Annotated in this window: 44 protein-coding genes, 6 tRNA genes, 6 rRNA genes and 1 other annotated feature (2 of these 57 running past the window's edge); of the genes, 1 reads left to right on the plus strand and 55 read right to left on the minus strand. The window is 35.7% G+C overall.

The features are described from left to right. The 40 genes from A7L45_RS21165 to A7L45_RS21360 form a co-directional block, all read right to left on the minus strand. Positions 1-29, minus strand: partial view of a type Z 30S ribosomal protein S14 gene (locus A7L45_RS21165; RefSeq protein ID WP_071614619.1) — the 5' portion only. Its footprint begins 157 nt before the window's first position; only the first 29 of its 186 coding nucleotides appear in the window; its start codon is at positions 27-29; its stop codon lies off the left edge, out of view. A gap of 15 nt (positions 30-44) precedes the next feature. Beyond that, positions 45-587 carry a 50S ribosomal protein L5 gene (gene rplE, locus A7L45_RS21170; protein ID WP_071614620.1) on the minus strand — a complete coding sequence of 181 codons (543 nt, stop codon included), beginning with the start codon at positions 585-587 and terminating at the stop codon, positions 45-47. Between the two features lie 22 nt (positions 588-609). Continuing rightward, positions 610-933, minus strand: a complete 324-nt coding sequence (gene rplX / locus A7L45_RS21175) for a 50S ribosomal protein L24 (protein WP_071614621.1) — start codon at positions 931-933, stop codon at positions 610-612. A gap of 17 nt (positions 934-950) precedes the next feature. Continuing rightward, positions 951-1,319 carry a 50S ribosomal protein L14 gene (gene rplN / locus A7L45_RS21180; RefSeq protein WP_071614622.1) on the minus strand — a complete coding sequence of 123 codons (369 nt, stop codon included), beginning with the start codon at positions 1,317-1,319 and terminating at the stop codon, positions 951-953. 36 nt (positions 1,320-1,355) lie between these two features. Beyond that, a complete protein-coding gene (gene rpsQ / locus A7L45_RS21185) occupies positions 1,356-1,610 on the minus strand; it encodes a 30S ribosomal protein S17 (RefSeq protein ID WP_071614623.1) in 255 nt (84 codons plus the stop codon). A gap of 21 nt (positions 1,611-1,631) precedes the next feature. Continuing rightward, a complete protein-coding gene (gene rpmC, locus A7L45_RS21190) occupies positions 1,632-1,844 on the minus strand; it encodes a 50S ribosomal protein L29 (RefSeq protein WP_071614624.1) in 213 nt (70 codons plus the stop codon). Beyond that, a complete protein-coding gene (rplP, locus tag A7L45_RS21195) occupies positions 1,834-2,277 on the minus strand; it encodes a 50S ribosomal protein L16 (RefSeq protein WP_071614625.1) in 444 nt (147 codons plus the stop codon). The genes rpmC and rplP overlap by 11 nt, the downstream gene beginning before the upstream one ends. Positions 2,278-2,294: 17 nt before the next feature. Beyond that, positions 2,295-2,960, minus strand: a complete 666-nt coding sequence (rpsC, locus tag A7L45_RS21200) for a 30S ribosomal protein S3 (RefSeq protein ID WP_071614626.1) — start codon at positions 2,958-2,960, stop codon at positions 2,295-2,297. Positions 2,961-2,976: 16 nt separating this feature from the next. Next, positions 2,977-3,312, minus strand: a complete 336-nt coding sequence (gene rplV, locus A7L45_RS21205; RefSeq protein ID WP_071614627.1) for a 50S ribosomal protein L22 — start codon at positions 3,310-3,312, stop codon at positions 2,977-2,979. 22 nt (positions 3,313-3,334) lie between these two features. Further along, positions 3,335-3,616: a 30S ribosomal protein S19 gene (rpsS, locus tag A7L45_RS21210; RefSeq protein WP_071614628.1), complete on the minus strand. Its 282-nt coding sequence runs from the start codon at positions 3,614-3,616 to the stop codon at positions 3,335-3,337. A gap of 60 nt (positions 3,617-3,676) precedes the next feature. Continuing rightward, positions 3,677-4,510, minus strand: coding sequence for a 50S ribosomal protein L2 (gene rplB / locus A7L45_RS21215; protein WP_071614629.1), 834 nt, complete (start codon positions 4,508-4,510; stop codon positions 3,677-3,679). A 56-nt stretch (positions 4,511-4,566) separates the two neighbouring features. Beyond that, positions 4,567-4,860, minus strand: a complete 294-nt coding sequence (gene rplW / locus A7L45_RS21220) for a 50S ribosomal protein L23 (protein ID WP_071614630.1) — start codon at positions 4,858-4,860, stop codon at positions 4,567-4,569. Further along, positions 4,860-5,480, minus strand: a complete 621-nt coding sequence (gene rplD, locus A7L45_RS21225) for a 50S ribosomal protein L4 (protein WP_071614631.1) — start codon at positions 5,478-5,480, stop codon at positions 4,860-4,862. Before rplD ends, rplW begins: the two co-directional genes overlap by 1 nt. Positions 5,481-5,503: 23 nt before the next feature. After that, on the minus strand, positions 5,504-6,133 hold the full coding sequence (gene rplC / locus A7L45_RS21230; protein ID WP_071614632.1) for a 50S ribosomal protein L3: 630 nt from the start codon (positions 6,131-6,133) through the stop codon (positions 5,504-5,506). 98 nt (positions 6,134-6,231) lie between these two features. After that, the gene (gene rpsJ / locus A7L45_RS21235; RefSeq protein ID WP_071614633.1) at positions 6,232-6,540 is read right to left on the minus strand and encodes a 30S ribosomal protein S10; all 309 of its coding nucleotides are present in this window, start codon (positions 6,538-6,540) and stop codon (positions 6,232-6,234) included. A 405-nt stretch (positions 6,541-6,945) separates the two neighbouring features. Next, positions 6,946-8,139 (minus strand): elongation factor Tu, encoded by a 1,194-nt coding sequence (gene tuf / locus A7L45_RS21240; protein ID WP_071614634.1) that lies wholly within the window; start codon positions 8,137-8,139, stop codon positions 6,946-6,948. A gap of 46 nt (positions 8,140-8,185) precedes the next feature. Next, a complete protein-coding gene (gene fusA, locus A7L45_RS21245; protein WP_071614635.1) occupies positions 8,186-10,249 on the minus strand; it encodes an elongation factor G in 2,064 nt (687 codons plus the stop codon). Positions 10,250-10,323: 74 nt separating this feature from the next. Then, positions 10,324-10,794 (minus strand): 30S ribosomal protein S7, encoded by a 471-nt coding sequence (gene rpsG / locus A7L45_RS21250; protein WP_071614636.1) that lies wholly within the window; start codon positions 10,792-10,794, stop codon positions 10,324-10,326. A gap of 145 nt (positions 10,795-10,939) precedes the next feature. After that, complete coding sequence (gene rpsL / locus A7L45_RS21255; protein ID WP_071614637.1) at positions 10,940-11,323, minus strand: 30S ribosomal protein S12; 384 nt, start codon at positions 11,321-11,323, stop codon at positions 10,940-10,942. 115 nt (positions 11,324-11,438) lie between these two features. After that, entirely contained in the window at positions 11,439-11,681 is a 243-nt protein-coding gene (locus tag A7L45_RS21260; protein WP_071614638.1) for a ribosomal L7Ae/L30e/S12e/Gadd45 family protein, read from the minus strand. A gap of 121 nt (positions 11,682-11,802) precedes the next feature. Next, positions 11,803-15,336 carry a DNA-directed RNA polymerase subunit beta' gene (gene rpoC / locus A7L45_RS21265; RefSeq protein WP_071614639.1) on the minus strand — a complete coding sequence of 1,178 codons (3,534 nt, stop codon included), beginning with the start codon at positions 15,334-15,336 and terminating at the stop codon, positions 11,803-11,805. A gap of 20 nt (positions 15,337-15,356) precedes the next feature. Then, a complete protein-coding gene (gene rpoB / locus A7L45_RS21270; protein WP_071614640.1) occupies positions 15,357-19,070 on the minus strand; it encodes a DNA-directed RNA polymerase subunit beta in 3,714 nt (1,237 codons plus the stop codon). 263 nt (positions 19,071-19,333) lie between these two features. Continuing rightward, complete coding sequence (gene rplL / locus A7L45_RS21275; RefSeq protein ID WP_071614641.1) at positions 19,334-19,693, minus strand: 50S ribosomal protein L7/L12; 360 nt, start codon at positions 19,691-19,693, stop codon at positions 19,334-19,336. 138 nt (positions 19,694-19,831) lie between these two features. Further along, positions 19,832-20,332, minus strand: a complete 501-nt coding sequence (gene rplJ, locus A7L45_RS21280; RefSeq protein WP_071614642.1) for a 50S ribosomal protein L10 — start codon at positions 20,330-20,332, stop codon at positions 19,832-19,834. A 35-nt stretch (positions 20,333-20,367) separates the two neighbouring features. Continuing rightward, positions 20,368-20,504, minus strand: a sequence feature (ribosomal protein L10 leader region). Between the two features lie 37 nt (positions 20,505-20,541). Then, positions 20,542-21,231, minus strand: coding sequence for a 50S ribosomal protein L1 (gene rplA / locus A7L45_RS21285; RefSeq protein ID WP_071614643.1), 690 nt, complete (start codon positions 21,229-21,231; stop codon positions 20,542-20,544). A 58-nt stretch (positions 21,232-21,289) separates the two neighbouring features. Continuing rightward, complete coding sequence (gene rplK / locus A7L45_RS21290; RefSeq protein ID WP_071614644.1) at positions 21,290-21,715, minus strand: 50S ribosomal protein L11; 426 nt, start codon at positions 21,713-21,715, stop codon at positions 21,290-21,292. 76 nt (positions 21,716-21,791) lie between these two features. Beyond that, on the minus strand, positions 21,792-22,313 hold the full coding sequence (gene nusG, locus A7L45_RS21295) for a transcription termination/antitermination protein NusG (protein WP_071614645.1): 522 nt from the start codon (positions 22,311-22,313) through the stop codon (positions 21,792-21,794). Positions 22,314-22,358: 45 nt separating this feature from the next. After that, complete coding sequence (gene secE, locus A7L45_RS21300) at positions 22,359-22,583, minus strand: preprotein translocase subunit SecE (protein WP_071614646.1); 225 nt, start codon at positions 22,581-22,583, stop codon at positions 22,359-22,361. Positions 22,584-22,621: 38 nt separating this feature from the next. Beyond that, positions 22,622-22,771 carry a 50S ribosomal protein L33 gene (rpmG, locus tag A7L45_RS21305; RefSeq protein WP_071614647.1) on the minus strand — a complete coding sequence of 50 codons (150 nt, stop codon included), beginning with the start codon at positions 22,769-22,771 and terminating at the stop codon, positions 22,622-22,624. A 249-nt stretch (positions 22,772-23,020) separates the two neighbouring features. Continuing rightward, on the minus strand, positions 23,021-24,214 hold the full coding sequence (gene tuf / locus A7L45_RS21310; protein ID WP_071614634.1) for an elongation factor Tu: 1,194 nt from the start codon (positions 24,212-24,214) through the stop codon (positions 23,021-23,023). Between the two features lie 79 nt (positions 24,215-24,293). Continuing rightward, positions 24,294-24,369 (minus strand) — tRNA-Thr (locus tag A7L45_RS21315). A 9-nt stretch (positions 24,370-24,378) separates the two neighbouring features. Next, positions 24,379-24,453, minus strand: a tRNA-Gly gene (locus tag A7L45_RS21320). A 70-nt stretch (positions 24,454-24,523) separates the two neighbouring features. Then, entirely contained in the window at positions 24,524-25,141 is a 618-nt protein-coding gene (gene sigH, locus A7L45_RS21325; RefSeq protein ID WP_071615081.1) for an RNA polymerase sporulation sigma factor SigH, read from the minus strand. 99 nt (positions 25,142-25,240) lie between these two features. Beyond that, complete coding sequence (locus tag A7L45_RS21330; RefSeq protein WP_071614648.1) at positions 25,241-25,750, minus strand: NYN domain-containing protein; 510 nt, start codon at positions 25,748-25,750, stop codon at positions 25,241-25,243. Positions 25,751-25,758: 8 nt separating this feature from the next. Further along, complete coding sequence (gene rlmB / locus A7L45_RS21335) at positions 25,759-26,700, minus strand: 23S rRNA (guanosine(2251)-2'-O)-methyltransferase RlmB (RefSeq protein WP_084647611.1); 942 nt, start codon at positions 26,698-26,700, stop codon at positions 25,759-25,761. Positions 26,701-26,884: 184 nt separating this feature from the next. Further along, a complete protein-coding gene (gene thyX, locus A7L45_RS21340; protein WP_187350240.1) occupies positions 26,885-27,688 on the minus strand; it encodes an FAD-dependent thymidylate synthase in 804 nt (267 codons plus the stop codon). A gap of 2 nt (positions 27,689-27,690) precedes the next feature. After that, a complete protein-coding gene (locus tag A7L45_RS21345) occupies positions 27,691-28,113 on the minus strand; it encodes a Mini-ribonuclease 3 (protein ID WP_071614650.1) in 423 nt (140 codons plus the stop codon). A 340-nt stretch (positions 28,114-28,453) separates the two neighbouring features. Next, positions 28,454-29,146 (minus strand): 2-C-methyl-D-erythritol 4-phosphate cytidylyltransferase, encoded by a 693-nt coding sequence (ispD, locus tag A7L45_RS21350; protein ID WP_071614651.1) that lies wholly within the window; start codon positions 29,144-29,146, stop codon positions 28,454-28,456. A gap of 25 nt (positions 29,147-29,171) precedes the next feature. Beyond that, entirely contained in the window at positions 29,172-30,278 is a 1,107-nt protein-coding gene (locus A7L45_RS21355) for a PIN/TRAM domain-containing protein (protein ID WP_071614652.1), read from the minus strand. Between the two features lie 117 nt (positions 30,279-30,395). Then, positions 30,396-30,869: a CarD family transcriptional regulator gene (locus A7L45_RS21360; protein ID WP_071614653.1), complete on the minus strand. Its 474-nt coding sequence runs from the start codon at positions 30,867-30,869 to the stop codon at positions 30,396-30,398. 137 nt (positions 30,870-31,006) lie between these two features. On the opposite strand from A7L45_RS21360, the gene A7L45_RS21365 reads away from it, so the two are divergent. Beyond that, positions 31,007-31,405 carry a nucleoside triphosphate pyrophosphohydrolase family protein gene (locus tag A7L45_RS21365; protein ID WP_071614654.1) on the plus strand — a complete coding sequence of 133 codons (399 nt, stop codon included), beginning with the start codon at positions 31,007-31,009 and terminating at the stop codon, positions 31,403-31,405. A gap of 37 nt (positions 31,406-31,442) precedes the next feature. Here A7L45_RS21365 and disA read toward each other — a convergent pair whose 3' ends face one another. The 15 genes from disA to A7L45_RS21440 all read right to left on the minus strand — a co-directional run. Beyond that, positions 31,443-32,507, minus strand: a complete 1,065-nt coding sequence (gene disA / locus A7L45_RS21370; protein WP_071614655.1) for a DNA integrity scanning diadenylate cyclase DisA — start codon at positions 32,505-32,507, stop codon at positions 31,443-31,445. A gap of 147 nt (positions 32,508-32,654) precedes the next feature. After that, positions 32,655-35,096: an ATP-dependent Clp protease ATP-binding subunit gene (locus A7L45_RS21375; RefSeq protein ID WP_071614656.1), complete on the minus strand. Its 2,442-nt coding sequence runs from the start codon at positions 35,094-35,096 to the stop codon at positions 32,655-32,657. Positions 35,097-35,280: 184 nt separating this feature from the next. Further along, a complete protein-coding gene (locus A7L45_RS21380; protein WP_071614657.1) occupies positions 35,281-35,502 on the minus strand; it encodes a hypothetical protein in 222 nt (73 codons plus the stop codon). 301 nt (positions 35,503-35,803) lie between these two features. Next, positions 35,804-37,045, minus strand: coding sequence for an aminopeptidase P family protein (locus A7L45_RS21385; protein ID WP_071614658.1), 1,242 nt, complete (start codon positions 37,043-37,045; stop codon positions 35,804-35,806). A 138-nt stretch (positions 37,046-37,183) separates the two neighbouring features. After that, the gene (locus A7L45_RS21390; protein ID WP_071614659.1) at positions 37,184-37,420 is read right to left on the minus strand and encodes a hypothetical protein; all 237 of its coding nucleotides are present in this window, start codon (positions 37,418-37,420) and stop codon (positions 37,184-37,186) included. Between the two features lie 276 nt (positions 37,421-37,696). Then, a tRNA-Asn gene (locus A7L45_RS21395) sits at positions 37,697-37,771 on the minus strand. Between the two features lie 5 nt (positions 37,772-37,776). Further along, positions 37,777-37,893 (minus strand): 5S ribosomal RNA (rrf, locus tag A7L45_RS21400). Between the two features lie 71 nt (positions 37,894-37,964). Next, a 23S ribosomal RNA gene (locus A7L45_RS21405) occupies positions 37,965-40,903 on the minus strand. A gap of 299 nt (positions 40,904-41,202) precedes the next feature. After that, positions 41,203-42,716: ribosomal RNA gene (locus A7L45_RS21410) — 16S ribosomal RNA — on the minus strand. Positions 42,717-44,146: 1,430 nt separating this feature from the next. Next, positions 44,147-44,222: transfer RNA gene (locus tag A7L45_RS21415), tRNA-Ala, on the minus strand. Positions 44,223-44,225: 3 nt separating this feature from the next. Then, positions 44,226-44,302: transfer RNA gene (locus A7L45_RS21420), tRNA-Ile, on the minus strand. A gap of 6 nt (positions 44,303-44,308) precedes the next feature. After that, a 5S ribosomal RNA gene (gene rrf, locus A7L45_RS21425) occupies positions 44,309-44,425 on the minus strand. Between the two features lie 41 nt (positions 44,426-44,466). Next, positions 44,467-44,541, minus strand: a tRNA-Asn gene (locus A7L45_RS21430). 5 nt (positions 44,542-44,546) lie between these two features. Beyond that, positions 44,547-44,663, minus strand: a 5S ribosomal RNA gene (gene rrf, locus A7L45_RS21435). Between the two features lie 71 nt (positions 44,664-44,734). Continuing rightward, a 23S ribosomal RNA gene (locus tag A7L45_RS21440) occupies positions 44,735-47,265 on the minus strand; it runs 408 nt beyond the window's last position. Together the 16S, 23S and 5S rRNA genes with 4 tRNA genes alongside form the textbook arrangement of a ribosomal RNA operon.

Here is a 47,265-nt window from a genome sequence, read left to right on the forward strand (position 1 = left end):
CATTTCTCTATTAAAGCCTTACGTGCCATATGTTTCCCTCCTAATTATTGAGCAAATGGCATTCCAAGGAATCTTAATAATTCTCTTGCTTCCTCGTCTGTCTTTGCTGTAGTAACGAATATTATATCCATTCCTCTAATTTTATCAATTTTATCATATTCTATTTCAGGAAAAATAAGTTGTTCTTTAATTCCTATAGCATAATTCCCTCTACCATCAAATGCTTTAGAAGAAGCTCCTCTAAAATCTCTAACTCTAGGTAATGCAACGTTCATTAATTTATCGGCAAATTCGAACATTTGAGCTTTTCTTAAAGTAACTTTACACCCTATTGGTGTATTTTCTCTTAATTTAAAGTTAGCTATAGATTTCTTTGCTCTTGTTATGATTGGCTTTTGACCTGCAATAATCTGCATATCACTAAGCGCTGCATCTAAAACCTTAGAATTATCTTTAGCTTCTCCAACTCCCATATTCAATACTATTTTCTCAAGCTTAGGAACTTCCATTATATTTTTATAACCGAATTTCTCCATTAAAGCTTGAACTACTTCTTTTTCATATTTTTCTTGTAGTCTTGAACTCATATGTTAAACCTCCTTTCAGGAATTAAAATGTTTCTGCACATTTTTTGCAAACTCTTACCTTAGTTCCATCTTCTAGAATCTTACTATTTATTCTCGTTACATTTTTGCATTTTGTGCAATATAACATAACCTTAGAACTATTAATAGCTGCTTCTCTGTGAGTTATTCCACCTTGCATATTTTGTTTGCTTGGTTTCTGATGTTTTGTAATTACACTAACATCTTTCACTAAAACTTTACCAGTTTTAGGATATACAGCTAAGACTTCGCTTATTTTACCTTTGTCTTTACCTGAAATAACCATTACTGAATCATTTTTTTTCACGTGTACTTTTTTAACTGCCATGTTAGACACCTCCTATCTTATAGAACTTCAGGCGCTAGTGATAAGATCTTAGTGAAGTCTTTATCCCTTAACTCCCTTGCAACAGGTCCGAATATACGAGTTCCTTTTGGGGTTTTGTCGTCTTTTATAATAACAGCAGCATTATCATCAAATCTAACGTATGTTCCGTCTGCTCTTCTTAACCCTTTTACTGATCTGACTATAACTGCTTTAACAACTTCACCTTTTTTAACAACTCCACCTGGTGTTGCACTTTTTACGCTAGCAACTATTGTGTCACTGATGTTTCCCCATTTTCTCTTGGAACCACCTAATACTCTAATACACATAATCTCTTTTGCACCAGAATTATCTGCGACTTTTAATTTACTTTGCTGTTGTATCATATCGAATACCCTCCTTTCAGTCGTTGAACTGAAATGTTATTTAGCTTTTTCAACTATACCAGTAATTCTCCATCTTTTATCTTTAGATAATGGTCTAGTTTCCATAATTGTAACCTTATCATTAATTTTAGCTTCATTATTTTCATCATGAGCTTTAAATTTTGTTGTTGTATTAATTATTTTTCCGTATAATGGATGACGAACTTTTGTTTCAATTGCAACAACTATTGTCTTATCCATTTTATCAGAAACTACTCTACCTGTTCTTGTTTTTCTATTATTTCTTTCCACAAAAACAACCTCCTTTCAGTTTTACTGTTCTAAAGCCTTTATTTCTTCTTGCCTAAGGATGGTCTTAATTTGGGCTATAGATTTTTTTACTTGCTTAATTCTCATAGGATTTTCTAGTTGCCCAGTAGCTAGCTGAAATCTAAGGTTAAATAATTCTGCCTTCAGATCAGACATTTTTACTAGCAAATCTTGAGGATTACTTTGTCTTAATTCTTTTAATTCATTAGCCTTCAATGACTTCACCACCCATTTCCTCGAAATCTTTTCTAGATACAAACTTAGTTTTTATTGGAAGTTTGTGTGAAGCAAGTCTCATTGCCTCTCTAGCTGCTTCTTCTGTTACTCCTGCGATTTCGAATAAGACTCTACCTGGCTTAACAACTGCTACCCAATATTCTACTGATCCTTTACCTGAACCCATACGAGTTTCAGCTGGTTTTTCAGTTACTGGCTTATCAGGGAAGATTTTTATCCAAACCTTACCGCCTCTTTTAACTTCTCTATTGATAGCAACTCTGGCAGCTTCAATTTGATTACTTTTAACCCAGCCACATTCCATAGCTTGTAATGCATAATCACCATATGCAATAAAGTTTCCTCTTGTAGCTTTTCCTCTCATTCTACCACGTTGAACCTTACGATGTTTAGATCTCTTAGGCATTAACATGTCTTATTCCTCCTTCCTTACGCTTTTACTTCTTCCTTAACGGTTTTCTTTGTAGGAAGAACTTCACCTCTATATACCCAAACTTTAACGCCAATTTTACCATATACTGTGTTTGCTTCTGCAAATCCATAGTCTATATCAGCTCTTAATGTTTGGCATGGTATTGTACCTTCATGATAATGTTCAGTTCTAGCTATTTCAGCTCCGCCAAGTCTTCCTGCACAAGCAATTTTGACTCCCTTAACATTAGATCTCATAGCTCGTTGAATTGTCTGTTTCATTGCTCTTCTAAAAGAAATTCTTTTCTCTAATTGAGAAGCAACATTTTCTGACATTAATTGAGCATTGTTTTCTGCTTGTTTAACTTCTACAATATTAATTAAAACATTTTTATCTGCTACTAATTTTTTCATATCAAGTTTTATAACTTCAATACCAGATCCACCTCTACCAATTACCATTCCTGGTTTAGCAGTGTGTATGTTGATTTTAACTCTTTTAGCTGCTCTTTCAATTTCAATCTTAGAAATTCCAGCTGTATAAAGTTTACTTTTCAAGAATTTTCTAATCTTAAAATCTTCAACAAGATTATCTGAAAAGTTCTTTTTATCTGCATACCATTTAGAACTCCAATCCTTTATTACACCGACTCTAAAGCCATGTGGATGTATTTTCTGTCCCACGCTATAACCCTCCTTCTTATGATCTCTCTGTAACTATAATAGTGACATGACTAGATCTTTTTCTTATTCTATACGCTCTTCCTTGTGCACGTGGTCTAAACCTCTTAAGTGTTGGACCTTGGCATGCATAAGCTTCAGCAACATATAGTCTATTAATATCTAAATTCAAATTGTTTTCTGCATTTGCTACAGCTGATTTAAGTACTTTATTAACTACTTCAGCTGCATTTTTTGGAGTGTATTGTAATATAGCAAAAGCTTCATTTACATTTTTACCTCTTATTAACCCAAGAACTATCCCCATTTTCATCGAGGAAGTTCTTACGTATTTAGCTATAGCTTTAGCCTCCATTGATTGTTTCCTCCTTCCAGCACTATCTTACTTTGCTAGTTCTTTCTCTGTCAATGTGTCCTTTAAATGTTCTAGTTAATGCGAATTCTCCTAATTTATGTCCTACCATATCTTCTAAAACATAAACTGGCACATGTTTTCTTCCATCATGAACTGCGATAGTATGCCCTATCATTTGTGGGAAAATAGTAGAACTTCTTGACCAAGTCTTTATTACTTTTTTCTCGCCATTTTTGTTCATTTCATTTATTCTTTTTAACAGAACTTCTTGTACATAAGGTCCTTTTTTTACTGATCTACTCACTTTGTGGCCTCCCTTCATACACAATAAACATAGTAGTAAAGAGGATAAATTCTCCTCAAACTATTTTCTATTTTTACCTTTGACAATAAATTTGTCAGAGTATTTTTTGGTTTTTCTAGTTTTATATCCTAATGCTGGTTTACCCCAAGGAGTCATCGGACTAGCGTGACCAACTGGTGACTTACCTTCTCCACCACCATGTGGATGATCATTCGGATTCATTACTGATCCTCTGACTGTAGGTCTAAATCCTAAGTGTCTCTTTCTTCCTGCTTTACCTATATTAACAATGTCATGAGTTAAATTAGAAACTGTTCCTATAGTAGCTCTGCAGTTTAATCTAATATATCTTACTTCACCGCTTGGAAGTCTTACTTGAGCATATTCTCCTTCTTTAGCCATAAGCTGAGCTGAAGAACCTGCTGATCTTACAAGTTGAGCACCTTTTCCTACTTGTAATTCTATATTATGAATTGTAGAACCCAATGGTATATTAACTATTGGAAGTGTATTTCCGATTTTTATATCAGCATCTGCACCGGATACAATTACATCTCCAACTTTCAAACCAACTGGAGCAATTATGTATCTTTTTTCACCATCAGCATAAACAACAAGAGCTATGTAAGCAGATCTGTTTGGATCATACTCAATTGTAGAAACTTTTGCTGGGATAGCATCTTTATTTCTCTTAAAATCAATTATTCTATAACTCTGTTTTGCTCCACCACCTCGGTGACGAACAGTTATCTTACCTTGGTTATTTCTACCACCATGTCTTTTTGTACTTACAAGAAGTGATTTTAGTGGCTTATCTGTTGTTATTTCTTCAAAATCAGACATAGTCATATTTCTTCTTGAAGGTGTGGTGGGTCTAAATTTTTTAATTGCCATGTGAATTCCCTCCTTTTTTCTCGCTTATCTGGCTTCTGCCAATACTAGCTTAATAATTACATTCCATCAAAAAACTCAATTGTTTTACTTTCTGTTGTTAAAGTAACAATAGCTTTTTTAAAGTCTGCCCTTTTTCCAATGTGAACTCCAACTCTTTTAGTTTTACCTATATTTTTTAAAGTTCTTACATTTTCAACGACAACTCCAAATACTTCTTCTACTGCTTTTTTAACCTGAGTTTTATTTGCATGGATATCAACTATAAAGGTGTATTTTTTATCAGCCATTACCGCCATACTTTTTTCAGTAATTACTGGTTTTCTTATAATATCATGGCTAGTTAGCTTCATTATATATACACCTCCTCAATCTTAGATACAGCATCCTTTGTAACTATGAATTTTTCATATTTAAGTATGTCATAAACATTCAAGTTATTTACTGGTGTAACTTGTACTCCAGGTATATTTCTTCCTGATTTATAAACATTCTCATCTGAAGTTTCAACAACTATTAAAGTTTTCTTAGCATCAAAAGCTTTTAAAACCTCTAACATTGCCTTAGTTTTTGGTGAGTCAAATTCCAAACTATCAATTACTATCATTTCATTTTCAGCTACTTTAGCTGATAAAGCTGATTTGAAAGCAACTCTTCTCATTGACTTTGGTACAGACATACGGTAATCTCTTGGCTTTGGAGCAAATACTATACCACCATGTATCCATTGTGGCGCTCTAATAGACCCTTGTCTTGCTCTACCAGTTCCCTTTTGTCTCCAAGGCTTAATTCCACCGCCTCGAACTTCAGCTCTAGTTTTAGCTGATTGAGTTCCTTGTCTTTTATTTGCAAGTTGTGCTACAACAACTTGATGCATAGCATCTGCATTGATTTCAACTCCAAATATACTTTCATTTAACTGAATGTCTCCAACTTTTTGTGCTTGTTTATTAAATAAATCTAATGTAAGCATTCTGCATCCTCCTTTCTTTAAAGTTACGCTTTAACAGCATTTCTTATTACAACTGTACCTTTGTTTGGTCCTGGAATACCACCTTTAATTAATATAATGTTCTTTTCAGGCATTACTTTAACTATTACAAGGTTTAATACTGTTCTACTAACATTACCCATATGACCTGGCATACGTTTATTTTTAAACGTTTTTGATGGATCAGAAGATGCTCCCATTGATCCAACTGCTCTCTTAAATTTAGAACCATGACTCATTGGTCCTGTGTGCTGATTCCATCTTTTAATACAACCTTGGAATCCCTTACCTTTAGATATTCCTGATACGTCAATTTTATCTCCAGCTGCGAATATATCAGCCTTAAATTCTTGACCTACTTCATAAGCGCTTGTATCTTCCATCCTAAATTCTTTTACGAATCTTCTTAAAGAAGTACCTGCTTTAGCGAATTGTCCCTGCATTGGTTTGTTAACTAACTTCTCTCTTATGTCACCAAAACCAACTTTAATTGCACTATAACCATCATTTTCAACAGTTTTAATTTGAACAACAACACATGGACCTGCTTCAACAACAGTTACTGGAACAACTTTTCTATTCTCATCAAATATTTGAGTCATACCAAGTTTTTTACCCATTATTCCTTTTTTCATGAAAATACACCTCCTACTTATTAGCGGACCACAATGGTGATCATAATAGTTAGTAATAGTAACCTATTACTTACGTTTTATCGCACTTCTATGTACGCTTATAGTTTTATTTCGATATCAACACCAGCTGGTAAGTCGAGTCTCATTAGAGCATCAACAGTTTTAGGTGATGGACTAATGATATCTATTAGCCTCTTATGAGTTCTTATTTCGAATTGTTCTCTCGAATCTTTATATTTATGCGGAGCTCTTAATACTGTAATTACATCTTTTTCTGTAGGTAGTGGTACTGGACCAGCTACTTTAGCTCCTGTACTTTTAGCAGTTTGAACAATTTTCTCAGCTGATTGATCTAATATATTATGATCAAAAGCCTTTAATCTAATTCTAATTTTTTGCTTTATCATTATTATTTCCTCCTTTTCATCGCACGCTCTACTTCTTACGTACAACAGCGGATGTTCTGTAAACTGTTCCGGGTGTTTCGTGAAATAAAAACATGAAACAATTGTAGGAACCCCGTCGCCCGATTCAAGATCAGGACATGTTCGGTGAAGAATTACCCGGAAGTCCGGCAACCTCTTACCTCATCACTGTTACCACAATACAACCTCTAAAGTATACAACATTTCTTTTGCTTTGACAAGTTTTTTTTTTTATTATTTAATTTTTTTTATAACATCTGTTTTTATTAATATTTATACATGCTTTTTTTCGTATTTAAAAGGAGAAGAGCGTCCTCTTCCCCTTAATAATAAAAGCTTTTATTATATTAAATCATCAATTGATTATAAAAAATATCTTATTAATTATTATTTAACTATTGAAGTAACAACTCCAGAACCTACTGTTCTTCCACCTTCTCTGATTGCAAATCTTAATCCCTCATCCATTGCTACTTGAGTGATTAATTCTACATTCATGTCTATGTGATCTCCTGGCATTACCATTTCCATTCCGTCTGGTAATTTTATTGATCCTGTTACATCTGTTGTTCTAAAATAAAATTGTGGTCTGTATCCGTCAAAGAATGGTGTATGTCTTCCGCCTTCTTCTTTTTTAAGTACATATACTTGACCTACAAATTTTGCATGTGGATGTATTGAACCTGGTTTTGCAAGTACTTGACCTCTTTGAATATCAGCTCTTTGAACTCCTCTTAATAATGCTCCAATGTTGTCTCCAGCCATTGCTTGATCAAGAAGTTTTCTGAACATTTCAACTCCTGTACATACAACTTTTCTCTTATCTTCGCTAAGTCCAACTATTTCTACTTCTTCTCCAACCTTAAGTATCCCAGTTTCAACTCTTCCTGTAGCAACTGTTCCTCTACCTGTGATTGTGAATACATCTTCTACTGGCATTAAGAATGCTTTATCTGTTGCTCTTTCAGGTGTTGGGATGTAAGTATCTACAGCTTCCATTAATTCATATATGCATTTTGTTGCTTCTGGATCTGTTGGATTTTCTAATGCTTTTAATGCTGATCCTGTTACAATCGGAATATCATCACCTGGGAAGTCATACTCACTTAATAGTTCTCTTACTTCCATTTCAACAAGTTCTAATAATTCTGGATCATCTACCATATCTGCTTTGTTTAAGAATACTACTATATAACCTACTCCAACTCTGCTTGCAAGCAATATATGCTCTCTCGTTTGAGGCATTGGACCATCTGCTGCACTAACAACTAGGATTGCTCCATCCATTTGTGCTGCTCCTGTAATCATGTTCTTTACATAATCCGCATGTCCTGGGCAATCAACATGTGCATAATGTCTATTTTCTGTTTCATATTCAACATGTGATGTATTAATTGTTATTCCTCTTTCTCTTTCCTCTGGTGCTTTGTCAATTTGGTCAAATCTTGATACTTCTGCTAATCCTTTAGTTGCAAGTACAGCAGTTATTGCAGCTGTTAATGTTGTCTTGCCGTGATCTACGTGCCCTATTGTTCCTATGTTTACATGTGGTTTGGTTCTTTCAAACTTTGCCTTTGCCATTTTGTATTCCTCCTTATATTTACATATTATCTCATTATATTAATTATTATTTTTCGCCTATAACTTGTTCTTGAATGCTCTTTGGAACTGGTTCGTATGCAGCAAATTCCATACTGTATACTCCTCTACCTTGAGTTCTTGATCTAAGTGTTGTAGAATATCCAAACATTTCAGATAATGGAACCATTGCTCTTATTACTTGAGCGCCTGATTCAGCTTCCATTCCTTCAATTCTACCTCTTCTTGAATTAATATCTCCCATAACGTCGCCCATGTATTCCTCTGGCACTGTTACTTCAACTCTCATTATTGGTTCAAGCAATACTGGATCTGCTTTTGCCATACCATTTTTGAAAGCCATAGAACCAGCAACCTTAAATGCCATTTCATTTGAGTCAACATCATGGTATGAACCATCAACTACTTTAACTTTAAAGTTAAGAACTGGGTATCCAGCAAGAATACCAGTTTTTGATGCTTCTTTAATTCCATTTTCTATTGGTCCTATAAATTCTTTTGGAATAGATCCACCAACAGTAGCATTTTCAAACGAGTAAGGTTCAGTAGTTGGTATTAACTCTATCCAACAGTGACCGTATTGTCCACGTCCACCTGATTGTTTAATGTATTTACCTTCTGCTTTAACTTGCTTACGTATTGTTTCTTTGTAAGCAACTTGTGGCTTACCTACATTACACTCAACTTTAAATTCTCTTTGAAGTCTATCAACAATAATCTCCAGATGAAGCTCGCCCATACCACCAATTATTGTTTGACCAGTTTCTTGATCTGTATAAGTTTTGAAGGTAGGATCTTCTTCTGAGAGTTTTGCAAGAGCCATTCCCAATTTTTCTTGTCCTACTTTAGTTTTCGGTTCAATAGCTACATGAATAACTGGGTCTGGAAAGTCCATGGTCTCAAACAATATTGGATTATCCTCATCACATAAAGTTTCTCCAGTAGTTGTATTTTTAAGTCCAATTATTGCACCTAATTCTCCTGCACGTAATTCATCAACTTCTTCTCTGTGATTAGCATGCATTTTAACCAGTCTAGCAATTCTCTCTTTTTTACCCTTGTTAGCATTTAAAACGTATGTACCAGTTTTCATTATGCCTGAGTAAACTCTTGTAAAACAAAGTCTACCAACAAATGGGTCTGTGGCTATTTTAAATGCTAATGCTGCCATTGGTTCATCATCGCTTGGATGTCTTTCCAACGGTTCGGCAGTATCAATATCCTGTCCTTTAACATTGGGTATGTCAAGTGGTGATGGCATGTATTCTATAACCGCATCTATCATCATTTGGACACCTTTATTTTTGTATGAAGAACCACAGATTACGGGTACTATTTCATTGTTAAGTACACCTTTTCTTAATGCTGCTTTTAATTCTTCTTCACTTATTTCTTCACCATCAAGATATTTCATCATAAGATTTTCATCTAGTTCGGCTATTGCTTCGACCATAGCTGCTCTATATTCTTCTGCTAATTCTTTCATATCTTCTGGAATTTCTATTTCTTCTATTTGTGTTCCTAAATCGTCCTTATAGACTTCTGCAATATTTCTAATTAAATCTATAATTCCGAGGAACCCTTCTTCTTTTCCTATTGGAAGTTGTATTGGAACTGCATTAGCATGAAGTCTTTCTCTCATCATCTCAACAACTCTATAAAAATCTGCACCCATTATATCCATTTTATTAACATACGCCATTCTTGGAACATTGTACTTAGCAGCTTGTCTCCACACTGTTTCAGATTGTGGTTCAACTCCACCTTTTGCAGCAAATACAGCAACTGCACCATCAAGTACCCTTAAAGCTCTCTGAACTTCAATTGTGAAATCTACGTGCCCTGGTGTGTCAATAATGTTTATATTATAACCTTTCCAAAAACAAGTTGTAGCCGCAGAAGTTATTGTTATACCTCTTTCTTGTTCTTGTACCATCCAATCCATTGTAGCTCCACCATCATGAACTTCACCAATCTTATGTGTTTTTCCTGTATAGAATAGTATACGTTCAGTAGTAGTTGTTTTACCAGCATCAATATGAGCCATAATACCTATGTTACGGAATTTTTCTAAAGCATATTCTCTTGCCACTATTTGTTCCTCCTCTCAACGAGTGATTTTAAATTTGACAAAACTGTCTTGGCAAAGCCAAAACAGTTTTGTTATTAATATCTGTAATGAGCGAAAGCCTTATTAGCTTCAGCCATCTTGTGGATGTCTTCTCTTTTCTTTACTGCTGCTCCAGTGTTGTTTGAAGCCTCAAGTAACTCATTAGCAAGTTTTTCTCTTGCATATTTCTCGCCTCTGTTATCAGCAGCGATTAATAACCATCTTAATCCTAATGTTTGTCTTCTCTCAGGTCTAACTTCGATAGGCACTTGATAATTTGCTCCACCTATTCTTCTAGCTTTTACTTCAAGTAACGGCATAACATTATTTAATGCAGCTTCAAAAACCTCTAAAGGTTCTTTACCTGTCTTTTCTTTGATTATGTCAAAAGCTTCATAGCATATTTTCTGTGCTACTCCTCTTTTACCATCCTCCATTACATTGTTTATTAACTTTGTAACGACTTTGCTGTTGTACATAGGATCTGGTAATACATCTCTTTTTGCAATATATCCTTTTCTCGGCACTTTACTTCCCTCCTTAACAATTTTAATTAACTCATAGGTACTCGATATTTCTACCGCAAAGCACTCTGTACTTCTGCAAATGTATGTAAATATTTAAATTATCATATATATAAATGCTGAAGACATTGTACCTTAGTTCAAAGCATTATTTTTTTGCCTGCTTTGGTCTTTTAGTACCATATTTTGATCTACTTTGTAGTCTTCCTGCAACTCCAGCTGAATCTAATGTTCCTCTGATGATGTGGTATCTAACTCCTGGTAAATCCTTAACTTTTCCACCTCTTATAAGAACAACACTATGTTCTTGTAAGTTATGGCCTACACCTGGAATATACGCAGTAACTTCATATCCGTTTGTAAGTCTTACTCTTGCAACTTTTCTTAATGCTGAGTTTGGCTTCTTAGGAGTTGTAGTTTTAACTACTGTACAAACGCCTCTTTTTTGTGGGCAATTTTTTAATGCTGGTGCAGCTGATTTTGTAGCTAATGTCTTTCTGCCTTTTCTTATTAATTGGTTAATAGTTGGCATGGTTTCACCTCCCCATTTTTATAAGCTAATTTCCATTTATATCAATGTGTCATAACACAACTTAATGTTATGTTATCACATGATATATCTATATTATTTAGTTGCTAGCAATAATTTAATCTTCAAAACGCAATGCTGTTGCTGATGCAACATCTATGTCACAAAGATTTCCTAGTTCTTTCATTGTGTCTACAAATACTATTTGCAGGGAATTAACTTTGGCTAATTTTAAAATAGGCTCAGTAATACTATTATCAGCATCTTTGGCTATATACAAAACCTTACCCTGATTATTCTTTAATGCTTTTAGGGTTTGTTTAACTCCAACGACTTTCTGACCTACAATTTTATCTACCATTTATAACTCCCTTCATAACTACAATCATAAGATTTATCTACTTAAGATGCATCTACTCGATTTAAATCACACACAAGGTGTATTTTATCATTTTAGTATCCGCCTGTCAACTAGTTACAAGTTATAGTTCTAAATCATTTTCACTTTCTACCTTAACTTCATCTTCAGTATTTATCTTTATAGTCCTATATCTTGTCATACCAGTACCTGCAGGTATTAATTTTCCAATTATTACATTTTCTTTTAATCCAAGCAATGGGTCAATTTTACCCTTAATAGCTGCATCAGTAAGAACTCTTGTTGTCTCTTGGAATGATGCTGCTGACAAGAACGATTCTGTTGCAAGTGCGGCTTTAGTTATACCTAGTAGTGATATCTTGCCTACAGCAGATACGCCACCTTCAGATTCAACTTTTGAATTAGCATCTTCAAAAGCAAAAATATCAACTAAATTTCCTGGAAGTAGTTCAGTATCTCCAGATTCCTCAATTTTTACTTTTCTTGTCATCTGTCTTACAACAACCTCTAAATGCTTATCATTAATATCAACACCTTGAAGTCTATAAACTTTTTGTACCTCTGATGATAAATAATTTTTAACTCCATTAACGCCTTTGATTCTTAAAATATCATGCGGATTAACTGAACCCTCAATTATTTCGTCTCCAGCCTCAATTCTATCACCATTTGCAACTTTTAATCTTGAACCAAATGGTATATCGTAACTTAATTCTTCTCCTGCATCACCAATTACAATTACGACTCTCTTTTTCTTAGTATCTTCCATTTTAACGCTACCAGTTACATCACTTACTATTGCAAGTCCTTTTGGCTTTCTAGCTTCAAATAATTCCTCAACCCTTGGAAGACCTTGAGTAATATCTGATCCTGCTACTCCACCAGTATGGAATGTTCTCATTGTAAGTTGTGTCCCTGGTTCTCCGATAGATTGAGCTGCAATTATTCCTACGGCTTCTCCAATATTTATTTTTTGAGAAGTTGCCATATTCATTCCATAACATTTAGCACAAACACCGATTTTAGCCTTACATGTAAATACTGATCTAATCATAACTTTTTTAACACCAGAATTTTGAACTTCTTGTGCTAAATTTATGTCCATATATTCACCCTTAGGAACTATTACTTTGCCTGTCTTTGGATGAATAATATCTTCAGCAGAATATCTCCCAGTTAATCTTTCAACTAATTGTTCAATTACCTCGCTACCATCACAAATCTCTGAAACCTCAAACCCTTCGTTTGTTCCACAATCTTCGTGTCTTACTATAACATCTTGACATACATCAACAAGTCTTCTTGTTAGATAACCTGAATCGGCAGTCTTAAGTGCTGTATCTGCATTACCTTTTCTAGCTCCATGTGTTGAGATAAAATACTCTAATACGGTTAGTCCATCCCTAAATGACGCTCTAATTGGTAACTCTATTATCTTACCTGATGGATTAGCCATCAGGCCTCTCATACCAGCCAATTGTTTAATCTGGCTCTTAGACCCTCTGGCTCCTGAATCTGCCATCATGAATATCGGATTAAATTTATCCAAACTATCCATTAATGCATTTGCTACATCTTCTGTAGTCTTAGTCCATTTTTCTATTACTCTTTGGTATCTTTCTTCCTCAGATATAAATCCTCGTCTATACATTTTCTCAATCTTATTTACAGTTTCATCAGCATCTCTTAACAATTCTTTTTTAGCTTCTGGAACTTGCATATCAGATGTAGCAACAGTAATTGCTCCAATTGTTGAGTAATGATAACCTTTGGCCTTTATCTTATCTAACATCTTAGAAGTTTCTGAAGGACCATATTTTAAGTAACATTTATCAATAATGCTACCAAGATTCTTTTTACTTACTAAGAAATCTATTTCACAATTAAGTTCATTGCCAGGAATACTTCTATCAATAAATCCTAAATCTTGAGGTATAGTTTCATTAAATATTAATTTTCCTGGTGTAGTTTCTATAACAGAAGTTACACTAATGCCATTAACAACGCCGGATACCTTAACTTTAATTTTTGCATGAATAGCAATATCCTTTACTTGATATGCCATCATTACTTCATCTGGTGATGAGAATGCTCTTCCCTCACCTTTTGCACCATCTTTATCAATAGTTAAGTAGTAAGCTCCTAAAACCATATCTTGAGTAGGTACACAAACTGGTTTACCATCTGACGGTTTCATTATATTGTGAGCTGCAAGCATTAAGAATCTTGCTTCAGCTTGAGCTTCAACAGATAAAGGTACATGTACTGCCATTTGATCTCCATCAAAGTCAGCGTTATAAGCTGTACATACAAGTGGATGTAGCTTAATAGCCCTACCCTCTACTAATATAGGTTGGAAAGCTTGAATTCCAAGTCTATGCAGCGTAGGTGCACGATTTAATAATACCGGATGATCAGCTATTACTTCTTCTAATACATCCCATACTTGAGGCATAACCCTCTCAACCATTCTCTTAGCACTCTTAATATTATGAGCCACTCCACTACCAACTAGCTTTTTCATAACAAAAGGCTTAAATAATTCTAAAGCCATTTCCTTTGGAAGACCACATTGATACATTTGAAGTTCTGGTCCAACAACTATAACCGAACGTCCAGAATAATCAACACGTTTTCCAAGTAGATTTTGTCTAAATCTTCCTTGTTTACCTTTTAACATGTCAGATAAAGATTTTAAAGGTCTATTACCTGGTCCTGTAACTGGTCTTCCACGTCTTCCGTTATCAATTAATGCATCTACAGCTTCTTGAAGCATTCTTTTTTCATTTCTAACGATTATGTCTGGAGCTCCTAAATCTAAAAGTTTTTTAAGTCTGTTATTCCTGTTTATCACTCTTCTATATAAATCGTTCAAATCAGAAGTAGCAAATCTCCCTCCATCCAATTGTACCATTGGCCTTAAATCAGGTGGTATTACAGGTATTACATCAATTATAATCCACTCAGGCTTGTTTTTAGATTTTCTAAATGACTCTGATACATCCAGCCTTCTTATACTTCTAATTCTTTTTTGTCCTGTACTTGTTTTTAAGTCTTCTTTTAATTCCTTAGATAGTTCCTCTAAGTTTATACCTTGTAGAAGTACTTTAACAGACTCTGCACCCATACCAGCAACAAAGCTATCATTTCCAAATTTATCAATAGCTTCTCTATATTCTTTTTCACTAAGGATTTGCTTTCTTAGTAGTGATGTTTCTTTTGGATCCAATACTACATAAGAAGCAAAATAAAGAATTTTTTCTAGTGATCTAGGTGACATATCTAAAATAAGTCCCATACGAGATGGTATTCCTTTAAAATACCAAATGTGAGATACTGGAGCAGCAAGTTCTATATGCCCCATTCTTTCACGTCTTACTTTTGATTTCGTAACTTCAACACCACATCTATCACAAACTATTCCCTTATATCTTACTCTCTTGTATTTTCCGCAGTGACATTCCCAATCTTTTATTGGTCCAAATATACGCTCGCAAAAAAGTCCATCTCTTTCAGGTTTTAAAGTTCTATAGTTTATAGTCTCAGGTTTTTTTACTTCACCTTTCGACCATTCTCTAATTTGTTCCGGTGATGCTAATCCTATTTGAATAGCATCAAAATTATTAAATTCAAACAAGGGTCCAGCCTCCCTTCATATTAATGTTCATCATTAAAATCATTCAATTCTAAATCTTCACCAAAATCTTCTAATGGTACTTCATCATAATTTATATCAACATCTACTTCTTCATCTTCATCAATAAGTTCAACGTACTCTTCAGTTGGCGACTCAGGCACTACATCTTCTGAACCTTCTATGTTAACATTTAGATTTAATTCTTCCATTTCATCGTCTACTGACTCTTTAATTTTAATTTCTTCCCTATCATCAGTAAGAACTTTAACATTAAGACATAAGGCTTGCAATTCTTTTATAAGAACTTTAAACGATTCAGGTACACCCGGTTCTGGGATATTTTCACCCTTAACAATTGCTTCATATGTTTTAACCCTACCTACAACATCATCAGATTTAACTGTTAGAATCTCTTGCAACGTGTGAGCTGAACCATAGGCCTCTAGTGCCCAAACTTCCATTTCTCCAAATCTTTGGCCACCAAACTGTGCTTTACCACCTAATGGTTGCTGTGTTACTAGCGAATATGGTCCTGTAGATCTAGCATGTATTTTATCATCTACTAGATGATGTAATTTCAAGATATACATATATCCAACAGTAACTCTGCTATCAAGTGCTTCTCCTGTACGTCCATCATACAAATCAGTTTTTCCATCTGCATCATATCCTGCTTTTATCAAGCACGCTTCAATTTCTTCCTCTTGTGCACCATCAAATACTGGAGTTGCAATGTGCCAACCTAATTCACTAGCTGCCCATCCTAGATGAACCTCAAGTACTTGACCTATATTCATACGAGAAGGAACTCCTAGTGGATTTAAGCATATTTGAAGCGGTCTTCCATCTGGTAAAAATGGCATATCTTCTACTGGTAATACTCTTGAGATAACTCCTTTATTACCATGTCTTCCTGCCATCTTATCGCCCACAGATATCTTTCTTTTTTGAGCTATATAGCATCTAACTAGTTCATTTACACCCGGTGGAAGTTCATCACCATTTTCTCTAGTGAATACCTTAACATCGACTATTATTCCAGCCTCGCCATGAGGCACCCTAAGTGATGTATCTCTTACTTCTCTTGCTTTTTCACCAAATATTGCTCTTAATAATCTCTCCTCTGCGGTAAGCTCTGTTTCTCCTTTAGGGGTTACTTTTCCCACAAGGATATCTCCAGATCTTATCTCAGCACCAATTCTTATTATTCCACCCTCATCTATGTCTTTAAGTGCATCTTCTCCAACATTTGGGATGTCTCTAGTTATTTCTTCAGGTCCAAGCTTAGTATCTCTTGCTTCTGATTCGTATTCTTCAATATGAACTGAAGTAAAAATATCATCACGAACAAGTTCTTCAGATATTAGCATTGCATCCTCATAATTATAACCTTCCCAAGTTACAAACCCAATACGGATGTTCTTACCTAAAGCTATTTCTCCAAGATCTGTTGAAGGGCCATCTGCTAAAACAGAGTTTACTTCGACTTTCTCTCCTTTATTAACTATAGGTTTCTGATTTATACACGTACCCTGATTGGATCTTTTAAACTTAAGAATTTTATAAACATCGAGTCCACTATCTGAATCTCTTCTTACTTTAATCTCGTTAGCACTTACGTACTCAACTATGCCGGCGTTTCTAGCTTTCGGAAGAACACCAGAATCCACTGCAGCTCTATATTCTATTCCAGTAGCTACAATTGGAGATTGTGATTTTAATAGTGGTACTGCTTGACGCTGCATATTCGAACCCATAAGTGCACGACTTGCATCATCATTCTCAAGAAATGGAATCATAGCAGTTGCAACAGAAACTATCTGTCTTGGTGATATATCCATTAAATCAACTTCATTTTTTGGAACGATCATTATTTCTGTTGTCTTTCTTACAGTTACCTTATCATCTACAAAAGTACCATCTTCACTAATTGGTTCACTTGCTTGTGCTACTAGATATGAATCTTCTTCATCCGCAGTCATATAAACAATCTTGTCTGTAACTATTGATGTTTTCTTATCTATAAGTCTATATGGTGTTTCGATAAATCCATATTCATTTACCTTAGCGTAACTTGCAAGTGAATTAATAAGCCCTATATTTGGTCCTTCTGGCGTCTCTATTGGACACATTCTACCATAATGTGAGTAATGAACGTCCCTAACTTCAAAGCCAGCTCTCTCTCTAGAAAGCCCACCTGGTCCTAGCGCAGATAATCTTCTTTTGTTTGTAAGTTCTGATAATGGATTTGTTTGATCCATGAATTGAGAAAGTTGAGAACTTCCAAAAAATTCTTTTATAGCTGCTGCTACTGGTCTTATGTTTATAAGTGCTTGAGGAGTAATTCCTTCTTGGTCTTGAATTGTCATTCTTTCCTTAACAACTCTTTCCATTCTAGATAATCCTATTCTAAATTGATTCTGTAAAAGTTCTCCTACAGATCTAATTCGTCTATTTCCTAAATGATCAATATCATCAATATAACCGATATCGTAAGTTAGTCCTAACTCGTAGCTCACTGTAGCATACATATCATCTTTAATTATATGTTTTGGTATCAATCTAGTTTTATTGGCTTTTATTTGCTCTTTAATCTCTTCTTCATCACTATAATTATCTAGTATTTCTTTTAATGTTGGATAATGAACCATTTCTCTAATATTAAGGTCAGAAATATCAAAGTTAACTACCTTATTAAGGTTAACAAAATTATTTCCTATAACTCTTATTACTCTATCCTCAACTTGAAGATCTACAACATTAATTCCTAGATTTTGAATTTCTAAAGCTGTTTCTCTATCTATTTTTTGATCTTTTTCGACTATAACTTCACCAGTTGTAGGGTTGACAATATTCTCAGCAGCGATTTGATTTGCGATTCTGTGATTAATAGATAATTTTTTATTGAATTTATATCTACCAACTCTTGACAAATCGTATCTCTTCGCATCAAAGAATAATGAATCAATAAGAGATACCGCACTATCTACTGTAGGTGGTTCACCTGGTCTTAATCTCTTATATATTTCTATCAAAGCTTCTTCTCTTGTTTTAGTATTATCTTTTTCTATTGTTGCTTTTAATCTTTCTTCTTCACCCAATAATTGATGTAAGTCTAAATCACTACCATTATCCATCATAGCCCTTGCTAAGATACTTATTGGCAATTTTCTAGTCTTGTCGATTCTAATATATACGATATCGTTAGAATCTGTTTCATACTCTAGCCATGCTCCTCTGTTTGGAATTACAGTAGCTGAGTATAGTTTTTTTCCTGTCTTGTCAACTGAATAATTGTAGTAAACCCCTGGTGATCTAACCAATTGACTTACTATAACTCTTTCTGCACCGTTGATAACAAATGTTCCTTGTGGTGTCATCAGTGGGAAATCTCCCATAAAGACTTCTTGCTCCTTGATTTCACCTGTTTCATTATTACGCAATCTAACCTTAACTTTTAAAGGTGCTGCGTAAGTTGTATCTCTTTCTTTACATTGTTCTTCAGTATACTTAATATTTTCTATATCAAGTTTGTATCCTACGAACTCTAGAACAAGATTTCCAGTATAATCTTGAATAGGATTTATATCATCAAAAACTTCTTGAAGTCCCTCTTTCAAAAACCAATCATAAGAATCTAACTGTATCTCAATTAAATTTGGCATATCAGTTACTTCTGGAATCTTTGAAAAACTCATTCTTGTTCTCTTACCTAGTTGGACAGGATGTACCATCAGCTTTCACCCCTTGTATAAACTAAAATAACCAAAAACACACTTTCCATTAGGACCTTATGCTTCTGGATTCAGACACTTATCATATTATTATAACCTTATTTGTTAATTTAATTCACAATAACCAATAATTACATTTATTTTAATGTAAAATTACTAGTTTTCTTACATTACGCTATATTATCATAATTATAATTCTATGTCAACATAACATTTTAAAAAAGGGCACTCTTATATAAAAGTACCCTTGTTTTATAATAAAATTATTTTACTTCTGCTTCGCCGCCAACTTCTTCAAGTTTAGCTTTCATTGCAGCCGCATCATCTTTACTTACAGCTTCTTTTATAGTTTTTGGAGCTCCATCAACTATATCTTTAGCTTCTTTTAATCCAAGACCAGTTAATTCTCTAACAACTTTAATAACTTTAATTTTGTTAGGTCCTACAGCTTTTAAAATTACGTCAAATTCAGTTTTTTCTTCAGCGACAGCTGTAGCCGCTCCTGCAGCAGCAACTGGTGCTGAAGCACTTACGCCAAATTCCTCTTCGCAAGTTTTTACTAGTTCATTTAATTCTAAAACACTCATATCTTTTATAGCTTGAATAATATCTTCTCTTGTCATTATAAATGCACCTCCGAATTTTTTTCATGTATATATATCTGTAATTGCCTATAAACAAGGCATAATCACCTTCATAGAAGGTATAATTTGAAACAATTAAATTAATTAGCTATGTACCCTCACATAATATTTAAAATATTATTGTGCTGATTCCTTTTGCTCTTTAATTGAGTTCAATAAGTATGCAAGATTTGATAATGGAGCCTTGAAGCTTCCAAGTAATTTTGCAATAAGAACATCTCTTGATGGTATTGATGCAAGCGCGTTAACTTCTGCGCTGTCGAATATTTTGCCTTCGATTAAAGCTGCTTTAAGCTCTAATTTCTTATGAGTTTTTGCAAACTCCTTTAAAACTCTAGCTGCAACAGTTGCATCTTCATATCCAAATGCTAATGAAATAGATCCTTGTAGATAAGTATCCATACCTTCAATTCCTAATTCCTTAGCCGCTAGAATAACTAAAGTGTTTTTATATACTTTATATTCTACCCCAACTTCTCTAAGGTTTTTTCTTAGCTCTGTATCTTCTTCTACATTAAGACCTTGATATTGACTAAGTACTACACCTTTAGCTTTTGCTAATTTTTCTTTTATTTCTGCCACTTTTACTTCTTTTACTTGTCTATTATTGCTTAACACTGTATATCCACCTCCTAACAGTTTTTAACTGCTTTATAAGAAAATTAAAGTCTCTCCGTAGACACGAAGAGACCTAATATCTGTACACAAGCACATTTATTGGAATCCTCGGTAGGTATGTTGTCTTTTACGCTTTCGCACCTACTATCTACGGAATATCATTTATTTTACTTTAAAAATCATACCATGTTTAAGCCTATTTGTCTATACTAATCTAATACTTTAGCCTGATTTACTTTTATTCCAGGTCCCATAGTACTTGAAACTGATACTGATTTTAAATATTGTCCTTTAGCTGCTGATGGTTTAGCTTTAACTACTGCTTCCATTAATGCATGAAAATTAGCAATTAATTTTTCAGCTCCAAAAGATTTTTTTCCAATAGCTACATGAATTATAGAAGTTTTATCAACTCTATACTCAACTTTACCAGCTTTAATTTCATTTATTGCTTTAGTAACATCAAATGTAACTGTTCCTGATTTTGGATTTGGCATTAAACCTTTAGGTCCTAGCACTCTACCTAATTTACCAACAACACCCATCATATCTGGAGTAGCAACAACTATGTCAAATCCAAACCAATTTTCCTTTTGAATTTTATCAACTAATTCATCAGTTCCAACAAAATCTGCTCCTGCAAGTTCTGCTTCTTTAGCTTTATCACCTTTAGCAAAAACTAGGACTTTAACACTTTTGCCTGTTCCATAAGGAAGTACTACTGCACCTCTAACCTGTTGATCTGCATGTCTTGGATCAACACCAAGACTTATAGCAAGCTCTATTGTTTCATCGAATTTAGCCTTAGATGTTTTTACTACAAGGTCCATAGTTTCTTTTGGTGTATATAAAGCACTTTTATCTATAAGTTTAGCGCTTTCTTTGTAATTTTTTCCCATAATAGTATCCTCCTTCGTGGTAATAACGGTTTTTACCTCCCACGTAATTAATTCAAAATTATTCTTCTACAACTATTCCCATACTTCTTGCTGTTCCAGCTATCATACTCATAGCAGATTCAATTGATGCTGCATTTAAATCTGGCATCTTGAGTTCTGCTATTTCTCTTACTTTAGCTTTAGAAACTGTAGCAATTTTAGTTTTGTTTGGAACACCAGAACCGCTTTCTAAACCAACTGCTTTCTTTAATAATATAGCTGCTGGTGGAGTCTTTAGTATAAAACTAAAAGATCTATCTTGGTATACTGTTATAACTACTGGTATTATCATGCCTGCTTGATCAGAAGTTTTCGCATTGAATTCTTTACAAAATCCCATGATATTAACACCATGTTGTCCAAGTGCTGGTCCAACTGGTGGTGCCGGAGTAGCTTTCCCTGCTGGAAGTTGAAGTTTTATCATCCCTGTTATTTTCTTAGCCATGAATTTATACCTCCTATATTGTGGTAATCGGATTAAAAATCCTCCCACTTAATAAAACCTTCGTTTTATTTAGTACTTAGTCTAATTTTTGTATCTGATTAAATTCTAGCTCAACAGGGGTTTCCCTGCCAAACATATTTATAAGTGCTTTTATTTTTTGCTTTTCCAAATGAATTTCTTGTATTAGAGCAACAAATCCTTCTAATGGTCCGAATGTTACCTGTATGCTCTCGCCTACTTCGTAATCAGAAACTATAGTTTTTTCTGCAATCCCCATAGTTCTAACTTCATCCTCAGTAAGAGCTACTGGTTTAGATCCTGGACCAACGAATCCTGTTACTCCTCTTGTGTTTCTAACTATGTACCAAGATTCATCTGTCATAAGCATTTTCACCATTACATAACCTGGAAATACTTTTTTTAAAGTTATTTTTTGTTTTCCATCCTTTACTTCAACTACTTCTTCCATAGGAACTTGAATATCATGTACATATTCTTCAAGATTTCTATTTTCGATTGCTTTTTCTAGGTTAACTTTAACTTTATTTTCATAACCAGAATATGTATGTACGACGTACCATTTAGCTTTATCTGCCATAGCTCAAGGGGTGGAGAATTCCGTCCCCTACCTCCCTCCTTTACCTTATTTAAAGATTAGCATATAGAGGTTATTAAACCCATAATCCAACAAAGCTACAAATACTACAAAAAGTAAAGTAAAACTCGCCACTGCAAAAGTTGCTTTTTTAACATCTTGTTTTGAAGGCCAAGTTATTCTTTTCGTTTCTGCCTTAAGTTCCTTGAAAAAATTTACTATGCCTCTTTTGTTTGGTTTTTCTTTTAATTTAACATTCCCAGTAACAGCCATCTTATTCACATCCCCACTGTTTTTGTGTTTATGCTATATTATTTTGTTTCTTTATGAAGTGTATGTTTGTGGCAGAACTTACAGTATTTCTTCATTTCTATTCTGTCTGGATTATTTTTTTTGTTTTTCATTGTATTGTAATTTCTCTGTTTGCAATCATTACAAGCTAGAGTTACTTTTACTCTCACAATCTACACCTCCCGATTTTTCATCTATTTCAGAAAACTCATGCTTATTAAGCGCTAAGCTATCTTTAGCATTTTTATTATACTTATATAAGTTATCACAACTTAATACATATGTCAATGAATTAGTTAAGGACACTTTTTTATTAAACGTTTCTGTTGTTAATAATTCAGCGTCATATTTTATTTTCTAATGACTAAGCATAAGTCATTTTTTCACCTTATGCCTAGTACCATTGTAGATTTTCTATACTATTTAACTATTGAAGTAACAACTCCAGAACCTACTGTTCTTCCACCTTCTCTGATTGCAAATCTTAATCCCTCATCCATTGCTACTTGAGTGATTAATTCTACATTCATGTCTATGTGATCTCCTGGCATTACCATTTCCATTCCGTCTGGTAATTTTATTGATCCTGTTACATCTGTTGTTCTAAAATAAAATTGTGGTCTGTATCCGTCAAAGAATGGTGTATGTCTTCCGCCTTCTTCTTTTTTAAGTACATATACTTGACCTACAAATTTTGCATGTGGATGTATTGAACCTGGTTTTGCAAGTACTTGACCTCTTTGAATATCAGCTCTTTGAACTCCTCTTAATAATGCTCCAATGTTGTCTCCAGCCATTGCTTGATCAAGAAGTTTTCTGAACATTTCAACTCCTGTACATACAACTTTTCTCTTATCTTCGCTAAGTCCAACTATTTCTACTTCTTCTCCAACCTTAAGTATCCCAGTTTCAACTCTTCCTGTAGCTACTGTTCCTCTACCTGTGATTGTGAATACATCTTCTACTGGCATTAAGAATGCTTTATCTGTTGCTCTTTCAGGTGTTGGGATGTAAGTATCTACAGCTTCCATTAACTCATATATGCATTTTGTTGCTTCTGGATCTGTTGGATTTTCTAATGCTTTTAATGCTGATCCTGTTACAATCGGAATATCATCGCCTGGGAAGTCATACTCACTTAATAGTTCTCTTACTTCCATTTCAACAAGTTCTAATAATTCTGGATCATCTACCATATCTGCTTTGTTTAAGAATACTACTATATAACCTACTCCAACTCTGCTTGCAAGCAATATATGCTCTCTTGTTTGAGGCATTGGACCATCTGCTGCACTAACAACTAGGATTGCTCCATCCATTTGTGCTGCTCCTGTAATCATGTTCTTTACATAATCCGCATGTCCTGGGCAATCAACATGTGCATAATGTCTATTTTCTGTTTCATATTCAACATGTGATGTATTAATTGTTATTCCTCTTTCTCTTTCCTCTGGTGCTTTGTCAATTTGGTCAAATCTTGATACTTCTGCTAATCCTTTAGTTGCAAGTACAGCAGTTATTGCAGCTGTTAATGTTGTCTTGCCGTGATCTACGTGCCCTATTGTTCCTATATTTACATGTGGTTTGGTTCTTTCAAACTTTGCCTTTGCCATTTTGTATTCCTCCTTGTTTAAATAATACCGTTTTTTGTTCGTAAACTCATCCTAGTGTACTGCATGACCTTAATAGCTATGGAGCCCATAACCGGGATTGAACCGGTGACCTCCACCTTACCAAGGTGACGCTCTTCCGACTGAGCTATATGGGCATTTAATTTTGGAGCGGGAAACGGGGCTTGAACCCGCGACACCCAACTTGGGAAGCTGGTGCTCTACCACTGAGCTACTCCCGCTGAAGTACAACTTAAAGCTATACACCAGTTATTAATTTTACTATTGTTTGTTTTTTTTGTCAATACATTTTTATCTTTTACTTAAACATTTTTCTAATTTCCTTTTAACTCTTTGTAAAGCATTATCAATGGACTTTGCATGCCTGTCTAAATCACAAGCAATTTCTTGATAAGATTTACCATCTAGGTATGACATAAGTACCTCCATCTCAAGTTCCGATAAGACTTCGCCAATTTCATTTTGAATACTTATTACTTCCTCACGACTTATAACCAACTCTTCCGGATCAGTAATTTTAGCACCTGATAACACATCCAATAATGTTCTGTCTGATTCCTCGTCATATATTGGTTTATTTAAGGATATATATGTATTAAGGGGAATGTGTTTTTGACGAGTGGCTGTTTTTATTGCTGTAATTATCTGCCTAGTAACACAAATTTCTGCAAAAGCCCTAAAAGAAGATAATCTCTCTGCCTTAAAATCTCTAATAGCCTTATAGAGACCTATCATTCCTTCCTGGTAAATATCTTCTTTATCGGCACCAATCAAAAAATAAGACTTAGCCTTTGCCTTAACAAAATTTTTGTATTTATTAATTAAATATTCTTGTGCACGAACATTGCTAATTTGTGCTTCAATAACAACTTCCTCATCCAATCTTTCTTCAAAGCTTGAAGTATTCATACTAGCTTTAATGATTTTTTCCAACAAATATCCCCTCCACACCAACCATGTGTCATATAAATGATTATACCCCAGAGCAATTTATATAGTCAAGAAAATTCAACGACTCCTTCTCATTTTCTCAAGTTTTTCCAATGTTTTTTCATCTATTCTCTCTTCTAACCAATTTCTTTTTTCCAAATATTTTCTTTCAATTTCTATTTCAATCTTCTTTTGTGTACTGACTACTTCATGATAAAATTCAATTGAAGACATCCTTGTAGCTCCTCTTTGGAATGTAATCTGTTGCTCTAAGGAGTCAGATGTAATTACGCAAACTTCAGTGTTTCGGCCTATGTCGTTAACCATTTTTTCAATATAATTGTCTGCTGTTTCGCCCTCTTTTGTAAAAACCACAACTAAGTTCCCTTGTCTCTCTTTTTTTTGAATGCTACCCTTAACTAATTGTGCATCAAAGACTATAACCATTTTATAGCCCTTGAATGCTACATAATTTTGAAGGATACCTATAAGCTGAACCCTTGAAGATTCATAACTATATTCTTTAACTTTTTTAAGACTTGGCCAACTATTAATAACATTATACCCATCAACGAAAAGTGTTCTCACTTTTTACCTCATCTAATTTTTTGTTTCATAATTTCATACATTATTATGCCAGCTGAAACCGAAGCATTTAAAGATGTTATTTTTCCTACCATTGGTATTTTCACTAGAACGTCACATTTTTCTTTTGTAAGTTTTGCAATACCTCTACCTTCGCTTCCAATAACAAGTGCTACAGATCCTGTTAAATCAGTATTGAAAATATAATCTTCTCCATCCATATCCGCACCATAAACCCATACTCCACGTTTTTTTATTTCTTCTATGGCTACATTTATGTTAGTTACTTTTGCTATTTTTACGTGTTCAATTGCACCCGCAGATGTTTTATACACAGTAGGCGTAGCTCCTACATTTTTTCTCTTAGGTATTATTATTCCATGAGCTCCACATACCTCTGCAGTTCGTATTATAGACCCGAAATTGTGTGGATCTTCAATTTCATCTAATATAATTATAAAAGGCTTTTCTCCTTTTTCCTCTGCATATTTAAATATATCATTTATTTCAAAATATTTGTATGGTGTTACTACAGCAATAACCCCTTGATGTGATGAGGTTTGTGACATTTCATCTAGCTTTCTTCTATCTACTTCTTTTGTAACAATTCCCTTTTCTTTAGCCAATGCTAATACCACGCTTATAGATCCTACCATATCACCTTTAGCAATAAGAATGTACTCCACAGTTCTATCTGATTTTAATGCTTCTATAACTGCATTTCTTCCTTCAATTAAATCTTCTCTAATAGTCTTAGGCTCACTTTCTCCACCGGTATTTCCATTCTTAGAACTTATTTCAGATTTCACCCTATTACCCTTATTATTTACTACCACATTCTCTTCACTTTGCCTAGTTTTCCTATTTATTACTTTGTTTTTATCTTCTTTATTACCTGTAAATTCTCTACTTTCCTTAACACCATGATCGCCCGTTCTATTTCTTCTAGGCATCGCTCCACTTTTCTCTTCCTTGTTACCTGCAAATCCTCTAGTTACTTTAGCACCTTTTTCACTAGTCCTAACTCTTTTAGATGCAAATCCTGGTCTTTCTTCTCTACTACTTGCAAACCCATTACTGCCTTTATTCCCTTGATATTTTTTATTATCACTCATTTTAAATCCCTCTCCATTCCATTTATTTCATCTCATATTCTTTTCTTACTTCCAAAGTCTTTCCACAACACATTTTACCCTCAGGACATTGTCCACTAACGCAACTTGGTCCTGCATATCTAAAAAGTGATGGCGCTACTTCTCTAGCTTGCATAAGCATTGTTTTAGCCATTTGGCGTATTTCCCACTGAGCTCTTGTACAACATCTCTGATTAAAGAAATGCATTAATTCTCTAGCATTCATAGTAGCTATTATTTTAGTCTCACAAGCATTTGGGAATACATACCGTGCATCTTCGATGGCTTTTTTCTCCGCTTTATTTTTAAGAACTAAATATTGTTTCTTTTCAATCTCTTCAAGATTCGTAAGCTTTTCAGCCCTTAGATATTCCTCTATAAATTTTGTTAACTCATTCTTAGACAATATCTCAACCAACTTATTGTACTCCTCTTGAACGCGCTTCATGGATTGTATAAAAATTCTCTTTGCCTGCTCATCTTTCTCAATATTAGGTGGAATTATGTATTCAAATTGTTTAAGTTGTACATATCTCTGACTCTGTTGAGAATATGATGCTACCCTATGTCTAACTAATTGATGTGTCAAACTTCTAGATATACCCTCAACTGCAAAAGTAAAGCTTACATGTTCTATTGGTGAATGATGTCCATAGGTCATTAACGTTTTTATAAATTTATTTGTTTTTTGTTCATCTAAATTTTCTAATATTTCATCAATTCCTACTTGACTATAGCAAAGTTTGGCAGCTGCTGCTACAATTTTTTCAGGATTCGGTGTATGTTCTATTAATTTAACTTTAAGCATAATTACTCATCTCCCAAATCAAGATTTATAATTTTCTCAAAAATATCGTTTAACCTTTCATTCTTTTCACTTAAGTATAAAAAACCTACTAAAGCTTCAAAGCCTGTAGCCCACTTATATTCATTTAAATCTGCATTTTTAGGTGTTGTGCCACTTTTAGAATTTCTAGCTCTTTTAAAAATTCCAAGTTCCTCTTCGTCTAAATCTGCTATTAAATTTTTCATATACTCACTTTGTGCATGCGCTTTTACATACGAAACTGCCTTAACATGAATTTTATGTGCATTCATATCTCTATTTTTTTCTACAAGGTAAGATCTGATAAATACCTCATAAATTGCATCTCCAACTATTGCAAGCACTAGTGGATTTAACTGCCTAACTTGCGCTACTGTAAATTTGCCTTTTAGCATATTAAATTCCATGATGATTAGTCTCCTTTTTTAATATTAGACATTTTTATTTTAGATTCACTTTTTGCTTATATCAATTTTAAAATAAAAACGACAAAAAAAATAAAAATCCACCCTGTTTTAGGGCGAATTTCATCGCGGTACCACCTAAATTTGTACTTATTTGTTAACGGTTTATATTACCGGTAGTTTTTCTACAGCTCCAAAGCAGGTTCAAAACCTTTGAAAATCTCTCAACCTAGTATTTTCTCTCTGTAAAATGGTTTCTACTATTCTTCATCATTACTTAATATTTAGTTTATATGTGATATTTTATAGTTACTAATAAATATACACATTATATCCGATACTGTCAACAGTAGTTTCTTTTCAATATTTGCGTAGCTATATCTAAATCTTCTGGTGTTGTAACCTTTATATTATCGTAACTACCATCGTAAAGGTATACTTTATTACCATATTGTTCAACCACCATCGTATCATCAGTTACTTTAATACCCTCGTGATTAATTTTTTCGTGACATTCTAATATAAGATTATACCTAAAAGCTTGTGGGGTTTGAACACAAAAAAGCACCTCTCTCTTAGGTGTTTTTATAGAAAACCCAGAAGAATCTTTAATTTTAATAGTATCTTTAGGTTGTACTCCACAAGCTGCCGCTCCATATAAATTCGCATAAATAATAGCATTTCTAATAATATCTTCGTTAACAAAAGGTCTAGCCCCATCATGAATAAGCACAATTTCGCAATTTGTTACAGCCTTTAGACCTTTTAGAACTGAATGTTGTCTTTCTTTACCACCGCTAACAACACTTTTCACCTTTGAAAACTTATATTTTTTAATTATTTGTTCATTACAATAATCTACTTCCGCCTCTGCAGCAACTACTATAATTTCATCTATAAAGTTGCTTTTTGAAAAAGCCTCTAAAGTATAGTATAAAATTGGGTATCCTTTAATATGTAGATACTGCTTATTAATAGATTTTCCCATCCTTTTTCCTTTACCCGCCGCCAAAATTATGGCGCAGTTTCTACCCATAAAAATCCTCACTTACATCTTACAACTAACTTTTCACTAAAGAATCTTTATTTTTAGCAAAAATCATTCTACCTGCAGCCGTCTGTAGTACTGATGTTACAATAACAACTATATTCTCACCAATATACTTTCGTCCACCTTCAACAACGATCATTGTTCCATCATCTAAATAAGCTATTCCTTGACCTGATTCTTTTCCATCTTTCATAACTTGTATTTTCATTTCTTCCCCCGGAAGTACTACAGGTTTTACTGCATTTGCAAGTTCATTGATATTCAAAACCGGAACTCCCTGAAATTCAGCTACCTTGTTAAGGTTGAAATCGTTTGTAATTACTTTACCGTTCAAAACCTGAGCTAATTTGAGTAGTTTACTATCTACTTCTGCAATGTCTGGAAAATCTTTTTCCCAAATCTCAACCTCAATATTTAATTCCTTTTGTATTTTATTTAGTATATCTAGTCCTCGTCTCCCTCTATTCCTCTTAAGCCCATCTGATGAATCAGCAATATGCCTAAGCTCCTCTAATACAAAAGTTGGTATTACTAGTGGTCCTTCAACAAAACCGGTTTGACAAATATCAAATATTCTTCCATCAATTATTACTGATGTATCTAATACTTTTGGGTTTTCATTAGTAAACCCCTTGATTTTTTTATCTTTAAACCCGTTGCTTTTTTTAATACTTGTAAAGAAAGCTAATATTTCATCTCTTTTTCTAGCACAAATATCTGCTCCTAAAGCTATCATTATAACTGTAAAAATAATTACAATAATAGTCCATAAAGGTGATTTATAATTAAATAACCCTGAAAACAAAGATGCAATTACAAGCCCTATTATCGCTCCACCTGTACCAAAAACAATTTGTGACGTTGGCATTTTTTGTGTGCTTTTCACCACATACTCCATGAACTTCATTATAAAAGACACTAGTATAGGAGATATTAAAAATAAAATAACCCCAAAAATCAAAGTAGAAAAAACGATGAATATTATTCCTTGAATCGTACCCTCTTTAAAATAACTAAACCCTGCTAAATATCTTGTGCTTAGAAGCATGCCTCCAATTAGATACCCTAAAATTAACCCTATGATTGTAAAAAGTCCTCTAAAAATTTTTTTTAACAAAAAATTTCACCTCCCTTTAAATTATTAACACTTCTTTGAATTTATATCCCGTTATTATCTAATATATACTATAAATGAGTGTATTTCAATAAAATATGTCACACAATCAACAATTTATTAAACTAAACTTCTTATTTTACATAATGCTTGTTCCATATTAAGTCCAAAAGCTAACATTATTTCACTAGCAACCATTCCTTCAACTCTTTCTAAAATCTTCACCTCTCCTGGCGGTAGCATATCTTTCTTTTGTAAATAATATAAATCTCTAATTACCTCACACATTTTTAAAGCATTTCCACTTTGGATTTTTATCTTGTTGCTTCTATACCTATTGTTCCAATTTTTTTCAATAAAATCTGAATTACTCCCTATTGTATTTAAAATAACCTCTAATTCTACTTTATTTAAAATTTTCCTTACTCTATAATTTTCAATTTTATTTATTGGAATCATAAAATTCATGTTATCTAATAAAAGATATATATTTACATATTTACATTCTAAATTAGATGGTTCTTCGTCATCTATGTCCTTTACATATCCAGCACCATAATCTGATATAAATATTTTTTCACCAATATTTAACATACCATTCCCCCTATTAATAAAACTCCTGTTGATTTATTATATATTCATAAGGTGAAATGCGTACTTAGTTTATTGACAAAACCGTAATGTGAATCCTATAATATAGCTAATTGAATTTTTACAAGGAGTTGAACTTAATGAAAGATTGTATATTTGATAATTTTCAAAATTCTGTAGACGAATCCCTATTGCGGCATAGAAGTGTTTTAGATGTAATTACTAAACTTCAAGAATCTGACGCTAGAGTCAATAGGGCTGTTGCAAAATCTGTTACCAATTGTGGCTGTATTAAGTTAGAAGAAAAAAACATGTACACGCCACCTAATATAGACTATTTAAATCTAGATACTTCCACTTCACAATCTCCTGTACAAGGTGCTCTATGTGAAAACTGTAGGGAGATTTTAGAAAAAGAACTTGGTAACAATCTTTTTTATATTACTTCATTATGTAATATTTTAGGTTTAAATTTATATGACATTCTTTTAAAAGAATATAACAAAATTAGTACCCTTGGTAAATATACTATGCGCTAACAAATATAGCACAAGATAAGTTATATCTTATTTTGTGCTATATTTGCTTGTCTAGCATAAATTGCTCTTTCAACCTTCTTAATCCGTTTTTAATAGCTTTAGCTCTTGCTTCCCCAATTCCCTCTACGCTATCAAGTTGTTCATAAGAAGCTTCCATTGTTGCTTTTAATTCCTTAAAGTGCTTAACTAGATTTTCAATAACATTTGCAGGTATTCTGGGTATTTTATTTAGCATCCTATATCCTCTTGGAGAAATTAAAGTATCAACTAAGGGAACCCCTACATATCCAATAATTCTAGATATAAAATCTAAATCTATTAATTCACCTGAAGTCATATTTTCTATTTGTCTATACATCTGTGTATAATCCATACCACTTTGACAATAATCTCTTATTAATAATATTCCATCTTCCTCAACACTTCTAATTAATTCATTTAGTTGCATTGAAATTAGCCTACCCTCATTTCCTAGTTCACATATATGCCTTTCTATTTCTCCAACTATTCTCATAACCATCTCTGTCCTTTGTATTGCTGATAGTACATCAAACAACGTAGCTAAATCTTGAAATTCTAAAAGGTTTAAATTACTTACTACTCGTTCAAGCACTGAAACATACTTTTCTAATGTTTGAATAGCTTGATTCGCTTTTGCTAAAATAACACTACTATCTCTTAACACATATTTTATATCATCCTTGTAAACAGTTATAATAGTTCTTCTTTGTGATATTGCAACAACAACGTACCCTGTTTGTTTAGCTATTCTTTGCGCAGTTCTATGTCTTGTTCCAGTTTCATAAGTTGGTATTGTGGAGCTTGGCATAAGTTGAGTATTAGCATATAATATTTTTTTCAAATCGCTACTTATTACTATAGCTCCGTCCATCTTTGCTAATTCATATATGTAAGCAGGACTATAGTCCGCATTTATTCCAAATCCACCATCTACAATATCTAATATTTCCTTACCATTTCCTAAAACGATAAGTCCACCGGTTTTAGCTCTAAGAATATTTTCAAGTCCTTCTCTAAGTGAAGTACCAGGTGCCAGCATTTTCAATATAATCATAAGTTCCTTGCTTTTCTCTTCTCTCATCCTTTTCTCCCTACTTAATAAATTATAAATTAAAATTATATATTAAAATAAATTCTATATTTTCTATAAATTAAAAAACCACTCTAGAGTGGTTTTCAAAAAAATATTACATTATAATTATATACTTTTTAATGTATATAAACAATATTAAATATGTAAAATTTTAAAAATCAATTCACCATTTTCCATAACAACACTTACATTATCACCTTTATTAATATTCCCCCTCAGTATTTCTTCAGACAATTTATCTTCCACAACTTTAGTTATTTCCCTCCTTAATGGTCTTGCTCCATAATTTTTATTAAATCCTGCCTTAGCCAAATGTTTCTTAGTTTCATCATCAAAACTAATATTAATTTTAAGATCTTCAAGACGTTCCTTCACAATTTCAAGCATTAAATTTACTATTTTACATAAATCATCCTGTTCTAGTGAGTGAAATACAATAATATCATCTATTCTATTTAAGAACTCTGGTCTAAATGAAACTTTTAGCTCTTCCATTATATTTTCTTTCATCTTTTCATATTCAGAACTCACACCACTTTCCTTTATATCAAATCCTAGAGACTTTTGCTTTTTAAGAGCAGACGCCCCTACATTAGATGTCATTATAATTATTGTATTTTTAAAGTCTATTGTTTTACCTTTTCCATCGGTTAACCTTCCGTCATCTAATATTTGCAGTAAAATATTAACTACATCTGGATGAGCTTTTTCAATTTCATCGAAAAGAACTACTGAATATGGGTTTCTTCTCACTTTTTCTGTTAGTTGTCCACCTTCATCAAATCCAATATATCCTGGAGGTGAACCCATAAGCCTCGAAACTGTGTGCTTATCCATATATTCTGACATATCTATTCTTATCATGTTATTTTCATCACCAAACATAGCCTCAGCTAGTGCTTTAGATAATTCTGTTTTCCCTACACCAGTCGGCCCTAAAAATATAAAAGAACCTATTGGTCTTTTGGGATCTTTTAACCCTACTCTTGCACGTCTTATTGCACTTGAAATAGATTTAACTGCTTCATATTGACCTATCACTCTCGCATGTAGTAACGTCTCCAATTTTAATAATTTCTCTGATTCTTTTTGCGTCAATTTTTCTATTGGAATATTAATCCATCTCGATACAACATTAGCAATTTCTAGTTCTGAAACTATTAGTTCATCCGATTGATTTTGTGTTTTCCAACTGTTTTTAGAATTATACAATTTTTCCTTTAACTTTCTTTCGGTGTCTCTTATTTTAGCCGCCTTCTCAAAATCCTGTACTGATATAGCATCCAATTTTTCTTTAGAAATTTTATCTATTTCATCTTCTAAATTTTTAAGATTTGGCGGAGCAGTCAAATTTTGAATCCTAACTTTTGCCCCCGCCTCATCTATAAGATCTATTGCTTTATCAGGTAAGTATCTATCCGCAATATACCTATGCGACAAACTAACAGCGGCCTCTATGGCGCCATCGGTAATCTTAACTCTATGATGTGCTTCATACTTATCCCTTAATCCTTTTAATATTTCAACAGCCTCTTGCTTACTTGGCTCTCCTACAATAATAGGTTGAAATCTTCTCTCGAGTGCCGCATCTTTTTCAATGTGCTTTCTATATTCGTCTATAGTTGTTGCCCCTATGCATTGTATTTCCCCACGAGCAAGTGCTGGTTTTAATATATTAGATGCATCAATAGCTCCCTCAGCTCCCCCGGCCCCAATTATAGTATGAATTTCGTCTATAAATATAATAACATTTCCTGCGACGACTATTTCTTTCATAACCTTTTTAAGCCTTTCCTCAAACTCTCCTCTATATTTCGAACCTGCAACCATAGAAGATATATCTAAAGTTATAACTCTTTTATCTTTTAAAATCTCCGGGATACTCCCAGAAGCTATTCTTTGTGCAAGTCCCTCTGCTATAGCAGTCTTTCCTACGCCAGGCTCCCCTATAAGGCATGGATTATTCTTCATCCTTCTACACAAAATCTCTAAAAGCCTTTGAGTTTCATTATCTCTTCCTATAACAGGATCAAGATCACCCTCTTTTGCCATTTCAGTTAAATCTTTTCCGAAATGATCTAAGGTTGGCGTACTATGATTTTGTTTTTCTTTTGATATACTTACTTTCGGATTACCTTCAGGGCACCAATTATTTAATATATCATTTTTTAGTATATTAAAGTCTGCTCCTAAGTTAGCTAATATTGTATATGCAACTCCCTCTGATTCTTTAATCAATGCAAGTAAAATGTGTTCTGGACTAATATAATTGTGATTTAAATTTCTTGCTTCAATTAAACTTAGTTCTAATAGGCGTTTCGTTCTTGGAGTCAGAGGTATCTCATTTCTGCGCATTTCTACGTCGCCTTCACCCTCATACTCTATTACTAATTTTTTTACCTCAACTGATGTAATTTTCATATTATTTAATGACTTTTTACATAAACCATCTTGTTCCTTTAGAATTCCTAACAGTATATGCTCTGTTCCTACATAACCATGCTTTAATTGTTGTGCTTCCCCTTGAGCATATACCAAAACCTTTTGTGCTCTTTCTGTAAATTTATTAAACATCATGTTCAAACACCTCACTTGCAATAAATTTTCTTATTACCTTAATTATGCCCAATTTTATCCTAATTATTGCATGATATAATAGCATTACATAATTATTTAATAAAAAAGGACATGCTTAAAATATTTTATACTAAAATACTTTAAGCATGTCCTTTTTAAAATGTATTTTTAATACGCAAAATCATTAAGAAATTTCCATATTAATATATTTTCTATCTTTATACAGCATAGAAATAGCCGTTTCATAATCTAAAAAATTAATGATTATACATTTATCATCATAACATCTAATGTTAATCTTTTCACTCTCTTTTAAAACTACGTCTATTTCTGAATTATCTTTAAAATATGTGAACCTTTTAACTTCACCTAATAGCTCTACAATATTATTCTTATTTTTAATCATTTCGTTCCTCCTAATTTTATTTTAATCTTTTCTTACAACCGTATAAATACATATAACCTCCCAGTTACTTTATTCCATATATTTACTATTCTATAAAACTATTTTTATACCTTGTTTCTATTATAATTTTCGTAATGGTTTTTTTTACATTTTCATTCATAATATATTAATAATATGTAAATACTTTAAAATAAGTGTTACCTACCTAGTACTATGGTTATAACACGTTATTTATTAACGCTAAAAAATAAATAGTAATTCTAAGATTACTACTTATTCACATCTAATCATTTATATAAATTTACTTAGCCATAAATGCTTCAATTTCATCTACAGTCTTAATTATTTGTTTTGAAAGATTTTCGCACCCATCTTTTGTAATTAATATATCATCCTCAATTCTAATTCCGATATTCTCTTCTTCTATATAAAGTCCTGGTTCATTAGTACATACCATACCAGGCTTCAATTCTATGTCACGGTTTCCTACATCATGAGTATCTAATCCTAAATAATGACTTACCCCGTGGAAATAATACTTAGGTAGTTCACTCGGTTCTTTAATAAGACCTAACTCTATACACCCAGCTGCAAGTACCTCTTTAGCCGTTTCATTTAAAACTGAAAACAATATACCAGGTTTTGCGATTGCTATTACTGCTTCTTGCGCTTTTAAAACTACATTATAAACTTGTTTTTGTCTTTCAGTATATCTTCCATTAACAGGAAATGTACGGCTTATATCCGCATTGTAATATTTATACTGAGCCCCCAAATCAAACAACACTAATTTACCATCCTGAAGCTCACTATCATTTTTTACATAATGAAGTATAGTTGCATTCCTACCACATGCTGCAATGGTTTGAAAAGCATAATCTGTTACACCGTCACTTTTCAATGAAAAATCAAAGTAGGCCTCTAATTGATATTCTTTAATACCAACTTTCGCATTTTTCATTAGTTGTTTTATACCCCTGTCTGTAATATCTATAGCTTTCCTTATTAACTTTATTTCCTCCTCTGATTTAATAAGTCTAAGACTCGCTATTTCATGGTATATGTTTTGTACTTTTAAATAAGGGTATCTTTGTGTTACCACTTTTGCAAACATTTGTGATGTAGACATTGATATATCAAACTCTTGTCTTTCAAGATCCAAATATAAGTTTTCGATTTTTGTTTTCTCTAAAATTGAGTTAAATAAATTTTTAAAATTCTCTACAAACTCAATATTTTGTATACCAGAGATTTCTTTTGCCTCAACTTTAGACATTTTCTCTCCTGCCCACCTAGACAATACTGGGTCATTTTTCTCTACAAATAGTATCTCTTCAGCCTTGCCCTTTATTTTTGCTATCATTAAAATCATTTTATCTTTATCAACACCTGTTAAATAATAAAAATTCCTATTTGGAGTGAATGCATATTTTTCATCTGCTGATTTATAAGGTGCTTCACCTGCAAATATTAATGTTATTGAATTTTCTTCTAGGCTTCCCCAAAGATTCTTCCTATTTGTATTAAATAATATGTTTTTCATTTAAATTCCCCTCCCAGTGAATATTTTAAAATGTATTATTTGTTATAACATATCACTCAGTTTAATGAAGTTCAAGACTTTATACTAAGCTTCTTTAGGACATTCGCCTGTTTTATTGAAAATATTGTAACTTCATAACTATCTTTCCTTTTGCGAAGTAATATAGTATTCACCATTTTGGGTATCTCCTTGAGTCACTATAGTAAAACTATTATTTTCTAACATTTCACAGAGTATTTTCATTTCCTCAGAGTTTTTCATTCTTGAAGTAATGGTAAATCTATCATTTTGTGAAATTATTCCCATATAATCATGAATGCTACTATAATCACTTAAATTAATATTCCCAGGAATATCTAATCTATATTCAGACATTTTATTTCCCCCTCTTTACTATGATTAACATTAGGTTCTGTAATTTCAGGTAAAATATCCGTATTTATTATAAAAAATAAAAGTACCTATAATTTAAAATTATTGGTACTTAACTACATATTATAAATAAATATAAATTACTAATAACACTCATATTTATTATACACACTTAATATAATATTTGTTGTATTTACTTAATCCTATAATTCTCCATAAAATAAAAAAAGCTATTAATTAGCTTTTATATATCTTAAATATATTATTACATTATAAAAATGGCTCCGCGAAAAGGATTTGAACCTTCAACCTATCGGTTAACAGCCGAGCGCTCCACCGTTGAGCTATCGCGGAACATTACCTAGCGACGACCTACTCTTCCACAAGGTCACCCCTGCAGTACCATCGGCGCATTGAAGCTTAACCTTCGTGTTCGGTATGGGAACGGGTGTTACCTTCATGCCATAATCACTAGATGAGAATATAAATATTCTCTCAAAATTGCACAGTATTCGCATTATTAATATTAATTGTTACTTATGTTATCTTGGTCAAGCCCTCGACTTATTAGTATTAGTCAGCTGAACATGTTACCATGCTTACACCTCTAACCTATCAACCTGGTGGTCTTCCAGGAGTCTTACTTGCACCACACTTACGTGTGGACAATGGGAAATCTCATCTTAGGGTGGGCTTCACGCTTAGATGCTTTCAGCGTTTATCCCTTCCAAACATAGCTACCCAGCGATGCCACTGGCGTGACAACTGGTGCACCAGAGGTTTGTCCATCCCGGTCCTCTCGTACTAAGGACAGCTCCCTTCAAATTTCCTACGCCCGCGACGGATAGGGACCGAACTGTCTCACGACGTTCTGAACCCAGCTCGCGTGCCGCTTTAATGGGCGAACAGCCCAACCCTTGGGACCTACTTCAGCCCCAGGATGCGACGAGCCGACATCGAGGTGCCAAACCTCCCCGTCGATGTGGACTCTTGGGGGAGATCAGCCTGTTATCCCCGAGGTAGCTTTTATCCGTTGAGCGATGGCCCTCCCACGAGGTACCACCGGATCACTAAGCCCGACTTTCGTCCCTGCTCCACTTGTAAGTGTCGCAGTCAGGCTCCCTTCTGCCTTTGCACTCTTCGCGCGATTTCCAACCGCGCTGAGGGAACCTTTGGGCGCCTCCGTTACTCTTTCGGAGGCGACCGCCCCAGTCAAACTGCCCACCTAACAATGTCCTGTGACCAGATTCATGGCCTCCAGTTAGAACCTCAGTACTGTCAGGGTGGTATCCCAAGGATGACTCCACACAGGCTGACGCCCATGTATCGTAGTCTCCCACCTATCCTGTACAGACAATACCGAAATTCAATGCTAAGCTACAGTAAAGCTCTACGGGGTCTTTCCGTCCAATCGCGGGTATCCAGCATCTTCACTGGAACTACAATTTCGCCGGATGTACTGTTGAGACAGTGCCCAAATCATTACGCCATTCGTGCGGGTCGGAACTTACCCGACAAGGAATTTCGCTACCTTAGGACCGTTATAGTTACGGCCGCCGTTTACTGGGGCTTAAGTTCATAGCCTCGCCAAGAGCAAGCTCTCAGCTAACTAATCCCCTTAACCTTCCAGCACCGGGCAGGCGTCAGCCCCTATACATCAGCTTTCGCTTTAGCAGAGACCTGTGTTTTTGCTAAACAGTTGCTTGGGCCTATTCTCTGCGACCTACTTACGTAGGCACCCCTTCTCCCGAAGTTACGGGGTCAATTTGCCGAGTTCCTTAACAGTAATTCTTCCGATGGTCTTAGGATTCTCTCCTCACCTACCTGTGTCGGTTTGCGGTACGGGCACCAATATCCTCGATAGAGACTTTTCTTGGCAGCGTGGAATCAGATACTTCAGCAATAAATTGCCTTCCCCATTACATCTCAGCGTTAAGAGCAAACGGATTTGCCTGCTTGCTCCGCCTAAATGCTTAGACACACATCCAATAGTGTGCACATCTTATCCTCCTGCGTCATCCCATTTCTAATAACGTCCATTGGTGGTATCGGAATATCAACCGATTGTCCATCACCTACGCCTTTCGGCCTCGGCTTAGGTCCCGACTAACCCTGAGAGGACGAGCCTTCCTCAGGAAACCTTAGGTTTTCGACCGTTAAGATTCTCACTTAACTCTCGCTACTCATGCCAACATTCTCACTTCTGTACCGTCCACCACTCCTTACGGTATGACTTCAGCCAGTACAGAAAGCTCCTCTACCGCTTACACAATTGTGTAAACCCATAGCTTCGGTGGTAAGTTTTAGCCCCGGACATCTTCGGCGCAGGATCTCTTGACTAGTGAGCTATTACGCACTCTTTGAATGAGTGGCTGCTTCTGAGCCAACATCCTAGTTGTCTTAGAAATCCCACATCCTTTTCCACTTAACTTACACTTTGGGACCTTAGCTGATGGTCTGGGCTGTTTCCCTTTTGACTACGGATCTTATCATTCGCAGTCTGACTGCCGAAATAAAAGTATATGGCATTCGGAGTTTGATAGGGTTCAGTAACTGTTGTCAGCCCCTAGCCCATTCAGTGCTCTACCTCCATTACTCAATTAATCGACGCTAGCCCTAAAGCTATTTCGAGGAGAACCAGCTATCTCCGAGTTCGATTGGAATTTCTCCGCTATCCACAGCTCATCCCATGGTTTTTCAACACCAACGTGGTTCGGACCTCCACGGAATTTTACTTCCGCTTCATCCTGGCCATGGATAGGTCACCCGGTTTCGGGTCTACGACATGCAACTAGAACGCCCTATTCAGACTCGGTTTCCCTTCGGCTCCGTACCTTAAGTACTTAACCTTGCTACATATCGTAACTCGTTGGCTCGTTCTACAAAAAGCACGCCGTCACACATAAAAAGTGCTTCGACCGGTTGTAGGCACACGGTTTCAGGTTCTATTTCACTCCCCTTCCGGGGTTCTTTTCACCTTTCCCTCACGGTACTTCTTCACTATCGGTCACTAGGTAGTATTTAGCCTTGGGAGGTGGTCCTCCCAGCTTCCCACAAGGTTTCACGTGTCTCGTGGTACTCTGGATTAGATCTGACTGTTCTTCCTTTTCATTTACAGGCCTATTACCTTCTGCGGAGCAGCTTTCCAGCTATCTTCAATTAAAGAATTGCAGTATTTATGATCTATCCTCAACCCCTAAGTCAAAGACTTAGGTTTGGGCTCATTCCCTTTCGCTCGCCGCTACTTAGGAAATCGATATTTCTTTCTCTTCCTCCGGGTACTTAGATGTTTCAGTTCCCCGGGTGTACCTCTGCATACCTATTTATTCAGTATGCAGTACATAGTTGTTACTATGTGGGTTCCCCCATTCGGAAATCTTTGGATCACAGGCTATTTGCGCCTACCCAAAGCTTATCGCAGCTTAACGCGTCCTTCTTCGGCTCCTAGTGCCAAGGCATTCGCCATGCGCCCTTTGTAGCTTGACCTTTGATTCTGTTTATTTTCATAAACTATTTTGTTTCTTAATATTAATTTTGCGAAATCATAATAAATTAACCTATAACCACTCTCGTGGATCTAAATCTTTTTAAAACAATTTTATACACTGTGCAATTTTCAAAGAACATTTTAAGAAAAACTATTAATTAATTAGCTCCTAAGAGTTAATATAATTAGTCTCTCAAAATTAAACAGAGAAATAGGAACGAGTAATTACAATAGATATTTTGAAGAATAATTAAATTCTTCTATTGCATCGACCGAAGTCAATACATCTACTCCCTAGAAAGGAGGTGATCCAGCCGCAGGTTCTCCTACGGCTACCTTGTTACGACTTCACCCCAATCATCGATCCCACCTTCGGCCGCTGGCTCCTTACGGTTACCTCACGGACTTCGGGTGTTACCAACTCTCATGGTGTGACGGGCGGTGTGTACAAGGCCCGGGAACGTATTCACCGCGACATGCTGATTCGCGATTACTAGCAACTCCGGCTTCATGTAGGCGAGTTGCAGCCTACAATCCGAACTGGGATGAGTTTTTGAGTTTGGCTCCACCTTGCGGTCTTGCATCTCTTTGTACTCACCATTGTAGCACGTGTGTAGCCCTAGACATAAGGGGCATGATGATTTGACGTCATCCCCACCTTCCTCCCGGTTAACCCGGGCAGTCTCACTAGAGTGCTCAACTTAATGGTAGCAACTAATGATAAGGGTTGCGCTCGTTGCGGGACTTAACCCAACATCTCACGACACGAGCTGACGACAACCATGCACCACCTGTCACCTTGTCCCGAAGGACTTCACTCATCTCTGAGTTATGCAAGGGATGTCAAGTCTAGGTAAGGTTCTTCGCGTTGCTTCGAATTAAACCACATGCTCCGCTGCTTGTGCGGGCCCCCGTCAATTCCTTTGAGTTTTAATCTTGCGATCGTACTCCCCAGGCGGAATACTTAATGTGTTAACGGCGGCACCGAGGTTCGACCCCCGACACCTAGTATTCATCGTTTACGGCGTGGACTACCAGGGTATCTAATCCTGTTTGCTCCCCACGCTTTCATGCCTCAGCGTCAGTTACAGTCCAGTAAGTCGCCTTCGCCACTGGTGTTCTTCCTAATCTCTACGCATTTCACCGCTACACTAGGAATTCCACTTACCTCTCCTGCACTCTAGACACCCAGTTTCAAATGCAGCACCCAAGTTAAGCTCGGGTATTTCACATCTGACTTAAATGTCCGCCTACGCATCCTTTACGCCCAGTAAATCCGGACAACGCTTGCCACCTACGTATTACCGCGGCTGCTGGCACGTAGTTAGCCGTGGCTTCCTCCTCTGGTACCGTCATTATCGTCCCAGAAGACAGAACTTTACAACCCGAAGGCCTTCATCATTCACGCGGCGTTGCTGCGTCAGGGTTTCCCCCATTGCGCAATATTCCCCACTGCTGCCTCCCGTAGGAGTCTGGACCGTGTCTCAGTTCCAATGTGGCCGATCACCCTCTCAGGTCGGCTACGCATCGTTGCCTTGGTGGGCCTTTACCTCACCAACTAGCTAATGCGCCGCGGGTCCATCTCAAAGTGAAATTCCGAAAAATTCCTTTGATGTTAAGATCATGCGATCAAAACATATTATGCGGTATTAATCTCCCTTTCGGGAGGCTATTCCCCTCTTTGAGGCAGGTTACCCACGTGTTACTCACCCGTCCGCCGCTAATTGATCCCGAAGGATCGCATCGCTCGACTTGCATGTGTTAGGCACGCCGCCAGCGTTCGTCCTGAGCCAGGATCAAACTCTCAATTTAAAAGTTTACACTTTTTTAGTTGAAATAATTAATCTGCGCCAACTGTTAAGTTGGTTAGCAAGCTCATTACATACTTTTTAGTCTTACGACTAAAATATTACTTTTACTAAAGTAATTGACTGGTTAAAATAAAATGTTATTTTATTTCTTTACCTATTTCTCTGTTTAATTTTCAAAGACCAATTTGCTTTGTCATCATGTGACGACTTCTACTATGATACTAGGTTTTTCTTATTTTGTCAAGTATTTTTTAAAATAAATTTTCAAAAGAAAACTTTTTAAATCATAATCAACATTTAACTTCTGTGCCACTCGTTTGTGACGACAAGGAATATTCTATCATAAACGTAATACTATATATTTCACTCATTCGTTATATACGGTTATTAATCCTTATTTACTACATATTACTCTTTAATGCTTTGTTTTAATTATATTGACACACATGGTTAAGTATATAATTATATATCCATATTTCAACACTTAATTCATCTATTTTATTCTTTCTCTATTATAACGATCATTAAGATATTCATGTTAAAGACGAAATTTTAAATTTCTCAACCATCTAAAAAATGTTTTAAACATTTTCTTAAGTAAGTATACCTGTGATAACAAAACAAGACTTTACCAGAGTTTAACTATCTTATAAAGTCTTTAATATTATAGTAATAAAAGCACTACCTTATTGTGTGTTTTATCTTTGGATTATTATCAATATTATAAACTTTATCAATCAAACTGTACCACTTTTTCATCATGAACTTCTCTCGCTTCGCTATCTAAATTATTCTTTTATAAACCCTTCATTAGTTTTGCTGTCCTCTTTAGCCTTAAGTCAATATATCTAGCTTAGCCTAATTACTCTTTTTAGAACGGATTATGTTTCCAGTAGATTCGTCATCACCAGTTACAAGTACCTCTTAATATTTCGACTTCGATTACCTTTTCTAGTAAGTTTATAAATTTATAATTTGAATTGCAAACTTTGTTTTACCCTCCATACTATTAGCAAGTTTTCATTGGCTAAAAGTTAATAACTATTATGGATTCATCTGCCAGCTGCACTACATCGTATCCCCCTTATGCTCCCACTTGTTTGAACTTACCTATCAAAATAGGATAATACATGGTTCTCCAGATAGGTTTGCCTGCCTAAATACGAATGCATCCGTCTTAACTTATAAAGTTATCTAACTTTAAGGCTTTCCCATATTTTTCAGAGTTACCCACTTTGTAAGCCATCTTCGATTTACTTTCGTTATGTTCCACATTTCCCCTGCTACTTCCTTCAGACCCTACTGTTGCCAGTAATGCCATTACTCTCAGGTTGTCTTTCCGTTGGTTAGGTGACGTAGACTTCTTTCAGCCTATCGGCTCAGCGAACATGCTGGACGTACAAAAAAGAACAGTCTATATTAGACTGTTCTTGGTGGAGATAAAGGGAATCGAACCCTTGACCCCCTGCGTGCAAGGCAGGTGCTCTCCCAGCTGAGCTATATCCCCATATGGTGGACCTTCAGGGACTCGAACCCCGGACCGACCGGTTATGAGCCGGTAGCTCTAACCAGCTGAGCTAAAGATCCATATTTATCTGGCGACGACCTACTCTTCCACAAGGTCACCCCTGCAGTACCATCGGCGCATTGAAGCTTAACCTTCGTGTTCGGTATGGGAACGGGTGTTACCTTCATGCCATAATCACCAGATTTATTGATACCTACCAAATATGTTATTGTATTATAAAAAATGGCTCCGCGAAAAGGATTTGAACCTTCAACCTATCGGTTAACAGCCGAGCGCTCCACCGTTGAGCTATCGCGGAACATTACCTAGCGACGACCTACTCTTCCACAAGGTCACCCCTGCAGTACCATCGGCGCATTGAAGCTTAACCTTCGTGTTCGGTATGGGAACGGGTGTTACCTTCATGCCATAATCACTAGATGAGAATATAAATATTCTCTCAAAATTGCACAGTATTCGCATTATTAATATTAATTGTTACTTATGTTATCTTGGTCAAGCCCTCGACTTATTAGTATTAGTCAGCTGAACATGTTACCATGCTTACACCTCTAACCTATCAACCTGGTGGTCTTCCAGGAGTCTTACTTGCACCACACTTACGTGTGGACAATGGGAAATCTCATCTTAGGGTGGGCTTCACGCTTAGATGCTTTCAGCGTTTATCCCTTCCAAACATAGCTACCCAGCGATGCCACTGGCGTGACAACTGGTGCACCAGAGGTTTGTCCATCCCGGTCCTCTCGTACTAAGGACAGCTCCCTTCAAATTTCCTACGCCCGCGACGGATAGGGACCGAACTGTCTCACGACGTTCTGAACCCAGCTCGCGTGCCGCTTTAATGGGCGAACAGCCCAACCCTTGGGACCTACTTCAGCCCCAGGATGCGACGAGCCGACATCGAGGTGCCAAACCTCCCCGTCGATGTGGACTCTTGGGGGAGATCAGCCTGTTATCCCCGAGGTAGCTTTTATCCGTTGAGCGATGGCCCTCCCACGAGGTACCACCGGATCACTAAGCCCGACTTTCGTCCCTGCTCCACTTGTAAGTGTCGCAGTCAGGCTCCCTTCTGCCTTTGCACTCTTCGCGCGATTTCCAACCGCGCTGAGGGAACCTTTGGGCGCCTCCGTTACTCTTTCGGAGGCGACCGCCCCAGTCAAACTGCCCACCTAACAATGTCCTGTGACCAGATTCATGGCCTCCAGTTAGAACCTCAGTACTGTCAGGGTGGTATCCCAAGGATGACTCCACACAGGCTGACGCCCATGTATCTTAGTCTCCCACCTATCCTGTACAGACAATACCGAAATTCAATGCTAAGCTACAGTAAAGCTCTACGGGGTCTTTCCGTCCAATCGCGGGTATCCAGCATCTTCACTGGAACTACAATTTCGCCGGATGTACTGTTGAGACAGTGCCCAAATCATTACGCCATTCGTGCGGGTCGGAACTTACCCGACAAGGAATTTCGCTACCTTAGGACCGTTATAGTTACGGCCGCCGTTTACTGGGGCTTAAGTTCATAGCCTCGCCAAGAGCAAGCTCTCAGCTAACTAATCCCCTTAACCTTCCAGCACCGGGCAGGCGTCAGCCCCTATACATCAGCTTTCGCTTTAGCAGAGACCTGTGTTTTTGCTAAACAGTTGCTTGGGCCTATTCTCTGCGACCTACTTACGTAGGCACCCCTTCTCCCGAAGTTACGGGGTCAATTTGCCGAGTTCCTTAACAGTAATTCTTCCGATGGTCTTAGGATTCTCTCCTCACCTACCTGTGTCGGTTTGCGGTACGGGCACCAATATCCTCGATAGAGACTTTTCTTGGCAGCGTGGAATCAGATACTTCAGCAATAAATTGCCTTCCCCATTACATCTCAGCGTTAAGAGCAAACGGATTTGCCTGCTTGCTCCGCCTAAATGCTTAGACACACATCCAATAGTGTGCACATCTTATCCTCCTGCGTCATCCCATTTCTAATAACGTCCATTGGTGGTATCGGAATATCAACCGATTGTCCATCACCTACGCCTTTCGGCCTCGGCTTAGGTCCCGACTAACCCTGAGAGGACGAGCCTTCCTCAGGAAACCTTAGGTTTTCGACCGTTAAGATTCTCACTTAACTCTCGCTACTCATGCCAACATTCTCACTTCTGTACCGTCCACCACTCCTTACGGTATGACTTCAGCCAGTACAGAAAGCTCCTCTACCGCTTACACAATTGTGCAAACCCATAGCTTCGGTGGTAAGTTTTAGCCCCGGACATCTTCGGCGCAGGATCTCTTGACTAGTGAGCTATTACGCACTCTTTGAATGAGTGGCTGCTTCTGAGCCAACATCCTAGTTGTCTTAGAAATCCCACATCCTTTTCCACTTAACTTACACTTTGGGACCTTAGCTGATGGTCTGGGCTGTTTCCCTTTTGACTACGGATCTTATCATTCGCAGTCTGACTGCCGAAATAAAAGTATATGGCATTCGGAGTTTGATAGGGTTCAGTAACTGTTGTCAGCCCCTAGCCCATTCAGTGCTCTACCTCCATTACTCAATTAATCGACGCTAGCCCTAAAGCTATTTCGAGGAGAACCAGCTATCTCCGAGTTCGATTGGAATTTCTCCGCTATCCACAGCTCATCCCATGGTTTTTCAACACCAACGTGGTTCGGACCTCCACGGAATTTTACTTCCGCTTCATCCTGGCCATGGATAGGTCACCCGGTTTCGGGTCTACGACATGCAACTAGAACGCCCTATTCAGACTCGGTTTCCCTTCGGCTCCGTACCTTAAGTACTTAACCTTGCTACATATCGTAACTCGTTGGCTCGTTCTACAAAAAGCACGCCGTCACACATAAAAAGTGCTTCGACCGGTTGTAGGCACACGGTTTCAGGTTCTATTTCACTCCCCTTCCGGGGTTCTTTTCACCTTTCCCTCACGGTACTTCTTCACTATCGGTCACTAGGTAGTATTTAGCCTTGGGAGGTGGTCCTCCCAGCTTCCCACAAGGTTTCACGTGTCTCGTGGTA

The organism is Clostridium estertheticum subsp. estertheticum, assembly GCF_001877035.1.
Classification (GTDB): domain Bacteria; phylum Bacillota; class Clostridia; order Clostridiales; family Clostridiaceae; genus Clostridium_AD; species Clostridium_AD estertheticum.

Coding starts and splice junctions, on each gene's coding strand:
- rplV (WP_071614627.1), bottom strand. CDS start 3,312: ATGGAGGCTAAAGCTATAGCTAAATACGTAAGAACTTCCTCGATGAAA.
- tuf (WP_071614634.1), bottom strand. CDS start 24,214: ATGGCAAAGGCAAAGTTTGAAAGAACCAAACCACATGTAAATATAGGA.
- rplP (WP_071614625.1), bottom strand. CDS start 2,277: ATGTTAATGCCTAAGAGATCTAAACATCGTAAGGTTCAACGTGGTAGA.
- nusG (WP_071614645.1), bottom strand. CDS start 22,313: ATGGCAGATAAAGCTAAATGGTACGTCGTACATACATATTCTGGTTAT.
- rplL (WP_071614641.1), bottom strand. CDS start 19,693: ATGACAAGAGAAGATATTATTCAAGCTATAAAAGATATGAGTGTTTTA.
- A7L45_RS21380 (WP_071614657.1), bottom strand. CDS start 35,502: ATGATTAAAAATAAGAATAATATTGTAGAGCTATTAGGTGAAGTTAAA.
- rpsL (WP_071614637.1), bottom strand. CDS start 11,323: ATGCCAACTATTAACCAATTAATAAGAAAAGGCAGAAAGACATTAGCT.
- sigH (WP_071615081.1), bottom strand. CDS start 25,141: ATGAATACTTCAAGCTTTGAAGAAAGATTGGATGAGGAAGTTGTTATT.
- A7L45_RS21360 (WP_071614653.1), bottom strand. CDS start 30,869: ATGTTAAATATTGGTGAAAAAATATTTATATCAGATTATGGTGCTGGA.
- rplB (WP_071614629.1), bottom strand. CDS start 4,510: ATGGCAATTAAAAAATTTAGACCCACCACACCTTCAAGAAGAAATATG.
- rplD (WP_071614631.1), bottom strand. CDS start 5,480: ATGCTTACATTAGATTTATTTAATAAACAAGCACAAAAAGTTGGAGAC.
- rplN (WP_071614622.1), bottom strand. CDS start 1,319: ATGATACAACAGCAAAGTAAATTAAAAGTCGCAGATAATTCTGGTGCA.
- ispD (WP_071614651.1), bottom strand. CDS start 29,146: ATGGGTAGAAACTGCGCCATAATTTTGGCGGCGGGTAAAGGAAAAAGG.
- rpsJ (WP_071614633.1), bottom strand. CDS start 6,540: ATGATAAAGCAAAAAATTAGAATTAGATTAAAGGCTTTTGATCATAAT.
- A7L45_RS21345 (WP_071614650.1), bottom strand. CDS start 28,113: ATGGAATTTAATATGCTAAAAGGCAAATTTACAGTAGCGCAAGTTAGG.
- rplW (WP_071614630.1), bottom strand. CDS start 4,860: ATGAAGCTAACTAGCCATGATATTATAAGAAAACCAGTAATTACTGAA.
- rplK (WP_071614644.1), bottom strand. CDS start 21,715: ATGGCTAAGAAAATAACAGGGATGATAAAACTTCAACTTCCAGCAGGG.
- rplE (WP_071614620.1), bottom strand. CDS start 587: ATGAGTTCAAGACTACAAGAAAAATATGAAAAAGAAGTAGTTCAAGCT.
- rplA (WP_071614643.1), bottom strand. CDS start 21,231: ATGGGAAAAAATTACAAAGAAAGCGCTAAACTTATAGATAAAAGTGCT.
- A7L45_RS21375 (WP_071614656.1), bottom strand. CDS start 35,096: ATGATGTTTAATAAATTTACAGAAAGAGCACAAAAGGTTTTGGTATAT.
- rpoB (WP_071614640.1), bottom strand. CDS start 19,070: ATGGTACATCCTGTCCAACTAGGTAAGAGAACAAGAATGAGTTTTTCA.
- tuf (WP_071614634.1), bottom strand. CDS start 8,139: ATGGCAAAGGCAAAGTTTGAAAGAACCAAACCACATGTAAACATAGGA.
- A7L45_RS21260 (WP_071614638.1), bottom strand. CDS start 11,681: ATGGTAGATAAAATTGTAGGTCAGAAAGTCGTTGGAGTTAAACAAACC.
- thyX (WP_187350240.1), bottom strand. CDS start 27,688: ATGCTTAAAGTTAAATTAATAGAACATACACCGAATCCTGAAAAAATT.
- A7L45_RS21390 (WP_071614659.1), bottom strand. CDS start 37,420: ATGTCTGAATATAGATTAGATATTCCTGGGAATATTAATTTAAGTGAT.
- A7L45_RS21385 (WP_071614658.1), bottom strand. CDS start 37,045: ATGAAAAACATATTATTTAATACAAATAGGAAGAATCTTTGGGGAAGC.
- A7L45_RS21365 (WP_071614654.1), top strand. CDS start 31,007: ATGAAAGATTGTATATTTGATAATTTTCAAAATTCTGTAGACGAATCC.
- rplC (WP_071614632.1), bottom strand. CDS start 6,133: ATGAAAAAAGGAATAATGGGTAAAAAACTTGGTATGACTCAAATATTT.
- rlmB (WP_084647611.1), bottom strand. CDS start 26,700: ATGCCTAGAAGAAATAGAACGGGCGATCATGGTGTTAAGGAAAGTAGA.
- disA (WP_071614655.1), bottom strand. CDS start 32,507: ATGAGAGAAGAGAAAAGCAAGGAACTTATGATTATATTGAAAATGCTG.
- secE (WP_071614646.1), bottom strand. CDS start 22,583: ATGGCTGTTACTGGGAATGTTAAATTAAAAGAAAAACCAAACAAAAGA.
- rplX (WP_071614621.1), bottom strand. CDS start 933: ATGGCAGTTAAAAAAGTACACGTGAAAAAAAATGATTCAGTAATGGTT.